Source organism: Paenibacillus sp. P22 (assembly GCF_000469945.2).
Classification (GTDB): Bacteria; Bacillota; Bacilli; order Paenibacillales; family Paenibacillaceae; genus Paenibacillus_O; species Paenibacillus_O humicus.
Genome location: NZ_CBRA020000015.1, coordinates 1 through 42,503 on the forward strand (window position 1 = coordinate 1; position 42,503 = coordinate 42,503).

Consider the following 42,503-nt stretch of genomic DNA (forward strand, 5'->3'; position numbering starts at 1 on the left):
GACCCCGGTGCCGACCTCGACTCCATCTCCCATCTCCATCTCCATCTCCATCTCCGATCCCATCTTCCACTTCGATTCCGACCGCATCCCCGTCTCCGACCCCTACCGTCCGGCCGACGGCGGCCCCAGGAGCCGGAGCGGCGACTCCGGTCCCGCTGCGCACGATTTCCTGCAGCGCTTCGTCCTGTCTCAGCAGCGCGCTTAAAAATGCGGCCGCCGGAGACCGCATCGAGCTGGCGGCGGGCACGTACACGGGGTCCTTCTCCAGCGGTTCGCAGGGGACGGCCGCCAATCCGATCGTCCTGACGAGCGCCGACGCCTCGAATCCGGCGATCCTGTCCGGCTACTCCGCCGGTTCGGGATATGCGCTGAACATCAAAGGGAACCGTTGGATCGTCAGCAGCCTTAAATTCACCAATGCCCAAAAAGGCATCATCCTCGATCAGTCCAACGATTCCTTGATTACGCGCGTGGAAGTGTACAACATCGGCTACGAGGGCGTTCACTTCCGTGACGGCAGCTCGCGCGGCCGCATTGAGGATTCGTGGATCCACGATACCGGTGTGACGGGGGCCGGTTACGGCGAAGGCGTCTATGTCGGCTCTGCGGAGGGAGCCAGCTACAATCAGGCCGTCTATGATACCGTCATCTCCGGCGTCCGCTTCGGTCCCAACGTTCGCGCCGAGCATGTGGACATCAAGGAACGGACGCTGCGCACGGTCGTCGAGAACTGCAGCTTCGACGGAACGGGCATCAGCGGCGCCAATTATGCGGACAGCTTCATCGATGTGAAAGGAAACGACGCCGTCGTCCGGGGCAATACCGGCTACCGGAATGGAAATGCCGCCTTGCTGGACGCCTTTCAGCTGCACAAGATCGTGGACGGATGGGGCGTGAACAACCGGTTTTCGGGCAACAAGGTGTACATGGACGGCCCGGCCGGCTATGTCATCAATGCCGCCTCCGGCACGCAGGCATACGCTTCCAACAATGAGCGCAGTCCTTCCGGCGATCTGTACGCCGGCGATGTGGGCGCAGGTTGAAATTGCCTATAATCAAACTAACCGGCTCAAGTCCATTGACTTTTTTGGCGGAGCGATGATACATTGGCAAAGTGGTCTTCGGTTCGGGTATGGACCGGAGCAAAAGGATGGGGCTGAACGCCCTTTGAGGAGGATTACGGATGCGAAGCATGGCACTTGCAATGATCAAACCTGACGATGCTCGCACCAAGCGTAATCCGATGCCTCGCTGATGATCCGTTAATCATCAGGCGCACGGTTACGTTCCTGTAATCATGCGCCTCTATACGTTCCGCGACCGGAATGGCCGCCGCGGCAAGGATTCCTTATCTCCTTGCCTACGGGCATCCGTCGGCGAAATGCAGGGCGCACCGCTTACAGGCGGCGCGCCTTTTTTGATGGAGCTGAGATCAATAAGCATAATCTCCAAGGTAGGATAATACTTACTGGATTTCAAAAAAATCCATTAGATTTTGTTCAAACATTTAATATTTATTTAATTACATCACTTTATGAAGGAATGCCTTATTCGGTATTGGAAGCTCTTAATTTTGGTCTTCCCTTGGTGGCTACTAATGTCATAGGCAATAATGAGGTTGTTGAAAATGGTTATAACGGCTTCTTGTTTGAGAAAAAGAAAGTCCATGATGGAGTACAAAAAAATTCTCGATCTTATGAATAACCCCAGTTTAGCTAAGTATTTTTCCGAAAATAGTCGAATTCTATTTGAAAAAAAAATTTCAGATAGAACATATGATGAATTTGCTTGAATTGGTCTACGACGAGGGGAATTCTAATTCTAATATTGCTTATCTAGAAAATAACAGATCAATTACAAGTTATTAAAGAGGTGTTTATGAAAAACCGTTATAAAAATTATTTGCTAGTTGCATTGATGTCGCTTATATTCTTTTATCTTTCCGGAGAAAGACTGGTTTGGATTTTAATCTCAATAGGACTGCTTTCTCCACTAATTGTAGTTTTAACCTCTATAAAAAGAAAAAATTCATTTTTAAGTGTCGATTTTTGGTTCTTCGGAAGTCTATTTCTTTGGTCGGCCATGTATCCAATGGATTATTTATTAGGTTTGGAAAAACCAACAGAAGCATTATTTCAAACCACAATAATTTATGCTGTTGCTAATTTCACCTGCACTTTTCTTTTTTTGTTTTTATGAAGAAAATAGTCCTTCGCTACAATAAAGATTCAGAAACAACCATAACCGATTTAGGTTATTCTTTTAAATTTGAAACGGGAATGGTATTAGTTTTACTAGGTCTTGCTTTACTTGTATACCGTGTTCAATCCCTGGGAGGAATAGGAGCCTTGGGAATTGAAAATCGAATAGCTAACTTCCAGAAAGACGGTTCAAGTAATGGTCTAAGTTTCCCATGGCAGACTATTTTAAGTGTTGGGTTGTTAATTACTGCGGGAACGGTAAAGAAATTAAATTATTTTATCGGCTTCGTTATAGCATTAGCTATTTTCCTTATTTTTGGATTCGGAGCCAGGGGAGATGTTCTTTTCGTTTGCTTACCTGCAATATTACTTGTTCTTTCCAAAAAACGAATTATTACATCTCCTTATAAAAAGACATTAATTTTATTTTTTATTTTATTAGTAATGTCACCATTGTTCACCAATCTGAGAGGGAGTATTTTATTTCAGAAACCTTTAAGTTCCTATGAAAAATGGGAATGGGCATATAATCGTGGAGAAACCGGAGGAGCCTTTAGGGTAACAATGGATGTTGTAGGAAGAGAGCATTCTACGGAATGGCCTATTAATACTTATGTATTAGAGGGCTTTAGCTTTTTACCTTCTTCTTTATTTGAATTACTTTTCGGTCAAACTAAATTCTCTTCAGATAAGTTTTTTGTTGAAAACTATTATCCGTGGCAGGCACAACACGGGATGAGCTTCGGCTTTTCTCCTGTTGCAGAAGCATGGCAATTAGGGAGCATACCTTTAGTAGTAGCTGTATTTGCACTTATAGGCATGATTATTGCTAAGTTAAATCAACTTAGGCAAGCGATCATTATTCTTCCTTCAATGATGTGGTTTCATAGAGTATCTTTCGATGCTTTTGCGTCTTCCTTATTTTTTTATCGTATTCTTTTATGTTTTTTGCTGTTGTGCTGAACGAGATTATTAAAAAGCAAAAATCAAAATCGATAAATATAAGTAATACAAATGGGTTGTCGGAGGCATATGAGAGAAAAAGTTGATTTTGCAATGATAGGATGGAAACTGGATTATTCGCGAAACAGGGTGTTATTAAATCATACACGCCTTAAGTTCCGATCTTTCGAGATTCCAGAGACATCTTTTTTGAGACGTGTCATTCATGTTATTTATTTGATTGTAAAGATTATCATTTCTGTGGACACGAAAATAATCTATATTCCAGCTTTCAATCAAGTAAATGCACCTTTAATTTTAATTATTTTTAGAATTACTGGAAAGAAAATAGTTACAGATATGCTTATTTCTGATTATGACACATTAGTTAATGATAGAAAACTAGCTTCAAAAATTTCACTGCGAGCATTTCGATTTTATTTAAATGACTGGTTATGTTTAAAGCTATCAAATTTAATAATTTGTGATACAGAAAATCACAAGCAATTTTTTGAGGTTTTTTTCAAAGTGCGTTCAAAAAAGATGATCGTGATTCCAGTAGGAGCAGAAGATATTTTTAAACCAATGTCTTTTTATTCCCAAGAGAATATATTCAATATCTTATTCTATGGAGGTTTTAGCCCTCTGCATGGTATCGAACATATTATCGAAGCAGCGAATATTCTTAAGGACCATAAGGATATTCGCTTTACTCTAATTGGATCCGGACAAACAAGAGAAAACATGATTCAACTTGCAACTGAATACCAATTAAACAACATAAACTTTATTGATTCTAAACCGTATTTGACACTCCCTCTTGATATTGCAAAGGCTGATGTGGGATTGGGCATATTTGGAGCAAGTGAAAAAGTGAAACGAGTGATACCGAATAAAGTATACCAATTGGCAGCATGCGGAAAGCCAATTATCACTCTACGGACACCGGCAATTGAAGCCATGTTTGATGGGGGTGAGAATATTCTTTTGGTATATGAAAGAGATGATCTAGGAAAACAAATAGCCGACAATATACTTCTTTTGAAAGAAAACAGAGCCTTACGAGAGAAAATAGCCATTTCAGTGACTAAATTAATTGAAGATGGTAAAAACCATAATGATATTTCATTATTTTTTGAAAAGATTCTAATTGAATCTTCAGCCTAATGATTGAAGGTGCATTAAGTGCAAACCAATCCCAGTTCAACTATAGAGATGAATACGCCACCTACTGTTCTTCAGAGGGTAATGACAAAACTAAAAAAAAGATGTTTTTATATACGGCCCTGCAATTATTATTCCTGCTATGCTTGGAATGGTCAATATAATCGTATTTACGAGAATATTTAATCCATCTGATTACGGTCACTATTCTCTCGTGCTCAGTACAATCATGTTCGTATCCACGCTAATCACACAGTGGATTCAACAGTCCATTCAAAGGTTTCGTCCTGTTTTCAAAGAGGGTAATCAATTACCGGAATTTAACGAGCATCTTAATTTCTTATTGTCCTTTATGACGTATGGAACTTTACTCTTTATAATCCTAATTCCTTTTTCGGAGTTTCTTCTCAGATTAAATGGTTTTCTTTATGCTACAGTTATCCTGATTGTTATTACACAGATGTTATTTGTATTAATATCAACTATTCTTCAATCTGATTATAGAGCTGGAGAGTATCGGCGCTTCAACCTTATTAATGCCGTTCTAAAATTCGGATTCTCTCTCCTCATTTGTTTTTTTTGTTAAAAAAAAGCACCGACAGTATTTTCATGGGGATGCTTTTGGCCCAAATCATACTTTTGGTTCCAATGATGAGAGTGACAGGGACCCGATTCATTTTCAAGCTCAAGTTAACACAGACAAATAAGGAATTCATTAAGACATTCGTAAGCTACGGGTTTCCTATGATTGGTTGGTTCATTGGAAATTCCCTTCTCAATCTGGTGGATCGCTACATGCTCGGATATTATCATACGACACAAGAAGTGGGGATTTATACTGCAACTTACTCAGTTGTTTCTGCTTCAGTTGGTTTGTTTTGTACTCCGCTTTTGATGGCTGCACATCCAATAATCATGAATGTAGCTACTTCATCCAATGATGAAGAGATTCAACGAATTGTATCAGTCTTCTCTAAGGTATACTTGTTAATTATTTTCCCTATCTTTATTTGCCTCACAATTTTAAAAGGAGACGTTACATCCTTTTTACTTGGAGTTCAATATCAGAGCGGGTCTTCCATTCTCCCTTATATGATGTTTGGTCTCATTATGTGGAATTTCGGTATGTATGGACACAAGGGCTTTGAAATTAAAAACAAAACTAAAACAATGCTAATCTTTGTGATTATCTGTGTAGTAGTTAACATTGTGCTTAATATAATTCTTATCCCAACATACTCATATCAGGGAGCAGCTATTGCCAGCGCTATTAGTTTGACAACTTATCCACTAATGGTGTATCTATTCTCATTTCGAACGATTAAATGGAAATTGAATGGTAGGTCTTTAATTAATATTCTTTCCTCAAGCATCTTTGCAGCTGTATTGGCTTTTTTTTGTTCGAACTTTTCTAGGCGATGTTCATATTGTAAATATAACAATTTGTGGGTTGATCTTTTTATTGATTTATCTTATCACACTTAGTCTTTTAAAAGAGATTACTTTTATTGAATTAATAAGATCCAAAAAAAGATTGAGGAGTGTTGAAAAATGAAAGGCATCATCCTAGCAGGCGGAACAGGATCCAGACTTTACCCACTAACCAAGGTGACCAATAAACACTTGCTTCCGGTTGGACAGTACCCCATGATTTACCATTCGATCTACAAATTAAAAGAAGCTGGAATCGACGACATCCTCATTGTCACGGGACGTGACCATATGGGCGATGTCGTTAATCTTTTGGGCAGCGGATTCGAATTCGGCGTCAGCTTCTCTTATAAGGTACAGGATCAGGCTGGAGGCATCGCGCAAGCTCTCGGACTGGCGCGCAGCTTCATTGGAAGCGAGCCGATGGCGGTCATCCTTGGCGATAATGTCTTCCAGGATGACATGAGGCCATTTGTGGAGAACTTCAAGCGTCAAGGCAGAGGGGCGAAGATTCTCCTCAAGGAAGTTCACGATCCGGAGCGCTATGGCGTTGCTGAGCTGGACGGAACATTGATTCGATCCATTGAAGAAAAGCCGAAGCAGCCGAAGAGCTCAATGGCTGTAACCGGCATCTACATGTACGACAACGATGTGTTTGAGATCGTAAAAGGTCTTAAACCATCCGGACGCGGCGAGCTCGAGATCACGGATGTCAACAATGCCTATATTCAGCAAGGCTCGCTCACCTACGATGTACTGGATGGATGGTGGACGGATGCGGGTACGCATGAGTCCTGGGCCCATGCCAATGAGCTTGTCCGCTACCATACCTTCGATCTGAACTTCGGCCGCAAGCTGGCATCCGTGTAGAGGGGACCGGATCAAAAATGAAAATCATACCAAGCAAGCTCGAGGGAGTCCTGATTGTCGAGACCGATGTATTCGGTGACAATCGGGGCTTTTTTACGGAAAGCTACAATGAAGAAACATTCAGAGCAGCAGGAATCGAGCATCGCTTCATTCAAGATAACCATTCCTTATCCCAAGAGGCGGGAACGCTTCGGGGGCTTCATTATCAGCTGAATCCAAAGGCTCAAACCAAGCTGGTGCGTGCAATCAGCGGTGCTATCTATGATGTGGTGGTGGATTTAAGGAAGGGTTCGGCTACGTACGGAGAGTGGCAAGGATTCATTCTCAGCGAAGACAATAAGCGGCAGCTTCTCGTGCCTCGCGGATTTGCACATGGCTTTTGTACCCTCGTCTCCAATACTCAGGTTGTATACAAAGTGGATGAATATTACTCCAAGGAGCATGACCGCGGCATTCTGTGGAATGACCCGGCACTTGGAATCGACTGGCCTTCCGATCGATTCGTTCTCTCGGATAAGGATAAGATCCATCCTGGATTTCACGAAGCCGAACATAACTTTTAGGGAGTTGTAGAGAGATGAACCTACTGGTCACAGGCGGCGCCGGCTTTATCGGCAGCAACTTCATCCGTCATATGCACGAAGAGCATCCTAGGTACAAGATCGTTAATATCGACAAGCTTACTTACGCCGGCAATCTGGATAACTTGTCGGATCTCGATGAGAGCGGGAATTATTATTTTGTAAAAGGCGATATCTGCAATGAAGCTCTTGTCCGGCATCTGCTGAGAGAACACCGCATCGACGCTATCGTCAATTTTGCAGCCGAGTCGCACGTGGACAGGAGCATAAGCGACCCCGGCATTTTCGTAACGACCAATATTTCCGGGACACAGGTTCTGCTGGAGGCTGCAAGAGCGTACGGAATAAGCAAGTATATCCAGATCTCTACGGATGAAGTGTACGGTTCTCTCGGAGAAACAGGATACTTCACGGAGGAGACGCCGCTGGCTCCGAACAGTCCCTACTCCTCCAGCAAGGCAGGGGGTGATCTGCTTGCTCGCGCCTACCATGAAACGTATGGCTTGAATGTCAATATTACCCGCTGCTCCAATAATTATGGGCCCTATCATTTCCCGGAGAAGCTGATACCGCTCATGATTACCCACGCTCTCGACAACAAGCAGCTTCCTGTCTACGGGGATGGACTCAACATCCGGGATTGGCTGCATGTGAGGGATCACGCGGCTGCTATCGATCTGGTCCTGCATCAGGGCTTTCCCGGCGAGATCTACAATATAGGCGGTCATAACGAGCGGACCAACATCCAGATCGTGGAGCTGATTCTGGAGCGCCTGGGCAAATCCAAGGATCTGATCGCTTACGTGGAAGACCGTCTAGGCCACGATCGCCGTTATGCCATCGATCCGGAGAAGCTGGAAACGAAGCTTGGCTGGAAGCCTAAGTACACTTTTGAGACCGGAATAGTGGAAACGATCGACTGGTATTTGGCTAACGAGAAGTGGTGGAGGGATATCCAATCGGGTCAATATCTCAAAAGCTACGATATCCGGTATAGGCAGCCCGTTGCGCATGGTTGAGACAAGGGTGATCGTAACAGGCGCCAAAGGCCAGTTGGGTATGGATATGGCCTCTCTCTTGTCGGAAGCGGGATATGAAGTCCACGCCTTCGGCAGAGAGAAGCTGGATTTCACCGATCGGCGCGAAGTTCTGGAAGTCGTGGAAGCTTTGCAGCCGGATATTATTGTTCATTGCGGTGCTTATACCAAGGTGGATCAAGCCGAGACGGAGCGTGAGCTGGCTGAGAGAGTGAATGGCCATGGGCCCGGATATCTGGCGGAAGCTGCCGAACTCGTTGGAGCGAAGCTTGTGTACGTGAGCACGGATTATGTGTTCGACGGAACTGCCGTCGAGCCGATTCCCGAATCTGCGGCGACGAACCCGATCAACGTATACGGCGCCTCTAAGCTGTTGGGGGAAACGCTTGTAAAGGCAGCGGCGAAACGCTATTTTATTGTCCGCACCTCATGGGTATATGGCCTTCACGGCTCTAACTTTGTCAAGACGATGCTGAATTTGGGCCGCCAAGGGAAACCGTTGACCGTTGTTGAGGATCAGTTCGGGAGTCCTACATTTACGGTCGATTTGGCCGAGTGTGTGTTGCGATTGATTCAATCCGATCACTATGGAACCTATCATGTGTCTAATTCGGGTTCTTGTTCATGGTATGAATTTGCCCAAGCGATCTTTGAGGAAGCCGGCATGAAGGTGGAGCTTGCTCCGGTAGACAGCAGTCGATTCATTCGTCCCGCTCAGCGGCCGGCCTATTCCGTTCTGCGGCACCAATCCTTGTCGGAGAACGGGTTCCCGCCCATGCGGAACTGGAGAGAGGGATTGAAGGAATTCCTGGCGCTGGAATCAGAGGAGGGTAACGATGAAAACCGTACTGCTGTCGGGCGGATCGGGTAAGCGGTTATGGCCGCTCTCCAATGATTTGCGCTCCAAGCAATTTCTCCCTCTCCTCAAGCGGGAGGATGGAGCGAATGAGTCGATGGTGCAGCGGGTATGGCGGCAATTGGCGCAAGCAGGCTTGGCCGGCGACAGCTATATCGCCACCAGCCGCTCTCAAGTCGAAGTGCTGCAAAGCCAATTGGGGGCTGCCGTTCCGATCATTGTGGAACCGGAGCGAAGGGATACCTTCCCGGCTATCGCGTTGGCTGCTGTCTATCTGTACTCGGTCGTGGGCGTATCTTTGCATGAAGTGGTCACGGTGATGCCGGTCGATCCCTATGTGGATGACTCCTTTTACGCATCCATCCGGAAGCTGGAAGAGGCGATTCAGGAAACGGATGCCGAGCTCGCCTTGATCGGTGTCGTTCCGGATCAACCTTCCGAAAACTTTGGTTATATCGTTCCTCATGAATCCAGAAATGCCGAGCATAAATATCAACAGGTAAATAAGTTCAAGGAAAAACCCCCGAGGGAAGAAGCCGCTGCTCTGATTGAGCAGGGAGCGCTTTGGAACTGCGGGGTTTTTGCATTCCGGCTGGACCGGATCATCAACCTGCTTATCTCGCTGAATCTCCCGATCTCCTACGACGAGATGGTGAAGCAGTACCGCAAGCTTCCCAAGAACAGCTTTGACTATGAGGTGGTGGAGAATCTAAACCGCATGGTCGTCACTCCTTACCAGGGCATATGGAGGGATCTGGGTACTTGGAACAGCCTGACCGACGAGATGGAAGACAGTGTGATCGGCAAAGGGATTGTGACCGAGGACTGCAAAGATACGCATCTTATCAATGAGCTCGACATTCCCATTACGGTGATGGGGTTGTCGGGTATCGTGGTAGCGGCAAGCCCGGATGGCATCCTCGTATCGGAGAAGTCCGTGAGCTCGCGGATCAAGGACGTCAATGGCAGTCAGGATCAGAGGCCTATGTTCGAGGAACGGCGATGGGGTTCATACAAGGTGGTCGACTACGTCAAGTACGAAGACGGCCGCGAAGTGCTGACCAAACGAATCTGCATCGCGGAAGGGAAGAACCTCAGCTATCAGTATCATACCCGGCGCAGCGAAGTGTGGACGATCACCTCCGGCCGCGGCGAGCTCATCCTGGACGGCAAGCATCGGGAGCTTCTACCGGGTGATGTGGTGCTCGTTCCGGCAGGAATGATGCATAGCGTCAGAGCCGTCACGAATCTGGAGATGATCGAAGTCCAGAGCGGCCAGGAGCTGGTCGAGGAGGATATCGTCCGGCTGTGCATGAGCTGGGAAGACATCTTGCAATATGTGCAGCATATCGGATAAGGGAGCGGATAGAGGGATGAAACTGGCTGTCATTGGAACGGGCTATGTCGGCCTCGTATCGGGGGTATGCTTCTCCGAGCTCGGCAACGAAGTGGTCTGCGTGGATAAGATCGAGGCCAAAATCGACATGCTGAAGCAGGGCGAGGTGCCGATCTACGAGCCGGGGTTGAAACAGCTGATCGAACGAAACACCGAAGCGGGGAGGCTCCATTTCACGACGAACCTGGTCGCGGCCGTCCAGCAATCGGATATCGTGATTCTGGCTGTCGGCACTCCGTCTCTTCCGAATGGAGAGGCGAATCTAAGCTATATCAAGCAAGCCGCGCAAGAAATTGCGCTGGCGATGAACGGCTACAAAATCGTGGTCACGAAGAGCACGGTTCCGGTAGGGACGAACGAAAAAATCGGTTCCATTTTGGCTGAATACTCGATCCATCATTTTGACATCGCATCGGTCCCCGAATTCCTGCGGGAAGGCTCTGCGGTAAAGGATACGCTCAACCCGGATCGAATCGTCATTGGCGCTGACAGCGTCATGGCGAAGGAGCGGCTCAAAGCTCTTCACCGTCCGCTTACGGACAAAATCCTGGTAACGGATATCCGCAGCGCGGAGATGATCAAGTACGCCTCGAATGCCTTCCTGGCGACAAAGATCAGCTTCATCAACGAAATCGCCAACATCTGCGAGAAGGTCGGAGCCGATGTGACGCTGGTGGCGGAAGGCATGGGTTACGACAATCGGATCGGGCCGTCCTTCCTCAAGGCGGGCATCGGATATGGAGGCTCTTGCTTCCCCAAGGATACCGAAGCTCTTATTCAGATCGCCGGACATGTGGATTACGAATTCAAGCTGCTGAAGTCGGTCGTGGATGTGAACCGCGATCAGCGGTTCAACGTCATCCGCAAGCTGGAAGCCACTCTTGGCGAGCTCGGCGGCAGAACGGTCGCTATCTGGGGGCTGGCCTTCAAGCCGGAGACGGATGACGTGCGGGATGCGCCGGCCTTCGAAATTATTCAAGCCCTGCTGAATAAAGGGGCAAAGATCCGTGCTTATGATCCTGTCGCCCAAGACAACTTCCGCAGCCAGCTGAATGCACCGGATGTCAACTACTGCTCCTCGGCGGAAGAGGCCGCTTCTGGGGCGGATGCCCTCTGCTTGCTTACGGAGTGGGCCGAGTTCCGTGAATTCCCGCTCTCGAGACTGGAGACGCTGCTCAAGCGGCCCGTTCTTATTGACGGAAGAAATCAATTCACCGAAGAAGAACTCGCGGATACTTCCTTCATCTATTATTCCGTCGGCAGGCCGAACCTGAACAAAGGCGTAAAAGAGCAAAGCCCCGCACTTTTATTTTAACGGAGGACTTATGAACAGAAGCGAAGCGGTTAAGCTGCTGGACCGGATTCATGGACGGCATTCCTTGAATGGAATGACAGAGGAGAACTGGAGAGAGGCTTGGGCGGATATTCAGGATTCGTTCACGGGGACCCAATTCTACCATCTGTTGCGTATGGACCTTATGGACCTGGTCCCCTCGTGGCTGCAGAGCGAGCTCAAGGCGGAATCGGATCGGGTCCTGTTCCAGAACATGCTGATCCGCTCGGAGCTCAAGAAGCTGCTGAAGGCATTTGATGCGGCCGGAATTCCTGTCATCCCCCTCAAGGGGATTCGAATGGCAGAAAGATATTTCGGCCATTTCGCCGCAAGGCCGACGACCGATTTGGATCTGCTTGTGCGTCCGCAGGATTTGGAGAGAGCATCGAAGCTGCTGTCCGGCATGGACTTCCTACAGGATGACAGTCCAGACAGCGACCACTTCCATCTTCTGTTCAATAAGTTCTATGACAATCCGATGTTCCCGTTTCTTGCGGTTGAGCTCCACTGGGACATACTCCGGTCTCATGCTTCGGATACGGATACCGGAGGGTTATGGGAAAGGTCTCAGCCCTATCCGGGTTATGCTGGGGTGAGGGAGCTGTCCGACGAAGACAGCTTGTATCATATCTGCCTGCACGGCTTCAACCATCAGATGCTGTCGCTGAAATATATCCTCGATGTAGCGCGGCTTGTTGTCGAAACGGCTCCTTCCCTCAGATGGGCAACGATGACGGCTCGTGCTCGAAAAGACGGAAACTACTCAAAGCTGATAACGGTTTTGTCCCTGGTCTATTCCCTATGTCCATCGCTGGAAACAATCAAGCCTTTGCCGGAGCGGAAAAGATGGCCGCTTTGGAACGAAGAACTGATGAGGGAAGCCGGTCTTGGCCTCAAAAGCCGTCGGTACTATTTCTTTCGTCTCCTGTCGATCTTCGTCATGTATGATTCCGCGGGAGCGATGCTGAATCATTTGCGATATCTTTTCCTGCCGCCCCGCGACTACGCGCGTTCCCAATTCAGGGAAGACAAGGGCGGCTCTTTGCTGTCCCTGTACACACGAATTTACCGGATCCGGCTGCGGAACTTATTCGGAGGCGGCGCGGCGAGAGCCGGAACAAAGGAGTATGACATCTGATGAGCATCATTCAAAAGCGGGTTTTGATTTCCGTTCTTTCCGTCCTGCTCGTTTCAGGGCTGGCCGTCGTCGGCTTCGGCTGGTACCTCTACAACAACTTGAAAGGGACGGCCCACAAGGTTTATGAGCCGACCAGCCGCACGAATTACGTCAGCAAGGATCCGGGTGTGACCAAAACGGCGAAAGCCGTGAACTCGGATAATCTGCCCTTCACCGTACTCGTAATGGGTGTCGATCAACGTCCCGGCGATCAAGGCCGCTCCGATACGATGATGCTGCTCGCGGCAAATCCGCAGAAAAACGACCTGCTTATGGTGAGCATTCCGCGGGATACGAGAACGACCATCGTCGGCCGCGATGTCGAGGACAAGATCAACCACGCTTATGCCTTCGGAGGCGTGAATATGTCCGTGCAGACGGTAGAGAGCTTCCTGGATTTCCCTGTGGATTACTACGTGAAGGTCAACATGGAGGGGTTTGCTAAAGTCGTGGATCTGCTTGGCGGCGTTAAGGTCACGAATCCTTTCGCATTTGATTACGAGGGACACAAATTTGATAAAGGGGAGCTCCATCTGAATGGAGAGCTTGCTCTGTCCTATTCACGCATGCGCTACGACGACCCTCGAGGCGACTTCGGCCGCACGGCCCGCCAGCGCGATATCATCCAGCAGGTGATGAAGAATGCTCTTACGGTCAGCAGCCTGACGAAGGCCAGCGACATGCTGGAGGAGATCGGCAGCAACGTGAAGACGGACATTTCCTTCGACACGATGAAGGATATGCTGATCAATTACCGGCCCAAGATCGAGAAGATCGAGCAGCAGGAGATCAGCGGCCAAGGCAGGATGATAAACGGAATCTGGTATTACATTGTCGATCAAGGCGAGAGGGACAAGATCCACGAGCTGCTCAAGAAGCATCAGGAGCAGGAAGTCCAGCCTTCATTGAATTAATACAGTCCATGGAAGGAAAGGGGATCTCCGCCTATGAAAGGAGCCTGCGCGCCAGCGATGGCCAAGAATCCGTCTGCTGCCGGCACAGCATGGCTGAAGCCGGTGTTATGGTTATCCTTGGGAGCCTGGATCGCCCTTATTTTCTTGTTCTCCTCCCAGTCCTACCAGACGCAGACGATCAAACCCGCGCTGGAGAGAAGCTTCAGCGCCGAGCAGGCGGCGGCGCTCCTGCCCAGCCTCGGTTTCACCTACAACCGGCATGAGTATGACACGGCCGCCGATCCTTACGACGTCCTGGAGTTCATCTTCCGCAAGTCGGCGCATCTGTTCGTCTATGCGGTGCTTGCGGGAATTGCCTGGTCTCTGCAGCGGTGCTACCGCATCTATCCGCCGGTTCTTCTGTTCAACGTCGTCGCGCTCACTTTGCTGATCGCTTGCGGCGACGAGTTGAACCAACAATTCTCAACCATGCGTACCCCGAACCCCGAGGATGTGCTGATCGATCTGATCGGCGGCAGCCTCGGGGTCTTCATTCTATACAGCTGCTCGATCGGCCTCCGCTGGTCTAGATCCTTGTCCGGCCGCATATTCTAAGGCACTTTTGGCGGACAGGGGGTCATGTCGTTGTTCCGGAGAAGAAGGAGATTTCCGGTCTTCAAGCTTCTGCTTGCGGCAGCCGGGCTGCTGATGGCCTGGATGCTGGTCAGGGGCATATCGGTACTGGCGGAGGGAAACGGTTCGGGGGACGCCCGCGAAGTCGTGGAGAGCTTCTACACGATGGAGCGGGAGGGCAACTTCGGAGGGTCCTGGGAGCTGTTCCATTCCCAGATGAAGGAGCATTTCACCAAGGACAGCTACATCCAGAAGCGGGCCCATGTATTCATGCAGGACTTCGGCGTCGACACCTTCAGCTTCAAGCTCGGAAGCGGCAAGACGGTGAGCGGCTGGCGTATGAGCAAGGACAGTCCGGCGCTGCCGGAGGTCTATGCCGTGCCGGTGACGATGCTCTATGAGAGCAGCTTTGGCGCTTTCGATCTCGAGCAGACGGTCTACGCGGCGAAGGAAGGCGATGAATGGAAGATCCTCTGGTCATATCAAGGGAATTCCTTGAAGGAATCCTCTTGACGTGATACAAAATGTATCGTAAATTGGAGAAAGGAGGTGGAGTATAGCAAGGCTTGCAATCCTCCTACTGTCATTCCGAATCCATCCGTTGAATTCGGAACGGCCAACATCAACGTCAGCAACAACTTTTTCTACAAGCAGTTCAGCTTCAAGGACGCGAGGTGGGTGTCATGAAATCGTATCAGTCTCCCCGGATCATCATGCATCAGGCGGTTGAGTTCGGCACCGTCAATATCAGCAATAATTTCTTTTATGAATGGTGCAAGTGCTATAACTTCAAGCCGTTCATTTGCAGGCTGTTTTATGGCAATATCGGCCCCAAAGGAGCATCAGGCATCTCGACTCCGCTTGATTTCCCGGAAGGCTGGATTCCGAAAAAATAAGTTGATGATCAGCTTTTTGGATGAGGTGGATGTCAATGAAGCCGTATATGGCTCCAGCTGTACTTATGCATCAGACGGTCGAGTTCGGAACGGTCAATATCAGCAACAACTGGTTCTACAAATGGTGCGTCAGCCAAGGGATGAAGCCGTTCATCTGCAAGCTGTTCTACGGCTCCAATCCGGGCAATCCTCCCTGCGGCTGCAGCAAGCCGCTCGGGTATCTGGACCGTTACGACGGTCCGAAGTAATCCACCGCACCGGCAATCCTGAGGGGGAACGGGCTTCAAGCCGCCGTTCCCCTCTCTCGGAGCATCGTTGCGGCGAATTGTCACATATGGGGTGATACAATATGTATCTGTATACGTCGAGAATCAGGGATCACCGGCTTGTCTTCAACGTCCAGACCGAGCATCTGAAGGAATGGATCGCCAGCCGGTTTCCGGAAGAAATGGATGAGCCGGCGGACGGCAGCGGTCAAGCCGTCGAATCCATCCACCTGTACATAACGGATTTCTACGGCTCCATGTACGATGACGGTCCCGTGGAGATCGAAGACAACGGCGAGACGGTGACGTACAAGCGGATCGACTACCGGATGGAAGTCTCGGCCGATTACGGCAGCGTCGATCTCAAGGTATTCGACGATCTGGCGCTCAAGCATGCGCTCATCACCTGGTACAGCGCCTGGCTGATCCACCGCCGCAAAGGCCTCCTGATCCATTCCTCCTGCGTCGTGGAGAACGGCAAGGCATGGATTTTCGTCGGCCACTCCGGGGCGGGCAAGTCCACGGTCGCCGAGCTGTCGGCGCCGCGGCCGATCTTGTCCGACGAGGCGACTCTCCTGCTGTTCGACGGCCAGGGCGGCATCGTCATTCAGGACTCGCCGCTGCGCAGCGAGAACGAGGAGAGGGGCGAGGCGAGCAGCTGTCCGCTTGGCGGCATCCATTTCCTCATCCAATCGCCGGAGGTTCAGAGAGTCCGGCTGGGCAAGGTGGACACCCTGATCGGCCTTATGGACAAGGTGTTCTATTGGAAGCACAGCAAGCTGGAGACGGGCAAGATGATCGCGGCATGCCGCGAGGTTGTCGAGAAGGTGCCTGCGTACAATCTCTATTTTCAAAAAAACGATGCATTCTGGGGGCAGATTTCATGACGATATCGGCAGGCCGGATCCTGCGCCGGCAGGAATCCGTCGAGTCGGCGGAGATGGACGGGGAGTGGGTGCTGCTTGATCTCGACAGCCACTCCATTACCAAGGTCAACGAGATGGGCGGTTATATCTGGGAGCAGCTGGAGCATCACAACACGCTCGGGCAGCTTATCGACCGGATCGCCTCCGAGTACGATGTCGACCGCGAGGTCGCCAGGCGGGACGCGGAAGTCTTCATCGCGGAGCTGATCCGGGTAGGACTGGTCACGCATGGATAGCAGGGGAGAGGATATGGCTCCGATCGTTGCCGCCTTGCTGCGCAAGCGCGGCAGCATCGAGCTGCCGTCCTTCGGGATGAGCATGTATCCCCTAATCCAGGAAGGCGATGTCAGCCGGTTCGTCACGACGGATGCGGCTGAGCTGGCCGTAGGGGATGTATGCTTGTTCGTCAATGCCTATGGAATCATGACCGGCCACAGGCTGGTCTCCATAGGAAGCGAAGACGGAGACGATGTCTTTCTGTTCCGGGGGGATACGAGCTTCATCCCGGATGATCCCGTGCCGGCCGGAGCGATTCTGGGAAAGTGGACGGGAGTCAGGAGCGGCTCGGGATGGAAGCCGGAGAGCGGATTCCGCTCCCGGGCGCTGCGCCTGCTCGTGCTCCGCATCCCGCTGACGCGCAAGGTGCTGCGCAAGCTGGGCAATTGGAGCATGTCCAGGAAGCCGCTGTACCGCTCCACATCATAGTGCGCCGGAGCCGAGCGCGGAAAGGCCGGTAGCAATCATGGCAAGGACACCGAAGCAGCACAAGGCAATAGTGGAAGGCGAGGCTGCGGGAGCGGCCTCCGCTCTCAGGCAGAGGCTTGATGGAGCCTGGCTCAAGCTGAGCGGGGACATCAACGAGGCGCGCCAGTTCGAATCCTACCGCATTCTGTTCACCGACCGGGAGGTCGCGGTTCTGAACGACAGGGGGCAGCTGCAGCGCCGCTACCCCAAAGGCATGATCGACGAGATCGAATTCCGCCAGGCCTTGTCGGGCGGCGCCTTGATCCTGATGACGAGGGACGGCATGCGGGAAGCGGGCCGCTTCTCCGCCGGCCATGCGGAGGCATGCGCCAAGGCGATGCCGGCCATCTCAGCGTGGCTCGACGAGCCGGTGCCTGTCCCGGGCTTCTCCCCGCTGCTGGAGACGTCCGCGCCTGCGTCTGGCAGCGGTCGGGACAGCGGCAGCCAGGCCGAGCAGGAACCTGCCTCAGACGCCCGCCGGCGTCCGGGCAGAGCCTGCGCCGTCTGCGGCAGGCGCCTGCTGCACCGGCGGACCAAGTGCCTGCGCTGCAGCAACAAGGCCAAGATGTTCCGGCGGATACTCGCTTATGCGTCGCCTCACCGCAAGCTGATGAAGGCCAGCGGCATCCTGCTGCTGCTGAGCATTCTCCTCGAACTGCTCCCCACCTATCTCATGAAGCTCCTGATCGACAACTTCACCTTGGGCGGAAATCCTTCGACGCTTCTCCTGCTCATCGGCGCGATGGCCGGCGCCCATCTGGCCGGTACGGGCTTGTCCATGGCCAGGAGCTATATCGGCCTGCGCTTCGGCGGCAAGCTGATGGGCGACATCCGCAAGGATGCCTTTGCCTCCCTGATGCGGCTGTCGCTCGGATTTTTCGACCGGAGGCAGGTGTCCCAGTTCATCGGGCGCGTCCAGAACGATACGGAGGAGCTCAAGCAGTTCCTGACGGAGGGATTCATCCAGATTCTGTCGCAGGTTTTGATGGCGGCCGGGGTGCTGGGCCTGCTGTTCTACCTCAACGCCCCTCTGACCTGGATGATCCTGATTCCGCTCCCCTTCCTCGCTCTCGGGATGCTCTGGCTGTGGCCGCGCGTGCAGGTCATGTGGTACTCGCAGTGGATGGGCACGATGGGAGTCAACAACGTCATCGGCGAAACGCTCCAAGGCATCCGGGTCATCAAGGCGTTCGCCCAGGAGAAGAGGGAGAAGGAGCGCTTCGGCAAAGCCAACGATCTGCTCGTCAAGAAGATGATCACCATGGGCAATATGTGGATCGGCATCTCGCCCGTCTTCTCTCTGGTCATTGCGGCCTTCGGACTGCTCGTCTGGTATATGGGGGGCAGGCATGTCCTCGACGGCAGCATGTCGCTGGGATCGCTGACGGCCTATGCTTCCTACCTGGTCATGTTCTTCGGGCCGCTGCAGTTCATGGGCGCCTCGCTCGGGATGATCAACCGCGTCATGGGATCGGCGGAGCGGATCTTCGAGATCATGGACGCGCCGAGCGATACGCCGGACCGGGAGAATGCATCCCCGCTGCCGGCCGTCCAGGGCGAGATCCGGTTCGAGGGTGTAAGGTACGGCTACGACAAGCAGCGGACGGTTCTCAAAGGAATCGACCTGGCCATCCGGCCCGGCGAGATGGTCGGCCTGGTAGGCCATTCCGGAGCGGGCAAGACGACGCTGATCAACCTGGTCTGCCGCTTCTACGATCCCGATGACGGCCGCATCTGCCTGGACGGGATCGATCTGCGGGATATCCGGCAGGAAAGCCTGCGCTCCCATATCGGGGTCGTGCTGCAGGAAACCTTCCTGTTCGATGGCACGATCGCCCAGAATATCGCCTACGGCATGAAAGAAGCCACTCCCGAGCGGATCATCGAGGCGGCTCGGATCGCCAACGCCCATTCCTTTATCTGCGGATTTCCCGAGGGCTACGAGACGAGGGTCGGGGAGCGCGGGCACCGGCTGTCGGGCGGGGAGAAGCAGCGGATCGCGATCGCGCGGGCCGTCCTGCTCGATCCGGCGATTCTCATCCTCGACGAGGCGACGGCTTCGGTCGATACCGAGACGGAGCGCGAAATTCAGGAAGCCCTTGCCCGCTTGATCCGCGGCAGGACGACGATCGCGATCGCGCACAGGCTGTCCACGCTCCGCGGGGCGGACCGGCTGATCGTGCTGGACAACGGCCGCATAGCCGAGACGGGCACGCATGACGAGCTGTACAAGAGCAAGGGAACTTATTACAGGCTGGTCGAGTCGCAGAAGCAGATGACCGAGTCGCCTCAGGAGGTGGGATAGGGATGACGAACAATCTCGTTTATATGAACCGAGCCAAGCCGGACGACGTGCTGCTGTACCACAACCGCGAAGGCTATTTGAAGGCGGTGCGCGGCGGCGAGCAGATGGGGAGGGTGAAGCTGGTCCGATGTTTCCCCTATTCGCTGCCGGACCGGCTCATCTCCATCCGATCCTATGAGGACAACGTGGAAATCGCCCTGCTGGCCGAGCTGGATCTGCTGGAGGAGGAGAGCCGCCAGGCCGCCGTCCTGGAGCTGGAGCGAAGCTACATCATTCCCCGGATCGAACGGATCGTGTCCATCCGCAAAAAAGGCTCCGAGTGGATCTGGTCGGTCGAGACCGATTATGGCCCGAGCACGCTGCGCATGAGCATCCTCCATGAAGGCATCCATGAGCTGTCCGACGACAGATGGATCGTGACGGACGATGACCAGCGGCGCTACGAGCTGTCCGGGCTGGAGCGGATGGATCGGAACAGCCGGGAGCAGTGGGGCAAGATCAGTTGAGGACGAGCCTGAGCCTGTAGAAATGGACCGCAGAGCCCCGGATGCAATGCCTAACGGTATTGCATCCGGGGCTATTTGATCTATTAGTATCCCAAGAAGGAATGTGGCTATTTTCGTCAAATATGTAAGCGTATTCATACCGTGGAGGCATTCGACAAAAAAATGAGTTTTAGCCCTTGACGGGAATCGAGATTTGTCATAAATTATAGAAGGAGTTATGATACATTTCGTAACAATGGTTAGGGTCATTGAGAGCCCTATGCCAGCTGTCCGTCATGCAGCAAAATCTTGTCGTTGATGTCGTCGGATGAGGTCATAGTCATGGCGAGGGTACAGTCGAGAAGAGCAGTCGCCCGCGAATCCTGAGCTTTTGGTCCAGGAATCAGATACATTTCGTAACCCGAGCCGTCCTATATTTACTCCAAGGAGAGATGCAGCTTGACTGAGCAATTCCACTGCGTATGCTGCGAGAAGTTGATGTCCCGCCAGGAAGCGGAGATGCTGTTCAAAACCGGTTTCTACCGCCGTTCCTACCGTCTCGGCTACTGCCGGTCCTGCGCTTTGAGCCGGGATGCGGATGATTCGGACAGCGGCGTTGCCCATATCGAGATCGTGGCCTTGCCTGCGGAGCGCCGGACGAGAGAGGGAAGCGGATTTATCGGGCGCGGCAAGATTCTGACGGCCTGACATTTCCACAGAGCTGATCCTGCCTGAGCAAGGCAGGTTTTTTTTTGCCCGGATCCGCTCCTGCCTTGCGTGCGGCAGCCTGCGGTCCGCTTTCCCGACCAAGGTCCAGGTTCCACTTCCCCTGCTTGATGGTCTATAATACAACAGGATATGTAAACGGCTGGAAGGTCGATGAGGAGGTGCAAGTTTGGAGACGAGCGCGATCGTTCAATTCAGGAACGTGACCAAGAAAATAGGCGGCAAGACCATTATCGACGGCCTCACTCTGGATTTGCCGAGGGGGGAGGTATTCGGCTTTCTCGGTCCGAACGGATCGGGCAAGACGACGACGATCCGGATGATGGTAGGCCTGATGAGAATGACGGAAGGCGAGATCCGCATCGGCGGAGCCAGCATCGCCACGGATTATGAGAAGGCGATCCGCCATGTAGGGGCTATCGTCGAGAATCCGGAGATGTACAAATACTTGACGGGGTACCAGAACCTGCTTCACTTCGCTCGGATGATTCCGGGAGTCGGGCGGAACCGCATCGACGAAGTCATTCGCCTAGCGGGGCTGGACAAGCGGATCCACGACAAGGTGAAGACCTACTCGCTGGGCATGAGGCAGAGGCTTGGCGTCGCCCAGGCGCTGCTGCACAAGCCGTCGCTGCTCATTCTGGACGAGCCGACCAACGGCCTTGATCCCGCCGGCATCCGGGAGCTGAGGGATTACCTGCGCAAGCTAGCCGAAGAGGAAGGGATTACGGTGTTCGTCTCGAGTCATCTGCTCTCCGAGATGGAGCTGATGTGCGATCAGGTGGCCATCATCCAGGCCGGCAAGCTGATCGATATCCGTTCGCTGCGCAGCGGCGATGGGTCTCAGGAGGCGGTGCCCGTACCGGTCCAGTTCGAGCTCGACCGTCCGGACGAAGCGCTGGCGGTCATCCGCCGGTCGATCCGTCCTGCCGGGGATGACGGGGGCAGGGAGATCCGCGCATCGGTAAGGGAAGGCTTGCTGGTCATCGACGCGCTGCGCGAGGATATAGCGGAGCTCAACGCTCTCCTGGTGAAGGAAGGCATCCGGGTATACGGAATCCGGTCCAAGGCGAAGTCGCTCGAGGATCAATTCCTGGAAGTGACGGGAGGTGAGTCGGTTGTTTGATTTCGGGAATCTCGTGCTCAACGAGAACATGAAGATCTACCGGCGCGCCCGGGTATGGATCATGTGGGGACTGATGGTCCTTGCGGTAGCCGCAGTATCGGGAATCGCCTATTCATCCAGTGCGAACCCGCCTTCCATGTGGCAGATGGTAGCCATCGAGATGATTGTGATGATGCCGCTTGTCAGCATTTTCGCCGTCATTGTCGCCGCTGACATCGTCGCGGGAGAATTCACGGCGGGAACGATCAAGCTGCTGCTGATCCGACCTTGGTCCCGTTCGAAGATTTTGCTGTCCAAGTATGCGGCGACGCTTCTGTTCGGTTTTTTCAGCATGGCGCTGCTGTATGCCGCGCTGCTGCTGGTCAATATCATCTTCTTCGGCTATGAGAAGGGCATCAAGGCGGCTGAGGTGTTCGGAGCCGCGGACCCTGCGATGTCGGCCTGGTCGTATTTCAACCAATCCTTCTTCATGCAGTTCATCTCCCTGATCGTAACCGTCACGCTGGCATTCATGATTTCGTCGGTGTTCCGCAGCGGCGCTCTGGCGATCGGACTTTCCTTGTTCGTCGTGCTGATGGGCAAGACGCTCGGCCAGCTGTTCGGGCTGATCGACCGCAAATGGGTCGATTACGTGCTGTTCCAGCATCTCGATCTGACCCGATACATCGGCATCGGCTCCAGCGGGGCGAACGGCGGCATGACGCTGGGCTTCTCTCTCGCCGTCCTTGCCGGCTATTATGTCATCTTCATGGCTTTGTCATGGTTCGTGTTTACGAGGCGGGATGTCGCCGCTTGACGGCTTTGTTTAACCGATGAACTTAAGTAATTTTATGGGAAAAAATAAGCGAGCCTCCGGATATGTCGATTTCTCCTGTTAAGGAGGGGCGGACATAGTCTTGGAGGCTTTTTTCGGTGCTGTAAAGAAGTAATGAATGAAATTTTCAATCCCTTAAAAAATATTACTTAATGTAAAATAATCAGTCTGAAAATGTTGAAATCCTAAAAATGGTGATTTATTTCCATGAAAATTATTTGTATTTAATGATTCGAATAAATACGAAAAATAGGAGAATTCGACCATACAAATATCGTAATAAAAATAATTATATAGTGATATATAGGTTCTAATTCCTAGCAGTTCGACTCGTTTTAGGACTTAAGAAATATAATAAATCGGGATTTTTCCTTGACCATTGTCTAAATATGGTGCTAGTATGGCCTAAGATTAATTTTCCATATATACAACAAATGGGGTGAAGAGTTGAGTAAAAATAAAGTTGGAAAAAATATAATTAAATGTACAGTAGCTGCTACTGTACTGGCGGGCAGTCTCTCAGGAATTCCTCTTTCTACGAATGGAGTTTCTCAACTGTTCGGTGTCCCTGTTGTCCGTGCGGCGAGCAGTTCGACTCAGTCGGATCTGCTGGGGAAAATCAAGCAATTGCATGAGGCTCTCGATGCTGCGGGGAAAGAAAATCTTGAGGCCGCGCTAAAGGCTGTCCAAGCGGTTCCAGACGACAGCAAGCATGATCTCATCCGGCCGGTAATCGGGAAATTCAATCTTACGGAAGATCAGAAGCATGTTCTGGGAGATCTGGCAAACGAAATCCTATACCTGAACTATGATCCAGAAGGCGCATTCCTTGAAAAGCTGCGCAGCAATGAGGCATACCGAAAGGTTCTTGTTGAACTATCCTCTGCCGCCGGACTGGATACAAGCGTAAGTGTAGATGCTGTAATGGAATACTTCCTACATATCCAAGACCTCGCTCAGATCAAGCTGCTTGCCTTGAGCGCCGTTGAACTCTCTGCTCTGACCAAGGACGAGTCCAAGCAGGAGGCGTTTCTGGAATCGTTGCTGGCTGACGTTCGAAAAGAAGAAAACAGCCCGGTAAACAAGCTGTTGAATCACTACGGAATCAATTCCGAGGACTTGAAGGCAGTAAAAAACAACATCAGGGATGCAATCGGCCAGCCTGTATATAGCGCTGCCGTCAATTCTCTGGTCAAAGCTTATTTCAAAATCCTTGATCTGGATGCTGCAAATCCGGGAGTTCCTGTAGATCCTGTAGATCCCGTAGATCCCGTTGATCCTGTAGATCCACCCGTAAATCCTACCTATCCAACGGTTATCGTCACGCCTCCTGCATCGGATTTGGATTCGACCTTCAACCAGCTTCTCCAAAAGCTGGCCAATGCATCGGATTCCGAGAAGCAGGAGCTTGTGAAGCAAGCCGTCCAGCTGGCCAATGAAGAGCTGAAGAAAGTTCAAACCTTGGATGCATCCAAGCTTGCCGTAGTTGCCGGCAACGAGGCGTTGGTAGAGCTGGGTCCTGAGTTGAACGATCTGCTGGACAAAGCAAAGGCTATTCTGGACAAGCTTGCTGATTTCCTGAATAAAGCGGGCTCCAAGGAAAGCCTTCCATCCGTCGCATTCAAGATTGATCTTGGGAATGTTGCCCAGGAAACGGTCACGCTCAAGATTCCGGAAGCATCCATGCAGAAGTGGGGAGCGATTCCATTCGGTTCTCTGGATGTAACCGTGAATGGCTTGACCGCATCCTTCCCTCGTGCGGATGAGTTCCAAAAATCGTTTGCCTTCACGATCAAGCAGCAGGATGCTTCTCAACAAGCAAGTCTGAAAGCGTACAAGGCTGTTTCTCCCGTATATGACTTCAGCCTTACCCTTGGCGGAGTGGCGACGGAGAGCTTTGATCATCCGATCAGCCTGTGGATTCCGGTTGCGGCTTCGGCTGGAGTGGACAAGGAGCTGCTCAGCGCAGCCCGCATCGATAACGGGAGCCTGAAATTCCAGGGCGGGGAGCTGAACGGGGACTACTTGGTTGAGCCGCGCAATCATTTCTCTTCTTATGTCGTCGTGGAGAACAAAGTCGCTTTCAACGATGTCCTCTCCGTAAAAGCGTGGGCTGGAAGGCAAATCGAGGTTCTCGCCGCCAAAGGCGCGATTGAAGGCAGAGGAAACGGAAGCTTCGATCCTAAAGGCACCGTTACCCGGGCCGAGTTTGCGAAGATGCTGATTCATGCCTTCAATCTGGAGGGCAAATCGGAAGCGGGCTCGTTCAGCGATGTTCCAAGCCAATCCTGGTTTGCTCCGTATGTCGGGTACGCCGTCAACAAAGGAATCATCAATGGCCGGACGGCTTCGCTCTTTGCTCCGAACGCTCCGATCACCCGCGCCGAGATGGCGACGATGGTATCCCGCACGCTGAAAGCAAGCAATAAGATCGGCAAGGAAGCCGCGGCAGGGACGGACACGAATCTGGCTGCGTTCAAAGACGGCGCCAGCATCAACGCTTCCCTCCGCGAAGGCGCTGCTCTGGCAGCCAGCCTCAACATCGTCATCGGGGACAATGGCTACTTCAAGCCGAATGCTAATGCCAGCCGCGCCGAAGCGGCCGTCATGATCTACCGGGCACTGCAAGTCAAATAACATGTTCTTCACTTTGGTTGAAGCATAAAATAGTCGCCGTCTTCCTCTTTTGTTTGTTTTCCTAAGAGGAAGACTTTTTAAACTTTAGCTGTCGGCTGGCTATCATTCCGACCGAGAAGGGAAGCCCATGCGAAAAAAGACAAAAGTACTGGTTTGGACGGGTGCGGTTGTTGTCGTACTTGGTACAGGCGGTATTGCAACGACAAATTTTCTCTTGAATAAGTTTTTGGATTCCATGTCGGAGCAGGTCGTGGCGACTGCCGTCGGCCAATCAGGGGAAGCAGATGCGTCAGCGGAAGCATCTGCAGATGAAGGCTCAAAGGAGAAACAGGCGGACGGAAACGTGCAAAAAGCAGCTCAAGAAACCGTTTCATCGGAGGAAAAAGCTCCTGCAGCGAAAAAAGAAGCGGCCAAAGATCCAAAAGGATATACGGCCAATCTGACCGGAGAAAAAATCAAGGAAATAAAGGACGATGTCTCGGTCTCCGACAAAATGGACGTCATGGCGATTCTCCTGAAAAAGCTGAGCCTGAGCGACATCCGCAAGCTTCAGCAGCTGGCCCAGGGCGGCTTGACCCGAGAGAAGAAACGCGAAGCCCGTGCCATCATTCACGATAAAGTCACGCCGGAGCAGTATGACGAGCTTATTACGATTGCCAAGAAGTATGGCGTCAGCCAAGGCCGGAATTACGAAGAAGTGATCAAGCAGGAAGAACGGCTGCTCAAACAGGAAAAAAGCAAGTAAAAGCAAGTAAAAGCAAGTAAAAGCAAGTAAAAGCAAGTAAAAGCATAGAAGGTAATGCCTCCTGCACCTCTATCACTGGAGACACTCGGTCATGCTGTGGGTTATGAGACCTTAGACGTTCATCGTCGGGGGCATGATGTGAGGGCGGGTTGGATGCCCCCTTTTTTTTTTATGGTAAAGAAATCGAGCTATATCCTTTAAAATAGCTGTCCAAACGTCGATTAAAGGATGTAGCTCGATTTCATTTACCGGCAGACTGGTCGTATTGGAGGGGATAGTATCAAAAAGATATTGCTGCTGGCTCAAAACTACTACCCCGAGATCGGTAGCGCCGCCAACCGAATCACGAATATGGCGAACGAACTCCAGGCTCTGGGGCACGAGGTTACCGTGCTGACTATGGAGCCAAGCTATCCTAATCGCAACATGTACAAGGACAGTCGCTTCTGGGAGCAGGACAAGCCTCCTCATCGGGTCATTCGCCTTAAAATGAGGACAAGGAAGTATAGTCATAACCTGTATAACAGGCTGCTGTTATACACGGAAATGATGTATAAATTTATTCGCACCGTGCGCAGGCTCAACCCTGAATATGATTACATACTGGCTTCAACGCCGGCTATTTTTGTGGGAATGGCGGGTATGGCGGCCAAAAAAAGGTTGAAATGTCCGCTGATTCTCGATGTCAGGGATCTATGGCCGGATTCGCTGCTGGGTACAGGCGCGTTCAATCACAGGCCGATCATCTTCCTGGCCGGCTGGATCGAAAAGCGGATTTATAGAGCAGCCAAGCATATTGTCGTAAACAGCGAAGGCTTCAAGCCTCATATCGTGAGCAAAGGAATCGAAGCGGACAAAATCAGTTTCATGCCGAATTCCTTGAACAACAAGGATATTGAAGCCAAGCCTTCCCTGCACAAGGACAATGAGGCGCTGACGGTGGTATATACCGGCAACGTTGGATTGGCTCAGGATTTGGACATCTTTTTGAAGGCTGCCGAACTCATGAGCAAGAGAAGAGATGTTAATTTCAAAATCATGGGTTATGGATACCGCTACAAAGAACTGAAGGACCGTGTGAACCAGGCTGGGATGGACAACCTGGAGATTATTGACGCCTCCAACAAAAAGGAAGCGGTCGAAGCCGTCAATCAAGCGGATATTGCCTTCGTTAGCCTGATTCCACAGAGAGTATTCGATAAAGTGCTCCCTGGAAAAATCGTCGATTATATGTCCATGGGCAAGCCGATCATCGGAGCCGTATCCGGATATTCCGCCGACCTCATCCTCCAGGCAAAATGCGGGTTCGTGTCGGAGGCTCGCGATCCGATCGCAATCGTTGAATTCATCGAAAAGCTTCTAGCTAGCAAAGAATTGAGAATGAACCTTGGGAGAAGCGGATATGAATATGCTCTGCAGCACTTTCAATGGCAGCGAAACATATCCATTTTAGATCAAATATTGGAGAATGATTATGAGCAAGAGAATTTGCATGTTCGTTTGGAACCACTTTACAAATGATGCTCGAGTCATGAGAGAATGCTCCGCTCTTGCCGAGGCTGGCTACGAAGTGGACTTGATTGCTATTCATGATTTCAAAAATCCGCACTTGCCCAGGTTCGAAAGCCGAAAGGAAGGTTATTCGGTTTATCGGGTCCGAAGCTCATTCCGTTTTCTATCCGTTGTTGCGGGCATAGCCAACCGATTGAAAAGGCATCTGCGCCAATATCCAACCCTTATAACCATACCCTTAGGACTTGCCTTGGCAGGTCTTTTTTTTTATTCCCCTATGGACTTGTTCGGCAATGATAGCCTGTGCTCTAGTTCTGCCAAGAAAAAGTCGAGGGTTTATCAACAAATCGTTGATCTTTCTGCAAATGGTCAGGCAGGGCTTGAAAAAGAAATACGACCTTTATCATAGCAACGATCTGAACACTTTGCCTCAGGGATATCTATGCAGCAGGATATGGAGAAAAAGCAAGCTCGTTTATGATTCACACGAAGTTCAGACGAGCCGGACGGGTTACAACAGTCCGGTTTACGGGATGGCTGAACGTTTCCTCGTGAAGCGTGTGGACGTCATGATTGCAGAAAATCATACGAGAGCCAAGTATACGGAACAATTGTACGGTATTTATCCGAATGTCGTGCATAACTACCCGGAGATCTCCAGGCCTGAAGAGAGCAGCCAAGTTAACCTGCACGAGCTGCTTGAAATTCCCCTGCATGAGCCGATCCTGTTATACCAGGGCGGAATTCAAATCGGACGAGGACTGGACAAGATTATAGAGGCGGTCCCATTGTTCGATCGCGGAGTGGTCGTGATGATCGGCGACGGGAAAATCAAGCCGGAGCTGGTTGCGATGGTACGGGAGCGAGGCCTGGAGCAGAAAGTAAGGTTTCTTCCTAAAGTGCCGGTGGAAGATCTGCTTCATTATACAAGAAACGCCTACCTCGGCTTCCAGGTGCTGAACAACATTTGCTTCAATCATTACTCCGCTTCCTCCAATAAATTGTTTGAATACATGATGAGCGGAGTTCCCGTAGTGGCCTGCTCTTTCCCCGAGATTCAGCGGGTTGTTGAAGGCGAGCAGATTGGTGTATGCGTGGATTCGCATAGTCCGGAGTCGATTGCAGGCGGCGTGAATAGGCTGTTGGGCGATGTACAGCTTTATAAGAGTGGGAAAGAAAACTCCTTGAAGTCAAGACAAAAGTTTAATTGGAAAAGTGAAAAAGAAAGCTTCATTAAGATATATAAGGAAGTGATTATTTAATGGAGGAGCCAAACAATACGTATTTTTTGAACGATAGGGATAAGGTATCTCTTTTATTAGCAGATGTTTTAAAACAATTGGATGAAAATAATCATATAATCAATAATCTTGAAAAAGAAATTCATACTCATAAGTTAGAAGTAGAGCAGTTAAATCGTAAGCTGGAAAAAATGAATACAATGAAAGTAATCGTAATGATGAAGTTTTATTGGAGATTGAAGAAAAAATTATCAAAGGCAGTGAAAATTAATGAAAAAAGACGAGCGTAGCCATAGCCAAATTGATAATAATCATCGTCTTATGAACCTGATTAAAAATCAACTTGATCCTAACATAATTAAATCTAAGCATTCGTTATTAAGAAAAAATTGGACTGCCTCTTCTAATGATATCACGGTAGTTAACGAAGCAAATGTACTTGTTATATCAAATACTAAAGAGACTAAAAGATATCTGTCCTACATAGAGAAAAACAACAGTTTCAGTGTCTATCCGAAGCATAGATTCCCGCTATGTTCAAAAGATGTTTTAAATATAAATATTGAAATGGAAGAATATGGCAACATAGAAATTAGTTTAATTGTCATTGAATATGATGAAAAAGAAAAAATAAATCAAATCGTGATGCCAGTCAATAGCAAGCGTAATGAGTTCCGGTTAAAGGATGAAACGAAAGCTGTACGATGCGCTCTTAAGGTAAATGGAAAAGGAACGGCTAAAATTAAAAGATTAGAGTTAATTCGAAAGCAACCTGAATTAAAAGATCTCTATGTACAAAACACTAAACCTATATCAAATAAACGTAAACAAATAATCAAATCATTAAAGAGCCTTAAAGTTGCATGCATTTTAGACGAATTCTCGAGAACTTGTTACGAGAAAAATGTCCAGCTGATTAATCTTACACCTTCCACCTGGAAAGAAACTCTTGATTCCGAAGTGCCGGATATTTTATTGGTTGAATCCGCATGGAAAGGATATCAGGGAACTTGGGAGTATAAAATTGCGACTTACAGCAATCAAGATAAAACAGACTTGAAGGAATTGCTGAACTGGTGCAGGGAAAACGGGGTTCCCACCGCTTTTTGGAACAAAGAGGATCCAATACATTTCAATAAATTTATAGATACAGCCCAATTATTTGACTACGTATTTACGACGGATAGTAACATGATTGCTGATTATCAGAAGAAAATTAAACATAATCGTGTTTTTGCCCTGCCTTTTTCTGCCGACCCTTCTTTGCATAATCCGGTCAAACTGCCTGAAGGCCGGAAGCACAAAATTAATTTTGCGGGTTCCTATTATTCGAACCGACACGAGGATCGGCAAAATGCGATGGATATTTTATTTAATCTTGCTTGTGAATATGAGTTTGATATCTATGATCGGAACTTCGAGGCTAATCTCAAAAACAAAAATAGTAATTTTCAATTCCCAGATTTCTTGAAGAATCATATCATTGGAAGCTTGTCTTACGAAGATATTGAGAAGGCCTATAAAGGTTATAGAATTTGCTTGAACGTTAATAGTGTCATTGATTCTCCCACAATGTTTTCGAGAAGGGTTTTCGAAGCATTGGCAAGCGGTACCCCTGTTGTGAGTACTAAGTCTAAAGGTATTCAAGCTATGTTTAACAACCTAGTTATCAATTCTAACGAGGTTCATGTCCTTGAAGAAGAAATGAATCTATTAATGAATGATGATCTCTATTACAGGCGCAAGTCTCTTGAAGGAATCAGAGAGATATATTTAAATCATACTTATCAACATCGACTTCAATATTTAGTAAACAAAATCGGAATCAAGGTTGAACATCCTTTGCCGATGAAACAGATTTGCATGGTTTCGGTCGTGCATTCTAAAGAAGAGTTTGAAAGAGTCTACAATTTATTTTCAAAACAAACCTGGAATGATAAAAAACTATGCATTTTTCTAGATAATTTTGAAGGATACATAGATATCCTTAATCATTATAATAACGATAAAGTGAACGCATATGTTTATTCTTATGCCGAATTTTATGGAAAAGCAGCCTCTTTCTTCGGGGATACTTATGTCTGCTATATTAATCCCAACGATCATTACGGCGAAAACTACCTGTTGGACATGGCAATAGCTATTGAATACAGCCATAGTGAAATAATCGGCAAGAGCAACAAGTACTGCTTCAAAAATAATGAGTTCATAGATAATGATGAAGATGAGTACGTATTCGTGATGAATTTGGAGCCGCATTCCTCCATGATTAAAGCGTCTATTCTCAAAGAAAACTTGTTTAAATGTTTATCTGATTTAAAAGAAAATAAAAATTTCAATAGGTATTTCCCTCAAGGACATAAGTTGTTTTCGGTAGATAAATTTAATTATATTCAGAATTTCATTTCCAAGCAGCCTGTCATATATGATCTATAAAAGAGGGTAATTATGCGACGTTTAAAAATTTTGCTCTATGGCGATGTTGACCTAAATCATCTGGATGGCTCGGCGATTTGGCTCCAATCTACTGCAAGAGTAGTGTCACAGGATCCAAACGTAGATGTGGATGTACTGCTTAAAGCAAAACCTATCAACGAGGTTGTATTATCTGATCTGAAAAAACAAACCGAGAGTGAAACTAATTCAACATCATGATGTTATTACAACTCGAAGTAATAGATTGTCCATTGAAGATGCCATTCATGCTATTGAGAAACTTGATGGTCAAAACAAGTACCATTGTATTATTGTGAGAGGCTTTGATTTGGCAAAAGAGTTGTGTCTCAAGCCCTATGCTCAAAAAGTTATTCCGTATATCACAAATATAAAATATACAGGCAGTGTCATTAATACAGAAGATGCTTATGCATTGCAGAAGATATATCACAACGTTACTTATTTTTTCGTTCAAACGGAGCAAGCCAGAGAACTGTTAGTTGAAAGTCTAAACGTGGACGGTCAGAAGTTTAGACTGTTATATCCTATGATTCCAGAAGAATTCAAGGTCGTGGATTCAAGGCCCCGTGTGAAGTCAAATACAATCGTATATAGCGGTAAGTTTGCTTCAGAGTGGTACATTGAAGAGATGTTGAATATTTTTGCAAGATTAAGAGCATTGGATTTGAATATGAAATTAAATATAGCGGGAAATAAATTTCAAGGTGATCTTGCCGCTAAAAAGAATGAACTGACTATGAGAATGCAACAAACAGAAGGTATTTCATGGACCGGCGCTGTATCCAGAAGTGCTGTTATTGATTTGGTTAGAAATTCAGACATCGGCTTTTGTTGGAGAAGTGAAAGTATCGATAATGATTCAAGTACGGAGTTATCGACAAAATTATTGGAATATGGGCGGTTAGGCAAACCGACGATCGTAAGAAGAACGAAGCTGCATGAATCCATATTAGGTAAAGATTATTTTATGTATGCAGAAACTGAGGATGAGGTTGTTGAGAAGACAATTCAAATAATGAATAATGCTCAACTGTACAGGCAAGAATCAAGGAAAATTCAAGAGGCTTGTAATAAGTTTGGGTATGAAGAATCCTATAAGAGAATCAAGGAAACATTATGGAGCTTTAATAAGGACAAAATAAATGTGGTATTTGCAGGACATGATTTTAAATTTATTCAATCTGCTATTGATTATTTTGTAGTCCAGCCCGAATACGAGGTGAAGATTGATCCTTGGACGGGGCATAACAAGCATAACGAAGAGCATAGCAAGCACTGCTTGGAATGGGCAGATGTGATTTTCTGTGAATGGGGTCTGGGCAATGCTGTCTGGTACTCGAATCATAAGATAAAAGGTCAAAAATTAATTGTTAGAATGCATCGCCAAGAAATTGAAACAGTATTTCCAGTCAACTATCAACTGGACAATATTGATCATATCGTGGCAATTTCTCCCTACATCCTTGAGGAGTTTCACAGAGTCCTTAAAATACCCAGATCTAAATTTACTATGATTTACAATATGATCAACATTAAAAAATTCAGAAAAAAGAAAATTGAAAATGCGGATATTCAATTTAATGTCGGAATCTGTGGAATAATTCCCTCTCTCAAAGGATTTGACAGAGCATTGAATATTTTTGAAAACTTATGGGAAAAGAACCAAAGGTATAAACTATTCATTAAAAGCAAACTACCTCATGAACTTCCTTGGGTTCTTAAGAGGGAACAAGAAAAGCTGTACTACGATAATGCCTTTAGTAGAATAGAGCAAGCTCCCTGGAAGAATAACGTCGTATTTGATCCTTCTGGGGATGATGTGAATGAGTGGTTCAGGAGAATTGGTTTTATTCTTTCTACTAGTGAATATGAGAGTTTTCACTTGGCTCCAATGGAAGGCATGGTTTCCGGCAGTATCCCAGTAATTTTCAATTGGCCTGGAGCAGAAACGATTTATCCCAAGAAGTATATTTTTGAGAATGAACATGAAATGTCTGCATTTATTTTTGAATCTAAATATGATGTGACTTCTATTGATATAGAAAAATATCCAATTACATATTTTGATGAAAATAAAATCTTAAAAGAAATAAAAAGAACTAATAGATATTTGAGTTCTATTTTTATTTGAAATTGAAAGGGTGCCATTGATTGAACTTTGAGTTAGAACTACAAAAGAAAGACAAAGAAATTGAAATCTTGAAAAGTAAACTTCGCTCTTTTTCTGGAGAAGATATTTATGTTGGAGAAAAAGAAGTGAAATATGTTTTCAAAAAAAGAAATAGTGATTATTTAATTGTTGGATTTTCTGGAATACCGAAAATAGGAACACCTCCAAATTATAATTATGCTAAAACTCTTGTGAATACTGAGATAAACCAACTTTTTATTTTGGATCATCATGGAATGATCGGATGTTATTATCTTGGAGAAAACAAAGAATTTGCTGTTGAAAGATCCGTTTATGAATTAATAGAAAAAATCAGAGTCGAAAATAACATTTGTAAGGAAAATGTAATTACATTTGGATCAAGTAAGGGGGGGTATGCTGCTCTTTATTTTTCCTTTAAGTATGGCTATGGAAATGTAATTTCAGCTTCTCCTCAAACCAAATTAGGACATTATCTAATTGAACAAGTTATTGCGGGTGCCTATATTGCACATTTCATAGCTGGTGGAACAAAAGATAATCATAAAAACTATTTAGATAATTTACTTTTTGATGTAGTAAAAAAAGCTGAGAAGTCTCCTAATATACGAATTCATGTAGGAGAAGGGGAAATGCATTATAAAAAACATGTTATTCCCTTGCTGGAAGAGTTTGATAAGTGCGGTTTTAAATATATATTAAATTTAGGTCCTTATTCTAGTCATAATGATGTTGCTACGTTCTATCCACCGTATCTCCTAGAGTCTATTGAAGAAATCACCAAAGGTTAAATCTAACTTCTGAGAAAGTTTATTTAATGGGGGTATTCACGTGAAAATCTGTACCATAGGTCTCGGTTACATCGGTCTGCCTACCTCAGTCACCTTCGCTCAGCACGGAGCCGACGTCGTAGGCGTAGACGTCTATCATAAAGTAGTAGAGACATTGAACTCCGGCAGAATCCATATCGAGGAACCGGGGTTGGAAGAAGCAGTCAAAGATGTGGTCGAAAGGAAGAAGTTCCGAGCTTCATTAATGCCGGAAGAAGCAGATGTCTTTATCATCGCTGTTCCGACTCCGAATATCGATGATGAGCATAAATCCTGCGACTTGAGCTATGTGCTCCAAGCAACAAAGCAAATCCTTGCCTACGTTAAAAAGCACAATGTAATCATAATTGAATCGACGATCGCCCCGCGGAGCATGGATGACCATGTGAAACCTCTTATTGAGGCCGCGGGGTTTGTTGTTGGTAAGGACATTTATCTGGTTCATTGCCCCGAAAGAGTGCTGCCAGGTAAAATCTTGCATGAGATCGTCCACAACAATCGCATTGTCGGCGGCGTTACGGAAGCTTGCGCGGAAGCGGGGGCGAATGTCTACCGGACATTCGTCAAAGGTGAAATCATCAAAACGAATGCCCGCACGGCGGAAATGTCCAAGCTGATGGAAAATACCTTCCGGGATGTGAATATCGCTCTCGCCAATGAATTGACGAAGGTTTGCAACGATCTGGGCATCAACACACTGGAAGTCATCGAGATGGCCAACAAACATCCGCGGGTCAATTTGCATCATCCCGGCCCAGGTGTAGGCGGACACTGCCTGGCGGTTGATCCTTATTTCATCGTCGCCAAGTCGCCGGATCTGGCCAAGATCATTCACCTTTCCAGAGAGACCAATTCATCCATGCCACACTACGTGGCAGCAAATGCAGAGAAACTGGTCAGGGGGATCCACAATCCGAAAATAGCGGTCTTGGGAGTTACCTATAAAGCGGATGTGGATGACATCCGGGAAAGCCCTGCCATGGAAATCGTAGAGCTGCTGTCGGGAACGGGCTTCCGCTTGTCTATTCATGATCCGCATGTAAATACTCTGGACCCGAGATTTGTCTCCGCCGAGGAAGCTCTGAGAGATGCCGATCTTATCCTTCTGTTAACGGACCATACCGAGTTTCGGGTCATGGACTTCAGTCCGTATGTGAAGGGAATGAGGAACCGGCTGCTGTTCGACACGAGGAATAGTGTGAAACCGGAAAATGCTCAAGGATTGCAAACAGTCAATTTCGGAAACTTATATCAGTTTGTAAATAATCTTGAAACCGTGATTGCATGAATTTTTTGAACATCGTAGCAAAGGAACATTTTAAAAACCGCTATATGATCGTAAGAATCGCCTTGTTTCAGCTGAAATCCACTTATATGTCCAATCGTTTAGGCTTGCTTTGGGTGCTTCTGAATCCGCTCAGTCAATTGGCCGTCTATTGGGTTGTTTTTGGATTGGGGGATCCGGGGGGGAGCTTCCGTAGAGGGAGTTCCTTTTGTCCTCTGGCTGAGCTGCGGCCTTGTTCCTTGGTTGTTTATCGGCTCAGGAATCGTGCAGGGAGCCAACTCAGTCAGCTCGCAGCTAGGCCATGTATCCAAAATGAAGTTTCCGCTGAGCGTACTTCCTTCCATCACCATCCTTACACAGCTGATCTCTCATTTGATTATGCTGGTTATGGTTTTGATTGCGGTCGTCATTAAATATGGCTTTTTCGGATTATCTTATTTGGGAATCGTTTATTATCTGATCGCATCATTGTCCCTTTTATCCGCGTTGGCTTTGTTTACCTCGACCGTTTCGGCATTTGTCCGCGACTTCAGGTTTGTGATCGGCGCGGTTACAAGAGCCCTGTTCTTCATTACTCCGATCATGTGGACGGTAAACGCCAAGACGCCGGAGCTGCTGAAAAAAGTGATCCACTACAATCCCGTCACTTACTTAGTGGATGGATACCGCAATGCGATGCTCTTCAATCAATTTTATATCGCTACGGCCTATACCGCCGGATTTTGGCTGGGAGTAGCGGTGTTGTTTGTGTGGGGCGCGTTCATCCATGTTCGATTCCGCAAGCATTTTATGGATTATCAATAGAGGTGTTGACTAAGCGTGCATCAAGTCCAGTTTCAAGAGGTAAGCAAATCTTTTCGGCTGCATTCCAGCATAAATGAAAAGATTCGGGATTTATTTTATATCAAGAAGGATTTCCCTGTTCATCATGCTCTGCGCAGTCTGACTTTTGCGGTCGACCAGGGCGATGTAGTCGGAATCATAGGGCTGAATGGCGCCGGCAAAAGCACGTTGTCCAACCTTATTGCCGGAGTGACGATTCCCTCCAGCGGTTCGGTTCACATCAACGGAAACGCCGCTCTTATCGCGATATCCTCCGGTCTGAACAACCAGCTCAACGGCCTTGAAAATATTGAGCTGAAAGGGTTGATGATGGGATTGTCCCATCAGCAGATCAAAGCGATAACGCCGGCTGTGATCGAGTTTGCCGAGCTGGGGAAATTCATTCATCAGCCTATCAAAAGCTATTCCAGCGGAATGAAGGCCAGACTTGGATTTGCGATATCGGTTCACATCGATCCTGACATTCTCGTCATCGACGAGGCTCTTTCCGTAGGGGATCAGACGTTCAGCGACAAGTGCCTGGCCAAAATAAATGAATTCAAAGAGCGGGGAAAAACGATCTTTTTTATCAGCCATTCTCTGTCGCAAGTCAAGAGCTTCTGCGGCAAAGGGCTCTGGCTTCATGACGGCGAGCTGAAGAAATACGGAGATATTGAAGAGGTCGCAGCGGAGTATGAGCGGTTCTTGAAGCATTATCAAGCTCTCTCTCCGGCAGAGAGGACCGAACTCAGAGCTTCGCACTGGGGAGAATTTTAAGAATAGAAATGGGGATTTATGATGTGGAATCGATTGAAAATCGGAGTTCTGGCGACATTGCTCGCCTTCATCGTCCAGCCGCACTATGCTCAAGCCGCCGCGTCAACGGTAAAAACGCAATCTGTTGCCTATGAGACCATATTTGACGGCAGAACGCTGCAGATGCCTGACAATCAGTATTTATTCACCTACCAAGGTACTTCTTACGTTCCGATCCGTTATATCGCGTACGGTCTGCTCCAGTCCGTTCAATGGAACGCCTCGACATCTACGGTAACGGTATCCAAGCCGACAGACAAAGAACAGGTCGTTCTGAGGGAGTATTTTCTCAATGCGATCGGGGCTTCCGGAGCGCCGGCTTCGATCGGGAATCAAAAGCTGTCCATTACACCGGCTAAAGCTTCGTTTGTCTTTTACGGAGTGAAAAAACAGCTCCCTGCCGGCCAGACGGCTTATATGCTGAATAACAGCCTGTATGTTCCCATCCGGTTCATGAGCGAAAGCACGGGCATGAATGTGAAATGGGACAGCTCCAGCAAGCGGATCACCATCACTTCACCGGCACCGGCTTCCGACAAACCGACGGAGCCTAAGCCGGAAGATCTTGGTTCCGGCAATGCCGCTGGCAGCGGCAATTCCGGCTCGACCGGCAATGCTTCGGGAGGATCGGCGGGCGGCGGCATCGTGATGCCTTCTCCCCCCGCTTATGAGGATGTCAAATTCCGGGCGGACGCCAAGCTCCAGACTCTGTATATGAACGCCAAAACGACTTTTCTCAAGCTCGGGCAGCAATATGTGGACACGTCGGATAAAGCTAAGCGAGCCGCTTTGAAGAAACAAGGCGAAGCATCGCTGGCCAGCTTCAGCTCGCAGTTTGATTCCCTTGTCTCCCAAGTGGAAGCCGAACTGAACAAGTATGGCTACAGCACGTCAATCATCCAGGAGTATCGTCAGAAATACAACGAAGAATTGGACGCAGGCCGTGACCTGATGAGCGACATGATGAAAGGCTGATTTAAAAAGCCCAGCATTGGCCGATGAGCCGATGCTGGGCTTTTTTTGTCATCAACCAGCCTGGCGCCGCTCCTTCACGGAGCCTTCCCGGGCGGCCTCGCGAACTTCCCGGATATCGCGCCCCGCCGCATCCGAAGGCTCGGCAGGATTGCGGACGGCTGGAGCGGCCGGTTCTGCCGGCCGCTCCATGCGGCAGCTGCCGCTGAGAATGCCGCCGTCCTGGACGATGAGCGAGGCGGCTGTCGCGCTGCCGTGGAGCTCGCCGCTGGACATGATCGTCAAGCGTCCGGTCGTCGTGATGTCGCCGTACACTTTGCCGGATATCGTAACGTCCTTGGCCGAAATGTTGGAGCGGACCACGCCGCTTTCTCCGACAATGACATCTTCCTTGCAATCGATGTCTCCGCGGTATTCGCCTTCGATTCTCAGGCTTGCCTGGCAGGATAAGGTGCCTTCCGCACGCGTTCCCTGGCCGATCAACGTATCCGAAGCCGACCAGCGCTTGTTTTCCTTGAACATCGATATCCGCCTCCCTTGGATGAATTCATGCTATGTAGTATGTATTCCCCAACGGAGTCCTTCATTCCATTTCCCAAAGAAAGGGGACTTCACCATCCTGGCATCGTCTTGGATAAAATGCTTGAAAATCCTGCCTGCCGTTGATACTACTACCAATGGATATAATCATGCGCCATCCTTATTTCCTGCGATAGAAAAGGACTCTCTCCATCAGGTAAAATAACGAATGACGGATGAGTCCAATCCGATTCCGCCAATCCGCAAAAGAGGTGCCTCATGTTCTGGCTCGTGCTCGCCCTGTTCATCTTTCTCTTCCAAATCATGACGATCCTCATTCTCGAGTACCGCCAGCCGAGCAAGACCGTCGCCTGGCTGCTCATCCTGTTCGTGCTGCCCGTCATCGGCTTTGTCATGTACTACTTCGTCGCGCGCGAATACCAGACGAGGCGCACGGTCCGGCGAAGGGGCGTCATCGCCCATGAGGTCCAGCTCAAGGCGCTGCGGCAAAGCGTTCTCGTCCATCGGCCAGGAGACATGGAAAATCCGGACTTCAAGCATGAGGTGCGGCTGTTCAACCTGCTCGACAGCTTCTCGATGCTGCCGGTCACCGGCTGCAACCGGACGGAGATCCTCACCAACGCGGAGCCGACCTACGCCTCGATCCTGCAGGCGCTGGATTCGGCCCGCCATCACATTCATCTCGACTATTATACGATCCGCCATGACGAGATCGGCAGCAAGTTCAAGGCGATGCTGCTCCGCAAAGCCGCCGAAGGCGTCGAGGTCAGAGTCATTTACGACGGAATCGGCAGCATGGAGCTCCGGAACGCCTATGTGCAGGAGCTGCTGGACGGAGGCGTGAAGATGCAATGCTTCCTTGCTCCGCGCATCGCCTTCTTCGACAAGCGCGTCAACTTCCGGAACCATCGGAAGATTGTCGTCGTCGACGGGAAGATCGGGTTCGTCGGAGGCATCAACATCGGGGACGAATATCTCGGCAAAAACCCGAAGCTGGGCTTCTGGCGGGACACGCATGTTCGGATTGAAGGGGACGCGGTCTATTATCTGCAGCTGGTGTTCATGCGGGACTGGTGGTTCACGGCCCGGGAGAAGCTGGATCATCCCGCCTATCTTCCGGAGCATGGCTGCAGCGGCACCGAGCAGGTCCAGATCGTCGCCAGCGGACCGAATACGAGCGCGGACTCCATCCTGGAGAGCGTATTCTCCGCCATCAGCGCCGCCAAGGACAAGCTCTACATCGCGACGCCGTACTTCATTCCCGACCCGAGCGTCCTGATGGGACTGCGGACTGCGGCGCTGAGCGGCGTGGATGTCCGAATCATCCTCCCCCACAAGTCGGATTCCAGGCTGGTGCTCTATTCTTCGCTCTCCTATGTCCAGGACCTGCTTGAGGCGGGCGTCCGCATCTATCGCTACCGCAAAGGCTTCATCCACGCGAAGGTCATGATCGTGGACAGGCTCATGGCGTCGGTCGGAACGGCGAATATGGATATGAGAAGCTTCTTCAGCAATTTCGAGATCAATGCGAATCTGTTCGGAAGCAAGGCGATCGGAAGGCTGGAGGAGGACTTCATGCTTGATTTGAAGGACTGCTACGAGCTGAAGCTCGGCGAATTCGAGGCGCGTCCATGGACGCAGAAGGCGGCAGAAGTGGCGGCGCATATGCTGTCGCCGCTATTGTAGGATGCCGGCTTAACAACCGGCATAAGCCGGCCCGGGAGGAGCCGGCCGAAGAGAGGGCATGGTGCGGCCGGCAAGCCGGCGGCTCGAAGCTTCAAAGCGCAGGCGGCCGAGGAACAAGATCCGCTTCTATGATTCTAAACAGCGTGCCGCAGAGGCTGCAGGTGTGGAACAAGGCTTTCCGTTCCAAGCCTGCGGCTATTTGCTCTCTCGAAGCCGGGTCGGATAAGCCGAGCTTGTCCTCAAGGGAAGGGCATGAATCCGCATTCCCGCAGCTATAGCAGATCACTTTGACGACAGCCAGACTCAACCCCGTTCACCCCGTATGTTTCAATTGAATGATACATAATGTAGCACATTATAGCATATTTTGATTATGGTGTCCTGCTTTTCAAAAAATCCAAAATAGGCCTCAGCGCCTGCTTGGGAGCGTGCGCCAGAAGATCTCCGCGCTGCTGGAGCCGATCGTGAATATTGAGCAGGTGAAAGTCGCGCGGCTGCGCTCCCTGCCTGATCTCGTCCCATTCCAGCGGAGTGGAGACGGTCGCTCCGGCTCTGGCTCTCGGCGTATAGGGAGCGGCAATCGTCTTGCCTTGATAATGCTGCAGGTAATCGAAATAGATCCGATCGCCGCGGTTTTTCTTGAGCCGCTCCACGGTGAACAGCTTGGGATGCTTCTGGGTCATATAACCCCCGACGAACAGTCCGATCGAGCGCAGCTCGTCGAAGCTTAGCCGATCGGCCAGCGGTACGATGAGCTGTACGCCGGTAGCGCCGCTCGTCTTGGCGATCGACTCGATGCCGAGGCCTCTCAGCTGCTCGCCGACAAGCCAGGCCGCCTCCATGATTCTCGGCTCCTCTTCCACGGAAGGATCGAGATCGATGACCCATTCGGTCGGATGCTGGGGATCGTCGGCCAGGTCGAAGGAAGCGTGGAACTCCAGGCAAGCCAGGTTCCCGAGCCAGATCAAGGTCGGCAGCGAGTCGAGAACGACATAATCGATGCTGCCGTCCGACCGGGTCCGGACGAACTCGGGCCGCGGCTCGGGGCAGTTTTTCTGGTAAAAGGACTTGTCATGGATGCCGTGCGGATAACGGATCGTCGTCAAATGACGGTCGCGGCAATGCCGAATCAGGAAGGGGGAGAGCTGGACCAGCTTCTCCAAATACATGAGCTTGGTTATGCCCATCTCCGGCCACAGCGGCTTGGACGGGTTCGTTATCGTCAACTGGTGGCCGTCCAGCGTGATGCTTCCCTTTTCGCTGCGATAGCCATTGGATGCTGGCATGGACTTCTACTCTCCTCTCCGGCGGCCGAAGCCGGCGATCTTGGGATGGCGAAGCTGGCCGGCCTCGGTGATCTCCAGCCCGGTTACTGTGCAAGGAAAGGGATTTTGAAGCCAGACGACCCGTTCCTTTTTCAGGTCATTGGGGAGAGCGGCAAAGGGAAGGGCTGTCCCCGCATGCAAAGAGCCGTCGGCGAATGCGCCTTCCGGCACAAGCCGGCTCGTCAGGAGCGCGCGCATCTCCCCGGTCAACCCAAGCGATACGCTGCCGAAATACTGCCCGTCGACGCTCATGACGAGGCTTGCGGCCATTCCATCCCGAATCTTGAGTCCGACGATGTCCACATCCAGCAGCAGGGCGGTTTTTTTCTTGAACCAATCCTTGTGCTGCTTGCCTTCCTTATAGAGAGAATCCAGGCGTTTGCTGACGACGCCTTCCCAGCCGGCTTGCGCGACCCACTGCCACAGAGCTTCTCCGTCGCGGTAAAGCTCCGTAACCAGCATCCCCTCCGGCAGCCTCGGAGAGAGGGCCAGAAGGACTTCATGCCTTTGCAGATAAGGCAGGCCTCTAAGATCCCGGTCTCCCGCCGCCAGCACATCGAACAGCACATAGGCGAGTCCGGCGGGAGGCTGGGGCTGATCGGCCGAATCGGCATGGCTGCCCAAGCCCGGAGGCTGCTGCGGACGCAGCAGCCTGTCGTCCGAGCCGGCCAGGCTGCCGGGGGC

Annotated in this window: 43 protein-coding genes and 2 pseudogenes; 42 read left to right on the plus strand and 3 right to left on the minus strand. The window is 49.7% G+C overall.

Features of this window, described 5'->3' with window-relative positions; translation table 11 throughout:
* Positions 1-56: 56 nt before the first annotated feature.
* From BN871_RS28190 to BN871_RS04555, 41 genes and pseudogenes are all read left to right on the plus strand, one after another.
* Entirely contained in the window at positions 57-1,043 is a 987-nt protein-coding gene (locus tag BN871_RS28190) for a right-handed parallel beta-helix repeat-containing protein (protein ID WP_232312808.1), read from the plus strand.
* A gap of 313 nt (positions 1,044-1,356) precedes the next feature.
* A complete protein-coding gene (locus BN871_RS26535) occupies positions 1,357-1,704 on the plus strand; it encodes a glycosyltransferase (RefSeq protein WP_198158004.1) in 348 nt (115 codons plus the stop codon).
* Positions 1,705-1,878: 174 nt separating this feature from the next.
* Complete coding sequence (locus BN871_RS27425) at positions 1,879-2,199, plus strand: hypothetical protein (protein ID WP_157060194.1); 321 nt, start codon at positions 1,879-1,881, stop codon at positions 2,197-2,199.
* 149 nt (positions 2,200-2,348) lie between these two features.
* A complete protein-coding gene (locus BN871_RS27430) occupies positions 2,349-3,164 on the plus strand; it encodes a hypothetical protein (RefSeq protein WP_157060195.1) in 816 nt (271 codons plus the stop codon).
* Positions 3,165-3,233: 69 nt separating this feature from the next.
* Positions 3,234-4,310, plus strand: coding sequence for a glycosyltransferase (locus BN871_RS04390; protein WP_048744803.1), 1,077 nt, complete (start codon positions 3,234-3,236; stop codon positions 4,308-4,310).
* A 109-nt stretch (positions 4,311-4,419) separates the two neighbouring features.
* The gene (locus tag BN871_RS30105; RefSeq protein ID WP_374725874.1) at positions 4,420-4,893 is read left to right on the plus strand and encodes a lipopolysaccharide biosynthesis protein; all 474 of its coding nucleotides are present in this window, start codon (positions 4,420-4,422) and stop codon (positions 4,891-4,893) included.
* A complete protein-coding gene (locus BN871_RS04395; protein ID WP_269745404.1) occupies positions 4,887-5,792 on the plus strand; it encodes a lipopolysaccharide biosynthesis protein in 906 nt (301 codons plus the stop codon). Before BN871_RS30105 ends, BN871_RS04395 begins: the two co-directional genes overlap by 7 nt.
* Positions 5,793-5,858: 66 nt before the next feature.
* Positions 5,859-6,608, plus strand: a complete 750-nt coding sequence (locus BN871_RS04400; RefSeq protein WP_021877342.1) for a sugar phosphate nucleotidyltransferase — start codon at positions 5,859-5,861, stop codon at positions 6,606-6,608.
* 17 nt (positions 6,609-6,625) lie between these two features.
* A complete protein-coding gene (gene rfbC, locus BN871_RS04405) occupies positions 6,626-7,171 on the plus strand; it encodes a dTDP-4-dehydrorhamnose 3,5-epimerase (RefSeq protein ID WP_048744805.1) in 546 nt (181 codons plus the stop codon).
* Between the two features lie 14 nt (positions 7,172-7,185).
* Positions 7,186-8,208: a dTDP-glucose 4,6-dehydratase gene (gene rfbB / locus BN871_RS04410; protein WP_048744806.1), complete on the plus strand. Its 1,023-nt coding sequence runs from the start codon at positions 7,186-7,188 to the stop codon at positions 8,206-8,208.
* A complete protein-coding gene (rfbD, locus tag BN871_RS04415; RefSeq protein ID WP_048744807.1) occupies positions 8,201-9,097 on the plus strand; it encodes a dTDP-4-dehydrorhamnose reductase in 897 nt (298 codons plus the stop codon). The genes rfbB and rfbD overlap by 8 nt, the downstream gene beginning before the upstream one ends.
* Entirely contained in the window at positions 9,063-10,439 is a 1,377-nt protein-coding gene (locus tag BN871_RS04420) for a sugar phosphate nucleotidyltransferase (protein WP_021877346.1), read from the plus strand. Before rfbD ends, BN871_RS04420 begins: the two co-directional genes overlap by 35 nt.
* A 16-nt stretch (positions 10,440-10,455) precedes the next feature.
* Positions 10,456-11,793, plus strand: a complete 1,338-nt coding sequence (locus tag BN871_RS04425) for a UDP-glucose/GDP-mannose dehydrogenase family protein (RefSeq protein ID WP_048744808.1) — start codon at positions 10,456-10,458, stop codon at positions 11,791-11,793.
* A 10-nt stretch (positions 11,794-11,803) separates the two neighbouring features.
* Entirely contained in the window at positions 11,804-12,949 is a 1,146-nt protein-coding gene (locus tag BN871_RS04430) for a nucleotidyltransferase family protein (protein ID WP_021877348.1), read from the plus strand.
* The gene (locus tag BN871_RS04435; protein WP_083436232.1) at positions 12,949-13,902 is read left to right on the plus strand and encodes an LCP family protein; all 954 of its coding nucleotides are present in this window, start codon (positions 12,949-12,951) and stop codon (positions 13,900-13,902) included. The genes BN871_RS04430 and BN871_RS04435 overlap by 1 nt, the downstream gene beginning before the upstream one ends.
* 57 nt (positions 13,903-13,959) lie before the next feature.
* Positions 13,960-14,496 carry a VanZ family protein gene (locus BN871_RS04440; RefSeq protein ID WP_198158005.1) on the plus strand — a complete coding sequence of 179 codons (537 nt, stop codon included), beginning with the start codon at positions 13,960-13,962 and terminating at the stop codon, positions 14,494-14,496.
* A gap of 30 nt (positions 14,497-14,526) precedes the next feature.
* Positions 14,527-15,027, plus strand: a complete 501-nt coding sequence (locus BN871_RS04445; protein ID WP_048744810.1) for a hypothetical protein — start codon at positions 14,527-14,529, stop codon at positions 15,025-15,027.
* A 36-nt stretch (positions 15,028-15,063) separates the two neighbouring features.
* Positions 15,064-15,201, plus strand: a complete 138-nt coding sequence (locus BN871_RS27435; protein WP_021877352.1) for a hypothetical protein — start codon at positions 15,064-15,066, stop codon at positions 15,199-15,201.
* Positions 15,198-15,410 carry a hypothetical protein gene (locus tag BN871_RS04450; RefSeq protein ID WP_021877353.1) on the plus strand — a complete coding sequence of 71 codons (213 nt, stop codon included), beginning with the start codon at positions 15,198-15,200 and terminating at the stop codon, positions 15,408-15,410. The genes BN871_RS27435 and BN871_RS04450 overlap by 4 nt, the downstream gene beginning before the upstream one ends.
* A gap of 35 nt (positions 15,411-15,445) precedes the next feature.
* Positions 15,446-15,658, plus strand: a complete 213-nt coding sequence (locus BN871_RS04455; RefSeq protein ID WP_021877354.1) for a hypothetical protein — start codon at positions 15,446-15,448, stop codon at positions 15,656-15,658.
* A 101-nt stretch (positions 15,659-15,759) separates the two neighbouring features.
* The gene (locus tag BN871_RS04460; RefSeq protein ID WP_021877355.1) at positions 15,760-16,563 is read left to right on the plus strand and encodes a hypothetical protein; all 804 of its coding nucleotides are present in this window, start codon (positions 15,760-15,762) and stop codon (positions 16,561-16,563) included.
* A complete protein-coding gene (locus tag BN871_RS04465; protein ID WP_048744811.1) occupies positions 16,560-16,838 on the plus strand; it encodes a PqqD family protein in 279 nt (92 codons plus the stop codon). Before BN871_RS04460 ends, BN871_RS04465 begins: the two co-directional genes overlap by 4 nt.
* A 13-nt stretch (positions 16,839-16,851) precedes the next feature.
* Positions 16,852-17,307 (plus strand): hypothetical protein, encoded by a 456-nt coding sequence (locus BN871_RS04470; protein ID WP_048744812.1) that lies wholly within the window; start codon positions 16,852-16,854, stop codon positions 17,305-17,307.
* A gap of 37 nt (positions 17,308-17,344) precedes the next feature.
* On the plus strand, positions 17,345-19,651 hold the full coding sequence (locus tag BN871_RS04475) for an ABC transporter ATP-binding protein (RefSeq protein WP_083436234.1): 2,307 nt from the start codon (positions 17,345-17,347) through the stop codon (positions 19,649-19,651).
* 2 nt (positions 19,652-19,653) lie between these two features.
* The gene (locus BN871_RS04480; RefSeq protein WP_021877359.1) at positions 19,654-20,157 is read left to right on the plus strand and encodes a DUF1854 domain-containing protein; all 504 of its coding nucleotides are present in this window, start codon (positions 19,654-19,656) and stop codon (positions 20,155-20,157) included.
* 438 nt (positions 20,158-20,595) lie between these two features.
* The gene (locus BN871_RS04485) at positions 20,596-20,844 is read left to right on the plus strand and encodes a hypothetical protein (protein WP_021877361.1); all 249 of its coding nucleotides are present in this window, start codon (positions 20,596-20,598) and stop codon (positions 20,842-20,844) included.
* Positions 20,845-21,031: 187 nt separating this feature from the next.
* Positions 21,032-21,988: an ABC transporter ATP-binding protein gene (locus BN871_RS04490; protein ID WP_021877362.1), complete on the plus strand. Its 957-nt coding sequence runs from the start codon at positions 21,032-21,034 to the stop codon at positions 21,986-21,988.
* Positions 21,972-22,784: an ABC transporter permease gene (locus BN871_RS04495; RefSeq protein ID WP_021877363.1), complete on the plus strand. Its 813-nt coding sequence runs from the start codon at positions 21,972-21,974 to the stop codon at positions 22,782-22,784. Before BN871_RS04490 ends, BN871_RS04495 begins: the two co-directional genes overlap by 17 nt.
* A gap of 942 nt (positions 22,785-23,726) precedes the next feature.
* Positions 23,727-25,439, plus strand: coding sequence for an S-layer homology domain-containing protein (locus BN871_RS29580; RefSeq protein ID WP_127507131.1), 1,713 nt, complete (start codon positions 23,727-23,729; stop codon positions 25,437-25,439).
* A gap of 127 nt (positions 25,440-25,566) precedes the next feature.
* Entirely contained in the window at positions 25,567-26,184 is a 618-nt protein-coding gene (locus tag BN871_RS04505; protein WP_157060197.1) for a hypothetical protein, read from the plus strand.
* Positions 26,185-26,475: 291 nt separating this feature from the next.
* Positions 26,476-27,705 (plus strand): glycosyltransferase family 4 protein, encoded by a 1,230-nt coding sequence (locus tag BN871_RS04515; protein WP_083436235.1) that lies wholly within the window; start codon positions 26,476-26,478, stop codon positions 27,703-27,705.
* Positions 27,656-28,958: pseudogene (locus tag BN871_RS04520) on the plus strand (glycosyltransferase). Before BN871_RS04515 ends, BN871_RS04520 begins: the two are co-directional and overlap by 50 nt.
* Entirely contained in the window at positions 28,958-29,227 is a 270-nt protein-coding gene (locus tag BN871_RS04525) for a hypothetical protein (RefSeq protein ID WP_021877367.1), read from the plus strand. Before BN871_RS04520 ends, BN871_RS04525 begins: the two are co-directional and overlap by 1 nt.
* Complete coding sequence (locus tag BN871_RS04530; RefSeq protein WP_021877368.1) at positions 29,208-31,373, plus strand: glycosyltransferase; 2,166 nt, start codon at positions 29,208-29,210, stop codon at positions 31,371-31,373. The genes BN871_RS04525 and BN871_RS04530 overlap by 20 nt, the downstream gene beginning before the upstream one ends.
* Before the next feature lie 12 nt (positions 31,374-31,385).
* The gene (locus BN871_RS27440; protein WP_157060198.1) at positions 31,386-31,592 is read left to right on the plus strand and encodes a hypothetical protein; all 207 of its coding nucleotides are present in this window, start codon (positions 31,386-31,388) and stop codon (positions 31,590-31,592) included.
* Positions 31,593-31,617: 25 nt separating this feature from the next.
* On the plus strand, positions 31,618-33,525 hold the full coding sequence (locus tag BN871_RS26545; RefSeq protein ID WP_157060199.1) for a glycosyltransferase: 1,908 nt from the start codon (positions 31,618-31,620) through the stop codon (positions 33,523-33,525).
* A 20-nt stretch (positions 33,526-33,545) separates the two neighbouring features.
* Positions 33,546-34,334 (plus strand): hypothetical protein, encoded by a 789-nt coding sequence (locus BN871_RS27445; RefSeq protein WP_021877370.1) that lies wholly within the window; start codon positions 33,546-33,548, stop codon positions 34,332-34,334.
* Between the two features lie 40 nt (positions 34,335-34,374).
* Positions 34,375-35,661: a nucleotide sugar dehydrogenase gene (locus tag BN871_RS04540; protein ID WP_048744818.1), complete on the plus strand. Its 1,287-nt coding sequence runs from the start codon at positions 34,375-34,377 to the stop codon at positions 35,659-35,661.
* Between the two features lie 153 nt (positions 35,662-35,814).
* Positions 35,815-36,462, plus strand: a complete 648-nt coding sequence (locus BN871_RS04545) for an ABC transporter permease (protein ID WP_198158006.1) — start codon at positions 35,815-35,817, stop codon at positions 36,460-36,462.
* Positions 36,463-36,477: 15 nt separating this feature from the next.
* Positions 36,478-37,254, plus strand: a pseudogene (gene tagH, locus BN871_RS04550) (teichoic acids export ABC transporter ATP-binding subunit TagH); the annotation flags it as partial.
* Positions 37,255-37,290: 36 nt separating this feature from the next.
* Positions 37,291-38,271: a copper amine oxidase N-terminal domain-containing protein gene (locus BN871_RS04555; RefSeq protein WP_198158007.1), complete on the plus strand. Its 981-nt coding sequence runs from the start codon at positions 37,291-37,293 to the stop codon at positions 38,269-38,271.
* A gap of 51 nt (positions 38,272-38,322) precedes the next feature.
* Here the strand turns inward: BN871_RS04555 and BN871_RS04560 are convergent, their stop codons facing one another.
* Positions 38,323-38,790: a polymer-forming cytoskeletal protein gene (locus tag BN871_RS04560; protein WP_021877375.1), complete on the minus strand. Its 468-nt coding sequence runs from the start codon at positions 38,788-38,790 to the stop codon at positions 38,323-38,325.
* Positions 38,791-39,066: 276 nt separating this feature from the next.
* Here BN871_RS04560 and cls point away from each other — a divergent pair, with 276 nt between their 5' ends.
* Positions 39,067-40,494, plus strand: a complete 1,428-nt coding sequence (cls, locus tag BN871_RS04565; protein ID WP_021877376.1) for a cardiolipin synthase — start codon at positions 39,067-39,069, stop codon at positions 40,492-40,494.
* Between the two features lie 371 nt (positions 40,495-40,865).
* Here the strand turns inward: cls and ligD are convergent, their stop codons facing one another.
* On the minus strand, positions 40,866-41,780 hold the full coding sequence (ligD, locus tag BN871_RS04570; RefSeq protein ID WP_021877377.1) for a non-homologous end-joining DNA ligase: 915 nt from the start codon (positions 41,778-41,780) through the stop codon (positions 40,866-40,868).
* Positions 41,781-41,786: 6 nt separating this feature from the next.
* The coding region (locus tag BN871_RS04575; RefSeq protein WP_048744821.1) for a hypothetical protein at positions 41,787-42,503 on the minus strand (717 nt) is incomplete at its 5' end.

Bases quoted from the DNA above. Each gene is read 5' to 3' on its own strand.
- BN871_RS27425 (WP_157060194.1), top strand. From the start codon at position 1,879: ATGAAAAACCGTTATAAAAATTATTTGCTAGTTGCATTGATGTCGCTT.
- BN871_RS04390 (WP_048744803.1), top strand. From the start codon at position 3,234: ATGAGAGAAAAAGTTGATTTTGCAATGATAGGATGGAAACTGGATTAT.
- BN871_RS04400 (WP_021877342.1), top strand. From the start codon at position 5,859: ATGAAAGGCATCATCCTAGCAGGCGGAACAGGATCCAGACTTTACCCA.
- rfbC (WP_048744805.1), top strand. From the start codon at position 6,626: ATGAAAATCATACCAAGCAAGCTCGAGGGAGTCCTGATTGTCGAGACC.
- rfbB (WP_048744806.1), top strand. From the start codon at position 7,186: ATGAACCTACTGGTCACAGGCGGCGCCGGCTTTATCGGCAGCAACTTC.
- rfbD (WP_048744807.1), top strand. From the start codon at position 8,201: ATGGTTGAGACAAGGGTGATCGTAACAGGCGCCAAAGGCCAGTTGGGT.
- BN871_RS04420 (WP_021877346.1), top strand. From the start codon at position 9,063: ATGAAAACCGTACTGCTGTCGGGCGGATCGGGTAAGCGGTTATGGCCG.
- BN871_RS04425 (WP_048744808.1), top strand. From the start codon at position 10,456: ATGAAACTGGCTGTCATTGGAACGGGCTATGTCGGCCTCGTATCGGGG.
- BN871_RS04430 (WP_021877348.1), top strand. From the start codon at position 11,804: ATGAACAGAAGCGAAGCGGTTAAGCTGCTGGACCGGATTCATGGACGG.
- BN871_RS04435 (WP_083436232.1), top strand. From the start codon at position 12,949: ATGAGCATCATTCAAAAGCGGGTTTTGATTTCCGTTCTTTCCGTCCTG.
- BN871_RS04440 (WP_198158005.1), top strand. From the start codon at position 13,960: ATGGCCAAGAATCCGTCTGCTGCCGGCACAGCATGGCTGAAGCCGGTG.
- BN871_RS04450 (WP_021877353.1), top strand. From the start codon at position 15,198: ATGAAATCGTATCAGTCTCCCCGGATCATCATGCATCAGGCGGTTGAG.
- BN871_RS04455 (WP_021877354.1), top strand. From the start codon at position 15,446: ATGAAGCCGTATATGGCTCCAGCTGTACTTATGCATCAGACGGTCGAG.
- BN871_RS04460 (WP_021877355.1), top strand. From the start codon at position 15,760: ATGTATCTGTATACGTCGAGAATCAGGGATCACCGGCTTGTCTTCAAC.
- BN871_RS04465 (WP_048744811.1), top strand. From the start codon at position 16,560: ATGACGATATCGGCAGGCCGGATCCTGCGCCGGCAGGAATCCGTCGAG.
- BN871_RS04470 (WP_048744812.1), top strand. From the start codon at position 16,852: ATGGCTCCGATCGTTGCCGCCTTGCTGCGCAAGCGCGGCAGCATCGAG.
- BN871_RS04475 (WP_083436234.1), top strand. From the start codon at position 17,345: ATGGCAAGGACACCGAAGCAGCACAAGGCAATAGTGGAAGGCGAGGCT.
- BN871_RS04480 (WP_021877359.1), top strand. From the start codon at position 19,654: ATGACGAACAATCTCGTTTATATGAACCGAGCCAAGCCGGACGACGTG.
- BN871_RS29580 (WP_127507131.1), top strand. From the start codon at position 23,727: ATGGAATACTTCCTACATATCCAAGACCTCGCTCAGATCAAGCTGCTT.
- BN871_RS04505 (WP_157060197.1), top strand. From the start codon at position 25,567: ATGCGAAAAAAGACAAAAGTACTGGTTTGGACGGGTGCGGTTGTTGTC.
- BN871_RS04525 (WP_021877367.1), top strand. From the start codon at position 28,958: ATGGAGGAGCCAAACAATACGTATTTTTTGAACGATAGGGATAAGGTA.
- BN871_RS04530 (WP_021877368.1), top strand. From the start codon at position 29,208: ATGAAAAAAGACGAGCGTAGCCATAGCCAAATTGATAATAATCATCGT.
- BN871_RS27440 (WP_157060198.1), top strand. From the start codon at position 31,386: ATGCGACGTTTAAAAATTTTGCTCTATGGCGATGTTGACCTAAATCAT.
- BN871_RS04560 (WP_021877375.1), bottom strand. From the start codon at position 38,790: ATGTTCAAGGAAAACAAGCGCTGGTCGGCTTCGGATACGTTGATCGGC.
- cls (WP_021877376.1), top strand. From the start codon at position 39,067: ATGTTCTGGCTCGTGCTCGCCCTGTTCATCTTTCTCTTCCAAATCATG.
- ligD (WP_021877377.1), bottom strand. From the start codon at position 41,780: ATGCCAGCATCCAATGGCTATCGCAGCGAAAAGGGAAGCATCACGCTG.